The sequence below is a fragment of the Collinsella sp. AF37-9 genome, assembly GCF_003475115.1.
Taxonomy (GTDB): Bacteria; Actinomycetota; Coriobacteriia; order Coriobacteriales; family Coriobacteriaceae; genus Collinsella.
The window spans coordinates 113,413-171,083 of sequence record NZ_QROQ01000001.1 but is presented as its reverse complement, the minus strand read 5'-3'; the positions used below and the strand labels follow the sequence as shown (position 1 = coordinate 171,083).

Annotated in this window: 48 protein-coding genes, 3 tRNA genes and 1 pseudogene (1 of these 52 running past the window's edge); 48 read left to right on the top strand and 4 right to left on the bottom strand. The window is 61.1% G+C overall.

Translation table 11 applies throughout. The annotated features are described in order from the left end of the window. The 8 genes from DW024_RS00775 to DW024_RS00740 form a co-directional block, all read left to right on the top strand. A protein-coding gene (locus DW024_RS00775; RefSeq protein WP_118376715.1) for a DUF2194 domain-containing protein crosses the window boundary here: on the top strand, positions 1 to 1,535 show its 3' portion. The gene continues 346 nt to the left of window position 1, outside the view; only the last 1,535 of its 1,881 coding nucleotides appear in the window; the start codon falls outside the window, past its left edge; it ends in the stop codon at positions 1,533 to 1,535. Then, a complete protein-coding gene (pelF, locus tag DW024_RS00770) occupies positions 1,532 to 2,959 on the top strand; it encodes a GT4 family glycosyltransferase PelF (protein ID WP_118376714.1) in 1,428 nt (475 codons plus the stop codon). The genes DW024_RS00775 and pelF overlap by 4 nt, the downstream gene beginning before the upstream one ends. A gap of 3 nt (positions 2,960 to 2,962) precedes the next feature. Beyond that, positions 2,963 to 4,507, top strand: coding sequence for an exopolysaccharide Pel transporter PelG (gene pelG / locus DW024_RS00765; RefSeq protein ID WP_118376713.1), 1,545 nt, complete (start codon positions 2,963 to 2,965; stop codon positions 4,505 to 4,507). After that, positions 4,497 to 6,266: a CotH kinase family protein gene (locus DW024_RS00760; RefSeq protein WP_118376712.1), complete on the top strand. Its 1,770-nt coding sequence runs from the start codon at positions 4,497 to 4,499 to the stop codon at positions 6,264 to 6,266. Before pelG ends, DW024_RS00760 begins: the two co-directional genes overlap by 11 nt. After that, positions 6,253 to 7,044 (top strand): polyphosphate polymerase domain-containing protein, encoded by a 792-nt coding sequence (locus DW024_RS00755; protein WP_118376711.1) that lies wholly within the window; start codon positions 6,253 to 6,255, stop codon positions 7,042 to 7,044. Before DW024_RS00760 ends, DW024_RS00755 begins: the two co-directional genes overlap by 14 nt. Positions 7,045 to 7,047: 3 nt before the next feature. Next, positions 7,048 to 7,713, top strand: coding sequence for a DUF4956 domain-containing protein (locus tag DW024_RS00750; protein ID WP_118376710.1), 666 nt, complete (start codon positions 7,048 to 7,050; stop codon positions 7,711 to 7,713). Between the two features lie 116 nt (positions 7,714 to 7,829). Beyond that, positions 7,830 to 8,801 (top strand): LacI family DNA-binding transcriptional regulator, encoded by a 972-nt coding sequence (locus DW024_RS00745; protein ID WP_233539171.1) that lies wholly within the window; start codon positions 7,830 to 7,832, stop codon positions 8,799 to 8,801. Between the two features lie 212 nt (positions 8,802 to 9,013). After that, the gene (locus DW024_RS00740; protein WP_118376709.1) at positions 9,014 to 10,006 is read left to right on the top strand and encodes a PLP-dependent transferase; all 993 of its coding nucleotides are present in this window, start codon (positions 9,014 to 9,016) and stop codon (positions 10,004 to 10,006) included. A gap of 579 nt (positions 10,007 to 10,585) precedes the next feature. On the opposite strand, the gene DW024_RS00730 is transcribed toward DW024_RS00740, so the two are convergent. After that, a complete protein-coding gene (locus DW024_RS00730; protein WP_158572101.1) occupies positions 10,586 to 11,569 on the bottom strand; it encodes a LacI family DNA-binding transcriptional regulator in 984 nt (327 codons plus the stop codon). A gap of 258 nt (positions 11,570 to 11,827) precedes the next feature. Between DW024_RS00730 and DW024_RS00725 the strand changes: the two genes are divergently transcribed. From DW024_RS00725 to DW024_RS00690, 8 genes and pseudogenes are all read left to right on the top strand, one after another. After that, the gene (locus DW024_RS00725) at positions 11,828 to 12,748 is read left to right on the top strand and encodes an alpha/beta hydrolase (protein WP_158572100.1); all 921 of its coding nucleotides are present in this window, start codon (positions 11,828 to 11,830) and stop codon (positions 12,746 to 12,748) included. Beyond that, positions 12,748 to 13,674, top strand: a complete 927-nt coding sequence (locus tag DW024_RS00720; protein ID WP_117816802.1) for an alpha/beta hydrolase — start codon at positions 12,748 to 12,750, stop codon at positions 13,672 to 13,674. The genes DW024_RS00725 and DW024_RS00720 overlap by 1 nt, the downstream gene beginning before the upstream one ends. Next, positions 13,629 to 13,856, top strand: a pseudogene (locus DW024_RS10430) (PTS transporter subunit EIIB); the annotation flags it as partial. The gene DW024_RS00720 and the pseudogene DW024_RS10430, both read left to right, overlap by 46 nt. 101 nt (positions 13,857 to 13,957) lie before the next feature. Continuing rightward, a complete protein-coding gene (locus DW024_RS00710; RefSeq protein ID WP_147352034.1) occupies positions 13,958 to 15,157 on the top strand; it encodes a PTS transporter subunit EIIC in 1,200 nt (399 codons plus the stop codon). A 104-nt stretch (positions 15,158 to 15,261) separates the two neighbouring features. Beyond that, the gene (locus DW024_RS00705; protein ID WP_118376704.1) at positions 15,262 to 16,113 is read left to right on the top strand and encodes an MBL fold metallo-hydrolase; all 852 of its coding nucleotides are present in this window, start codon (positions 15,262 to 15,264) and stop codon (positions 16,111 to 16,113) included. A 4-nt stretch (positions 16,114 to 16,117) separates the two neighbouring features. Beyond that, positions 16,118 to 16,876: a ChbG/HpnK family deacetylase gene (locus tag DW024_RS00700; protein WP_118376703.1), complete on the top strand. Its 759-nt coding sequence runs from the start codon at positions 16,118 to 16,120 to the stop codon at positions 16,874 to 16,876. Between the two features lie 187 nt (positions 16,877 to 17,063). Then, entirely contained in the window at positions 17,064 to 18,641 is a 1,578-nt protein-coding gene (locus DW024_RS00695) for a glycoside hydrolase family 32 protein (RefSeq protein ID WP_118376702.1), read from the top strand. Beyond that, complete coding sequence (locus DW024_RS00690; protein WP_118376701.1) at positions 18,638 to 19,531, top strand: ROK family protein; 894 nt, start codon at positions 18,638 to 18,640, stop codon at positions 19,529 to 19,531. The genes DW024_RS00695 and DW024_RS00690 overlap by 4 nt, the downstream gene beginning before the upstream one ends. Before the next feature lie 261 nt (positions 19,532 to 19,792). Here the strand turns inward: DW024_RS00690 and DW024_RS00685 are convergent, their stop codons facing one another. After that, on the bottom strand, positions 19,793 to 20,140 hold the full coding sequence (locus tag DW024_RS00685; protein WP_118376700.1) for a winged helix-turn-helix domain-containing protein: 348 nt from the start codon (positions 20,138 to 20,140) through the stop codon (positions 19,793 to 19,795). Between the two features lie 193 nt (positions 20,141 to 20,333). Between DW024_RS00685 and DW024_RS00680 the strand changes: the two genes are divergently transcribed. Next, positions 20,334 to 21,845: an IMP dehydrogenase gene (locus DW024_RS00680; RefSeq protein ID WP_118376699.1), complete on the top strand. Its 1,512-nt coding sequence runs from the start codon at positions 20,334 to 20,336 to the stop codon at positions 21,843 to 21,845. Positions 21,846 to 22,104: 259 nt separating this feature from the next. After that, positions 22,105 to 24,681, top strand: coding sequence for a leucine--tRNA ligase (gene leuS, locus DW024_RS00675; protein ID WP_118376698.1), 2,577 nt, complete (start codon positions 22,105 to 22,107; stop codon positions 24,679 to 24,681). A gap of 104 nt (positions 24,682 to 24,785) precedes the next feature. Here leuS and DW024_RS00670 read toward each other — a convergent pair whose 3' ends face one another. Continuing rightward, positions 24,786 to 25,358, bottom strand: a complete 573-nt coding sequence (locus DW024_RS00670) for a hypothetical protein (protein WP_118376697.1) — start codon at positions 25,356 to 25,358, stop codon at positions 24,786 to 24,788. A gap of 369 nt (positions 25,359 to 25,727) precedes the next feature. Between DW024_RS00670 and rimP the strand changes: the two genes are divergently transcribed. The 26 genes from rimP (at position 25,728) to ffh (ending at position 52,771) form a co-directional block, all read left to right on the top strand. Next, positions 25,728 to 26,222, top strand: coding sequence for a ribosome maturation factor RimP (gene rimP / locus DW024_RS00665; protein WP_118376696.1), 495 nt, complete (start codon positions 25,728 to 25,730; stop codon positions 26,220 to 26,222). Position 26,223: 1 nt separating this feature from the next. Further along, positions 26,224 to 27,471: a transcription termination factor NusA gene (gene nusA / locus DW024_RS00660; RefSeq protein ID WP_117629484.1), complete on the top strand. Its 1,248-nt coding sequence runs from the start codon at positions 26,224 to 26,226 to the stop codon at positions 27,469 to 27,471. 91 nt (positions 27,472 to 27,562) lie between these two features. Beyond that, the gene (infB, locus tag DW024_RS00655; RefSeq protein WP_118376695.1) at positions 27,563 to 30,277 is read left to right on the top strand and encodes a translation initiation factor IF-2; all 2,715 of its coding nucleotides are present in this window, start codon (positions 27,563 to 27,565) and stop codon (positions 30,275 to 30,277) included. Between the two features lie 11 nt (positions 30,278 to 30,288). Then, positions 30,289 to 30,699, top strand: a complete 411-nt coding sequence (rbfA, locus tag DW024_RS00650) for a 30S ribosome-binding factor RbfA (protein WP_006234038.1) — start codon at positions 30,289 to 30,291, stop codon at positions 30,697 to 30,699. Further along, positions 30,692 to 31,735 (top strand): bifunctional oligoribonuclease/PAP phosphatase NrnA, encoded by a 1,044-nt coding sequence (locus DW024_RS00645; RefSeq protein WP_118376694.1) that lies wholly within the window; start codon positions 30,692 to 30,694, stop codon positions 31,733 to 31,735. Before rbfA ends, DW024_RS00645 begins: the two co-directional genes overlap by 8 nt. 15 nt (positions 31,736 to 31,750) lie before the next feature. Continuing rightward, a complete protein-coding gene (gene truB / locus DW024_RS00640; RefSeq protein ID WP_118376693.1) occupies positions 31,751 to 32,683 on the top strand; it encodes a tRNA pseudouridine(55) synthase TruB in 933 nt (310 codons plus the stop codon). Continuing rightward, positions 32,680 to 33,687, top strand: coding sequence for a riboflavin biosynthesis protein RibF (ribF, locus tag DW024_RS00635; RefSeq protein ID WP_233541290.1), 1,008 nt, complete (start codon positions 32,680 to 32,682; stop codon positions 33,685 to 33,687). Before truB ends, ribF begins: the two co-directional genes overlap by 4 nt. Continuing rightward, entirely contained in the window at positions 33,680 to 35,794 is a 2,115-nt protein-coding gene (gene dnaG / locus DW024_RS00630; protein WP_118376692.1) for a DNA primase, read from the top strand. Before ribF ends, dnaG begins: the two co-directional genes overlap by 8 nt. Before the next feature lie 110 nt (positions 35,795 to 35,904). Next, a complete protein-coding gene (rpoD, locus tag DW024_RS00625; protein ID WP_118080532.1) occupies positions 35,905 to 37,251 on the top strand; it encodes an RNA polymerase sigma factor RpoD in 1,347 nt (448 codons plus the stop codon). A gap of 160 nt (positions 37,252 to 37,411) precedes the next feature. Further along, positions 37,412 to 37,486 (top strand) — tRNA-Asn (locus tag DW024_RS00620). Positions 37,487 to 37,520: 34 nt separating this feature from the next. Next, positions 37,521 to 37,595, top strand: a tRNA-Asn gene (locus DW024_RS00615). 34 nt (positions 37,596 to 37,629) lie between these two features. Continuing rightward, positions 37,630 to 37,704: transfer RNA gene (locus DW024_RS00610), tRNA-Asn, on the top strand. 194 nt (positions 37,705 to 37,898) lie between these two features. After that, positions 37,899 to 38,255, top strand: coding sequence for an Asp23/Gls24 family envelope stress response protein (locus tag DW024_RS00605; protein ID WP_022093773.1), 357 nt, complete (start codon positions 37,899 to 37,901; stop codon positions 38,253 to 38,255). 27 nt (positions 38,256 to 38,282) lie between these two features. Then, positions 38,283 to 39,944: a DAK2 domain-containing protein gene (locus tag DW024_RS00600; protein WP_006234030.1), complete on the top strand. Its 1,662-nt coding sequence runs from the start codon at positions 38,283 to 38,285 to the stop codon at positions 39,942 to 39,944. 10 nt (positions 39,945 to 39,954) lie between these two features. Beyond that, on the top strand, positions 39,955 to 42,132 hold the full coding sequence (recG, locus tag DW024_RS00595) for an ATP-dependent DNA helicase RecG (RefSeq protein ID WP_118376691.1): 2,178 nt from the start codon (positions 39,955 to 39,957) through the stop codon (positions 42,130 to 42,132). Then, positions 42,129 to 42,773, top strand: a complete 645-nt coding sequence (gene rsmD, locus DW024_RS00590) for a 16S rRNA (guanine(966)-N(2))-methyltransferase RsmD (RefSeq protein WP_233541289.1) — start codon at positions 42,129 to 42,131, stop codon at positions 42,771 to 42,773. Before recG ends, rsmD begins: the two co-directional genes overlap by 4 nt. After that, positions 42,766 to 43,263 carry a pantetheine-phosphate adenylyltransferase gene (gene coaD / locus DW024_RS00585; RefSeq protein ID WP_118376690.1) on the top strand — a complete coding sequence of 166 codons (498 nt, stop codon included), beginning with the start codon at positions 42,766 to 42,768 and terminating at the stop codon, positions 43,261 to 43,263. Before rsmD ends, coaD begins: the two co-directional genes overlap by 8 nt. A gap of 68 nt (positions 43,264 to 43,331) precedes the next feature. After that, positions 43,332 to 43,829, top strand: a complete 498-nt coding sequence (locus tag DW024_RS00580; protein WP_022094019.1) for a hypothetical protein — start codon at positions 43,332 to 43,334, stop codon at positions 43,827 to 43,829. Continuing rightward, entirely contained in the window at positions 43,829 to 44,383 is a 555-nt protein-coding gene (locus tag DW024_RS00575) for a DUF177 domain-containing protein (RefSeq protein ID WP_118376689.1), read from the top strand. Before DW024_RS00580 ends, DW024_RS00575 begins: the two co-directional genes overlap by 1 nt. A gap of 64 nt (positions 44,384 to 44,447) precedes the next feature. Further along, positions 44,448 to 44,627: a 50S ribosomal protein L32 gene (rpmF, locus tag DW024_RS00570; protein ID WP_022094017.1), complete on the top strand. Its 180-nt coding sequence runs from the start codon at positions 44,448 to 44,450 to the stop codon at positions 44,625 to 44,627. Positions 44,628 to 44,715: 88 nt separating this feature from the next. Continuing rightward, entirely contained in the window at positions 44,716 to 45,735 is a 1,020-nt protein-coding gene (gene plsX, locus DW024_RS00565; protein WP_118376688.1) for a phosphate acyltransferase PlsX, read from the top strand. A gap of 114 nt (positions 45,736 to 45,849) precedes the next feature. After that, on the top strand, positions 45,850 to 46,092 hold the full coding sequence (locus DW024_RS00560; protein WP_022094015.1) for an acyl carrier protein: 243 nt from the start codon (positions 45,850 to 45,852) through the stop codon (positions 46,090 to 46,092). 3 nt (positions 46,093 to 46,095) lie between these two features. Next, positions 46,096 to 46,821, top strand: coding sequence for a ribonuclease III (rnc, locus tag DW024_RS00555; RefSeq protein WP_022094014.1), 726 nt, complete (start codon positions 46,096 to 46,098; stop codon positions 46,819 to 46,821). 10 nt (positions 46,822 to 46,831) lie between these two features. Beyond that, on the top strand, positions 46,832 to 50,368 hold the full coding sequence (gene smc, locus DW024_RS00550; RefSeq protein WP_118376687.1) for a chromosome segregation protein SMC: 3,537 nt from the start codon (positions 46,832 to 46,834) through the stop codon (positions 50,366 to 50,368). Further along, complete coding sequence (gene ftsY / locus DW024_RS00545; RefSeq protein WP_117629291.1) at positions 50,368 to 51,285, top strand: signal recognition particle-docking protein FtsY; 918 nt, start codon at positions 50,368 to 50,370, stop codon at positions 51,283 to 51,285. The genes smc and ftsY overlap by 1 nt, the downstream gene beginning before the upstream one ends. A gap of 10 nt (positions 51,286 to 51,295) precedes the next feature. Next, a complete protein-coding gene (ffh, locus tag DW024_RS00540) occupies positions 51,296 to 52,771 on the top strand; it encodes a signal recognition particle protein (RefSeq protein ID WP_117629292.1) in 1,476 nt (491 codons plus the stop codon). Between the two features lie 120 nt (positions 52,772 to 52,891). Here the strand turns inward: ffh and DW024_RS00535 are convergent, their stop codons facing one another. Next, positions 52,892 to 53,656, bottom strand: coding sequence for a NifB/NifX family molybdenum-iron cluster-binding protein (locus tag DW024_RS00535; protein ID WP_118376686.1), 765 nt, complete (start codon positions 53,654 to 53,656; stop codon positions 52,892 to 52,894). Between the two features lie 166 nt (positions 53,657 to 53,822). Between DW024_RS00535 and thyA the strand changes: the two genes are divergently transcribed. The 4 genes from thyA to DW024_RS00515 form a co-directional block, all read left to right on the top strand. After that, positions 53,823 to 54,671 carry a thymidylate synthase gene (gene thyA / locus DW024_RS00530; protein ID WP_117629294.1) on the top strand — a complete coding sequence of 283 codons (849 nt, stop codon included), beginning with the start codon at positions 53,823 to 53,825 and terminating at the stop codon, positions 54,669 to 54,671. Positions 54,672 to 54,680: 9 nt separating this feature from the next. Then, the gene (locus DW024_RS00525; RefSeq protein WP_118376685.1) at positions 54,681 to 55,199 is read left to right on the top strand and encodes a dihydrofolate reductase; all 519 of its coding nucleotides are present in this window, start codon (positions 54,681 to 54,683) and stop codon (positions 55,197 to 55,199) included. Positions 55,200 to 55,308: 109 nt separating this feature from the next. Next, the gene (locus DW024_RS00520; RefSeq protein WP_117798127.1) at positions 55,309 to 56,223 is read left to right on the top strand and encodes an RNA methyltransferase; all 915 of its coding nucleotides are present in this window, start codon (positions 55,309 to 55,311) and stop codon (positions 56,221 to 56,223) included. A 125-nt stretch (positions 56,224 to 56,348) separates the two neighbouring features. Continuing rightward, positions 56,349 to 57,671, top strand: a 1,323-nt coding sequence (locus DW024_RS00515) for an MATE family efflux transporter (protein ID WP_233541288.1), incomplete at its 3' end; no start/stop codon positions are given.

Sequence of the window (57,671 nt, the reverse complement as noted above, 5' to 3'; positions counted from 1 at the left end):
TGACCTCCTACGATCGCGTGATTGTGCTTATGCCCTCGCTTGACGGACTGGGTACGCATCTGACCGACATTATGAGTTGGGTGAGTGCCGGCGGTTCGCTTATGCTGGGCATGACTCCAGATAACTCGAACTACCTGCAGGCTATTGCTTCCAAGCTTGGTATCGAATCGGCCGGATATGACTATGCGACAGCCGAAAGTATCGTTCCGAGCGATGACTTTATGTTGGGCGGAGGAGAGCGCTACGAGTTCTCGGATCCCTTCGATTCTTCGCTTTCGGTTTCATTGCGCGAAACGGCGCACGTGTGGGCAAAGACCGGTGACGCGGGCACGCCGCTCATTTGGTCTAACGATTGCGGCAGTGGTCACACCGTGGTGTGCAACATTGGCATCTACGACAAGGTCATGCGTGGGTTCTATGCTTCGGCCATAAGCTTGCTGGGTGATGCCACGGCCTATCCGGTCATCAACAGCGCCGTGTTCTATTTGGACGACTTTCCTAGCCCCGTTCCCTCGGGCGATGGTACTTATATTAAGCGTGACTACGGCCTTTCCATTGCGGATTTTTACACCAAGGTCTGGTGGCCCGATCTGCAAAAGCTCGCGCAAAAATACGGCATTCGCTATACCGGCGTGATGATCGAAAACTACGAGGACGCGGTCAACCAGACCGAGCCTGCGCGCCAGGCCGATACCACGCAGTTCCGCTACTTTGGCGGCATGCTGTTGCAGATGGGCGGAGAGCTGGGCTTTCACGGCTACAACCATCAGCCTCTGGCACTCTGGGACACCGATTACGGCACGTTGTACGACTACAAGACGTGGAAGAACAAGGAAACGCTTGTCGCATCGCTCAACGAGCTTATCGCTTTCCAGGACGAGGTGCTGCCTAACGCGCACGGCTCGGTCTACGTGCCGCCGTCAAATATCCTTTCGGCCCGCGTGCGCAAGCTTATCGGCACCGACGTTCCGCGCATTAAGACCATCGCCAGTACGTATTTTGAGGATGGCACCGACCTGCCGTACGTGCAGGAGTTTGGCGTGGCGAGCGATGGCATTGTGGAGCAGCCGCGTATTGTCTCGGGCGGCATGGTCGACGATTCCTACATGCGCCTGGCTGCCGTGTCCGAACTCAACATGCACTACGTGAGCACGCACTTTATGCATCCGGACGACCTGCTTGATCCCGATCGCGGCGCCAAGGAGGGCTGGGAGGTTTACAAGGGCGGCCTGATTGACTACCTGGACTGGCTTACCAAGTCTGCTCCCGACCTGCGTCGCCAGACCGGCTCGGAATGCTCGGGCGCTATCCAGCGTTTTTCGTCCGTGACGGTGAGCGTGGATACAAGTGCGGATGCCTGGACGCTCAACTTGGGCAATTTCCACGACGAGGCGTGGCTTATGTTCCGCGCCAACAACGGCGAGCCGGGTGCAGTCACGGGTGGCGAGATTACGCATTTGACGGGCGATCTGTACCTGGTTAAAGCCACGGATAAGACGGTGACCATTGCGCGCAAGGAGGGTGGCGACAAATGAGAATCTGCTTGGTACTCGAGGGTTGCTACCCCTATGTGCACGGCGGCGTGTCCACTTGGATGCACGGCTACATCCAGGCCATGCCCGAGCACGAGTTTGTGCTGTGGGTGATCGGCGCGCATGCTGCCGACCGCGGCAAGTTTGTCTACGAGCTGCCCGGCAACGTGGTCGAGGTGCACGAGGTGTTCCTGGACGATGCTCTGCGGCTTTCGGGCGAGCAACATGAAGCCAGTTTTAACGACCGCGAGCGCGAGGCGCTACGCCGCCTGGTGTCGCTCTCCAATCCGGACTGGGACGTGCTGTTCGATATCTTTCAGCGCCGTCGCGTGCATCCGCTCTCGTTTTTGCAGAGCCGAACGTTTATGGACATCTTCCGCGACGTGTGCCTGGCCGAGTACCCCTACACGCCCTTTGCCGATGCATTCCACACCATGCGCTCCATGTTGCTTCCCGTGCTCTACCTGTTGGGCAGCGAGGTGCCGGTGGCCGATGTGTACCATGCCATCTCGACCGGCTACGGTGGCCTGCTCGCCTGCCTGGGCTCAAGCGTTCACCATGCGCCGGTGCTGCTGACCGAGCATGGCATCTATACCCGCGAGCGCGAGGAAGAGATCATTCGCGCTGACTGGGTGGTGCCGTCGTTTAAGGATCGCTGGATTCGCTTTTTCTACCTGCTTTCGGAGGAGATCTACCGCCGCGCCTTTCGCGTGACGAGTTTGTTCCATAACGCCCGCAAGACGCAGGTCGATATGGGCTGCGATGCGGACAAATGCCTGGTCATCCCCAACGGCATCCAGTTCGACCGCTTTAAGGACATTCCCTTAAAGCCCGATGACGGCTGGGTGGACATTGGCGCGGTGGTGCGCCTGGCGCCCATCAAGGACGTCAAGACCATGATCTATGCGTTCTTTGAGCTGCACGAGCGCCTGCCCAAGGTGCGCCTGCACATTATGGGCGGCGTGGACGACGAGGAGTACGGCGCTGAGTGCCACGCGCTGGTCGATACCCTGGGCGTGCGCGACCTGATCTTTACCGGCCGCGTCAACGTGGTCGAGTACATGGAAAAGCTCGACTTTACCATTTTGACGAGCATCTCCGAGGGCCAGCTGCTCAGCGTGCTGGAGTCGCTTGCAGCGCGCCGTCCCTGCGTGACGACCGAGGTGGGCTGCTGTCGCGAGCTGCTCGAAGGCGCCCCGGGCGACGACTTTGGCGTGGCGGGTTTTGTGACGCCGCCCATGTATCGCAAGGGCTTGGCCGATGCCATGGAGCGCATGTGCGTGAGCCGCGCCCGTCGCATTGAGATGGGGGAGCGCGGGCAGCGTCGCGTTGCCACGTACTTTTTGCACGAGCAGATGCTCGCCAACTATCGCGCGCTGTACGACGAGACGGCGTGTGCGTTTAACCTGCCCAGAGAGGGGGAGTAGCCGGTGGCCGGAATTGGTTTTGAGCTCAAGCGCCTGTTTAGGCGCAAGGGCCTGTTTGCCACGATGCGCGCTTACGGCTACGCCGGCATCGTATGCACGGGCCCCATGCTGCTGGGTGTGCTGCTGCAGGTGGGTATTTTGGTGCTGTGCGGTCTGTGGGGTGTGGGCCGTGCCAACCAGGATCTGCTGGTGTGCATGGTGACCTACACACTGCTGGCCTCGCTTACGCTCACGAGCTTTTTCTCCATGCCGGTCACGCGCTTTTTGGCTGATATGTTGTTTGCCGAGCGCGAGGATGAGATACTGCCTTCGTTTTGGGGCTCCAATGCTGTCATGCTCGTTGCGGGCACGGTGCTCTACGGCGTTTTTTTGCTGTTCTCGGGCGCCACGCTGCTGCAGGGGCTGCTATGCCTGTGGCTGTTCAACATTATGATCGTCAACTGGAACGGCATGAGCTATCTCACGGCCATCAAAGACTACCGCGGCATCCTGTGCAGCTTTGCGGCCGCCATTGGCGTGGCGTGCCTGTGCGCCCTAGCCGCGCTGGCACTGGGGCTGCCGCCGGTCGAGGGCCTGTTGGCATCAGTTGCTCTGGGCTACGGCGTCATGCTCGTCTGGGACGTGGTGCTGCTTTACCGGTATTTTCCGCAGAGTGACCGGAGTCCCTGGCGTTTTTTGCGCTGGCTCGACCAATTTATGCCGCTTGCGCTTACGGGGCTGTTTACCAACTTGGGGCTTTTCGCACACCTGGTTATTATCTGGGCGGGTCCTATTGGCGTGCAGATCAAAGGCCTGTTTTACGGGGCTCCTTACCATGACGTGCCGGCACTCATTGCGTTTTTGACCACACTCGTCACGACCGTCAACTTTGTGGTCTCGGTCGAGGTCAACTTTTATCCGCGCTACCGCGACTACTACAGCCTGTTCAATGACGGTGGCGTGGTGGGCGACATTGTGGTGGCCGAGGAGGAAATGCTTGCCACGCTCAACCGAGAACTGCGGTTTTGTGCGCTCAAGCAGCTGTTTGTGACCGCAGCGGTCATTTCGCTCGAGACCACAGTGCTCTCGGCCCTGCCGCTGGGCTTTAACAACCTTATGCATGGGTATTTCCGTACATTGTGCGTGGGCTACGGCCTGTATGCCGTGGGCAACACGATCCTGCTGATCTTGCTGTACTTTACCGACTACAAGGGGGCCGTGCTGGCCTCGGGCCTGTTTGCTGGTGTGGCTGGGCTGGCGACCGCCGTGTCGTTGCTTTTGCCGCAGCAGTTTTACGGCTTTGGCTTTTTGTTGGGCGCGGCGGTGTTTTTTATCGTGGCGCTGCGGCGGCTCGATACCTATACCGCCAACTTGCCGTATCGTATCCTGAGCCAGCAGCCCATTGTGGCGACCGACAAAATGGGTCGCTTTACACAGCTGGGCCGCATGCTCGACCGTGCCGAGCAACGCTACGAGGAAGATTGTCAAAACGGCGAGCCGCATGGCGCGTTTGAGCGCATGGTGGTCCGCGTGTATCGCAACCATTGGGGAGGTTCTGATGACCGATAGGATGATATCGCGTCGCCGTTTGATTGAGGCGGCTGCCGGCGCATTGCTGCTTTCGGGCTGCTCTTCGCAGGACGAAACCTCGACCAAAAAGGTCAAAAAACAGGACAAGATTAACAAGGCCGATGCGTCTAGCAAGACCAAGCATCTTCGCGACAAGGATGAGCTGTATGAGGTCTACGACGACTCGGGCATTGTGACCATGTACCTGACGGTCTCTCGCGGCAACAGCTCCGAGAATACCGACCATAGCTGGGCCGAGATCAATACGTACTCGGTCTACGACTATGCCGACATGGGCGTGACGCGCTATCAGGTTATGGGCCTGCTGCAGGCGGGTGACGAAGACGGCCCGGTGGCCGGCGAGGTCGGCTATGGCGAGGAAGCGCCCAATGCTACCGTGCAGGTGCGCGGCCAGACGTCGAGCATGAACTCGCAAAAGAATTACAAGGTAGAGCTCAAAAAGGGCAAGGGTACCTGGCGCCATCAGCGCGCGATTGCGCTTAACAAGCACATGGGCGAGGGTATGCGTTTTCGCAACAAGATGGCCTATGACCTCATCCGTGGGATTCCCCAGATGATGGGCTTGCGCACGCAGTTTGTGCACTTATGGGTGTGCGACCAGACCGAAAAGTCCAACGATACCTTTGAGGACTACGGTCTGTTTACGCAGGTGGAGCAGCTCAACAAGACGGCGCTCAAGGCCCACGGTCTGGATAAGAGCGGGGACCTGTATAAGGTGAACAGCTTCGATTTCCATCGCTTCGAAGACACCATCAAACTGGCGGATGACCCTGACTATAACCAGACGGCGTTTGAGGGCATGCTCGAGATTAAGGGCGATTCGGACCATACCAAGTTAATCGAGATGCTCGATGCACTCAACGACGATGCGCAAAAGATCGACGATGTGCTCGACACCTACTTTGATACCGAGAATCTGGTCTATTGGATGGCGTTTCAAATCTTGACGGGCAATTGCGATACGCAGAACCGTAACTGCTATCTGTACAGCCCGCTTAACTCCAAGGTCTGGTACATCCTGGATTGGGATAACGACGGCATGCTGCGCAAGCTGGAGCTGAGCCTGAAGGGGTTCTCGGATTATGCGAGCTGGGAGCGCGGCGTGAGCAACTACTGGGGCAACGTGCTGTTTAACCGCGCGTTGCGCAGCAAGTCATTCCGCAGCGAACTCGATAGCGCCGTGAAGGATCTGCGCTCGTATATGACCGAGGCGCGCCTGAGCAAGATGATCGAGCATTATCGCGAGGTGACGGAGTCGCTCGTCTTTGCTGCGCCCGACCTAGAGAATCTGCCCGTGACCAAGGACGAATACGAGCAGATTGCCGCGGCGATTCCCTCTGAGATCGAGGAGAACTACAAGAGCTTTCGCGAGAGCTATAAGAAGCCAATGCCGTTCTACATTGGCGTGCCGCAGATCGATAACGGTAAGTTGCGCATTGGCTGGGATGCCTCCTACGACTTTAAAGCGCGTGACATTCGCTACACCGTGGAGCTGGCGCGCGACTACGCCATCAAGGACGTGATCTTTAAGGCCGAGGACGTGCTGCTGCCCGAGGCGACCTGCGATGCGCCCGATGCCGGCCAGTATTTTGTGCGCGTGCGTGCTACCAACTCCGACGACTATACGCAAGATGCGTTTGACTACTATGTGACTGACGACGGCAAACAGTACGGCATGAAGTGTTTTTACGTGCAGGACGGCGGTAAGGTCGTGGAGGACACGTATGAGGAGGGCTAGCGCGCTGCTTGAGCGCTTGGCGGCCCCGCCTGCGCGTACCACGCAAGAGCGTTACCGCCACGAGCTCAAATATCTCATTAACGAGGGCGAGCACGCCGCGCTTGCCTGTCGCATGGCGCCGGCGTTTAAGCTGGACAAGCATGCGCAGGCGGGCGGTTACACCATTCGCAGCCTGTACTTTGACGACTACTGTAACTCGGCCTACGAGGAAAAAGACGCCGGTATTCTCATGCGCAAAAAGTACCGCGTGCGCATCTATAACGGTGGCGACAAGGTGATTAAGCTCGAGCGCAAAAAGAAGTACGGTAGCTGGATCTATAAGGAGGACGCGCCGCTCACGCGTGGCGAGTTTGAGCAGATTCTGGCCGGAGACTACGATTTTTTGCTGACGAGCCCCTATCCGCTCTGCCGCGAGTTCTACGTCGAGTGCATCTGCAACGTGATGCGCCCGCGGACCATCGTGGACTACGAGCGCGAGCCGTGGGTGATGGATGAGGGCACCGTGCGCATCACGTTTGACATGAACGTGCGTGCCGCGGTGGGAAGCTTCGATATCTTTGACGCGACGCTGCCCACGCTGCCGGTCCTGGAGCCCGGCAAGCTGGTGATGGAGGTCAAGTTTACGGAGTTTTGCCCGCAGCTGGTGCGCGATATGGTGCCGCCGGGCGCGGCCGAGCTTACGGCGGTCTCCAAGTACTGCCTGTGTTACGAAAAGACCGCCTACCTGCGCGGTTTTAACTACTGGGCATCGGATTTTGAGAACCGAGGGGATATTTAGACCATGAGCACCAGGGATTTTTTTAAGAACTCCGTCTTGGAAGCGTTTGGCCAGGTCGACCCTGCCAAGATCGGTCTGTCGCTGCTCGTGGCGCTCGCCATGGGCATCCTGATCTATTGCGTGTACAAGCGCTTTTTTACCGGCGTGGTGTATTCGCGCAGTTTTGCCGTGACGCTCGTGGGCATGTGCGTGCTTACCTGCATGGTCACGCTCGCGATCTCGACGAACGTGGTCATCTCGCTCGGTATGGTCGGTGCTTTGTCCATCGTCCGCTATCGTACGGCGGTTAAGGACCCGCTCGACCTGCTGTATCTGTTTTGGGCCATTACCACGGGCATTACGGCGGGTGCCGGCATGTACGCGCTCGTGGGGCTCACGGCAGTGGTGATCGTGGTGATGATTGCCGGCTTCGCGAGCCACCAAGACAAGGCGCGCGTGTACATGATGGTCATCCACTACACGGGCCAGACTACCGGCGATGATATCGTGCGCGCGTTTGGGCGCACCAAGTTTTCCGTCAAGTCCAAGACCATGCGCGGCGACAAGGTCGAGATGGCCGTGGAGGTGTTCTCGGACGGCGTTGACATGCCCTATGCGGACGCGATCCGTGCGCTCGACGGCGTAGAGGACCTCACGCTCATCCAATACAACGGTGAGTATCACGGTTAGTTGGGTTTCGGCGCTCGCTGACGTTTTTTCGACCTGGGTGAAATCAATTCATCTGGAGTGCCTTTATGGCTATCATGGTGAAAGCGATTTCAATGACAGGGGTACCATTGGTAAAGATGAAAGATGTCGCCGAGCTGGCGGGCGTTTCGAGCGCCGCGGTCTCGCGCTATCTTAACGGTGGCTATATTTCGGCAGATAAGGCCGAGCGCATTAAGCAGGCGATCGAGCAGACCGGCTACGTGCGCTCCAACCAGGCCCGCGCGCTGCGCACGGGGTCTACCAAGCTCATCGGCGTCATCGTGCCTAAGATCAACTCCGAATCGGTGAGCCGTATTACCGCCGGTATTGGCCAGGTACTCGGCCGCCGCGGCTACCAGATGTTGCTGGCAAATACCGACAATTTGGCGGAGCGCGAGCTCGAGTACCTGGACCTGTTTCAGAACCACCCGGTTGACGGCATCGTGCTCGTGGCAACCATGATTACCGATGAGCATCGCCACGCCATCGCATCCTGCCGCGTGCCGATGGTGCTGATTGGCCAAAACGTCGAGGGCGCGGCCTGCGTGTACCACGACGACTATGAGGCTGCTTTTGAGCTGGGCCGGGCGTTGGCTGGGCGTGTGACGGGCAAGATCGGCTACGTCGGCGTTACCGAGGACGACCAAGCCGCCGGCTACGATCGCCGTCACGGTCTGCAAGCCGGTCTGGCTGCTGCGGGCGTTGAGCTCGACCCCGCGATGATCCGCTATGGCTCGTTTACGTTGGATTCCGGCTATCGTGCCGCGCGTGAGTTGCTGCAGGCCGATTCGCATCTTGACTTTATTGCCTGTGCGACCGATACCATGGCCGCCGGTGCCCTGCGCGCGATCGATGAGGTGCGTGGCGCGGGAGAGGGCGCCCATCGCGTGAGCGGTTTTGGCGACAACGCCTTTTTGCGTGCGCTGACGGGCGGTATCCCTACCGTGCATTACGGCTATCTGACCAGTGGCGTTGAGGCCACGAGTATGTTGCTCGACGTGGTTGACGGCGTGGAGGGGGAGCGCGGCATGCGCGCGCTCAAACTGGATCATCAGCTCATGTGCGTGTAGCCGGCGGGCATTATTGCCCGTTCTTTCCGAGCCCTCAGCAAGGCCTTTAGTTTCCTCCAGATTCTGATCGGCTATCACAAGCTTGGCTTCTAGGCGTTTGGTCGTGGGCTGTCGGAGCGCTTGGCGGCGCTCTGGCGCTATACTGCAGCCGTTACCCATGATGCGGGGAACGCCCGTGTCATGGGTTTTTGCTTTTGAAGGGACGGTGCCGTATGGACGTGCGGGGATTCGAAGAGGCATGGAGTGCGCGTGCCCGTGCGCGCGAGGCTCGGTTGCTGGCGGCACCGCATGTGCCGGCGGCATTGTCGTTGCTGGGTATCGTGCGTCCCGGTGACCGTCTGGTGGCTTTCGCGGATGACTTCGCCGCTGCGTTTTCGCGCGGTTTTGAGGTCCACGATGTAGTGCTGGTGGGGGAGCTGTCCGTTGCGGCGTTTGAGGCTGCGTCCGAGGGTTTTGCCGATTCGTTTGACGCTGAGGCCCCGCATCTGTGGTGGTTCGTGAACTCCATTGGCGGCTTTGGCCTGCGCGTGCCCGACCTTCGCGCGTTGGGGCGGGCGGCGCGTGCGTGTGGTGCGTTGCTGGTGGTTGATAACACCGTTTCGTCGGTCTTTGGGTGCGATCCGCTGCGTTTGGGTGCCGTGCTGTCGCTCGAGGCACTCGACCGTGTGTGCGCTGGTGAGGGGCCGCGAAACCTGGTGGCCGTTTCGGTTGCGCGCTCGCAGCTCAAGCGCCATCGTATGGATGCTGCGGGTGAATGTGCGCATGCGGTGCTTGCTAGCTGCGGTTTGTCCACGCTCGATTTGGGCAACGATGAGGCCGGCGTGCTGGAGCGAGGCCTCGTTTCGCTCGAAGCCCGCATGCAGGCCCACTTCGACCGTGCCCGCGCTCTTGCGGAGTACCTGGCTGCGAATGAAATGGTGCGCAACGTGCGCTATCCCGGTCTGGCGTCGCATCCCGATCACGCGGTGGCGACGGGTGTCCTGGAACACGGCTTTGGCCCTGCAGTGGAGTTCGACCTGATACATCGCACGGCAGCCGATCTATTCGAAACCCTGCCCGACGAGTTCCGCGCATCACCCGCCGGCGGCGCAGCGACACGCCTCTCAGCTCCATGCGGCAAGCGGGCAGCCACCATCCGTCTCTTCGCCGGCACCGACAACCCCCTGCAAGTAGCCGCCACCCTAGACAACGCCTTCAAAAAGTAGCTAAAAAGCCCGCCCCAAAAAGCTACCCTGGTGCCGTGTCACGAAAACGGCCTATCTACCACGTTTAACCTCTAGGGGTCGACCATAGCCACATTTTTTGAAAATCGTCAAGCCTTCTACCAGTGGTTTTGTTTTCTTAATATCCGGTATGGTCGAGGGTATTCGGCTAAACGTAGTAGATGGGCCCATTTTGTGGCACGCAACTCAATTCGTAAGCGCGGCGGACTATTAAACAGCCCTAAACAGACTACTCTGCGTTGATGGTGGCGATGAGGCCGTCTTCTGGTGGTGCGACATGCTCTTGGTGGACTCCAGGACGGCCGCGGAGAAGCTCGCGACGATGCCCGCCGACGCCGACATGGGCCTGCTCTATAGGACCTACTCGGCCTCCTCGAAGCGTGAGGACGGCAGCTCGGAGTGGGACGACAGGCCCGTGTGGGGGCTCCACCACGGGGATCCGTACCCGTTCTGGCTTGATTGGCATCCGGGGGCAGGCGTTCCCTCGTGACACGCTTTTTGTCCTATAGCCCGTTTTCACGCTGTCGCCCTGCGGCGTTCGGTGAAAATAAGGTCGTTCGCCTACCGGTTCGTTGTTGGCCGAACGCTGCTTTTTCGTATGATGAGCTCTATCGGATAATCGCAACACTCCGGTTCGATCGAGTTTCCGCTTGCGAGCTCGATTGCCTTAAGCGCCACATCTCGTCCCAATGCCTCGTAATCGTATGCAATGCTGGTGAGAGATATTGATGGGAGGCTGCTGAAGGCGTGGTTTCCAAAGCTTGCGACTCGTATATCCCTTGGAACGGAAAGTCCTTTGGCATCGAGTGCGGAGAAGATTCCCAGGCAGAACCCATCTGATGCGGAAACAATGTAGTCGGGCTTCCATTCAAGCGCCTTAGCGGCACATGCATAGCCATGGTTGTCGACATGATCGACCTCGATAACGCGGACTTGGGTATCAGAGGATAGCGTGCTCAAGACGCCCCTACAGCGCTCTTCTCCTGCCGACGGGTCATCGGAACCCATGGATAGGTAGACAAGGCGCTCTGGGTGTTGCCGTGCGACGTGCTCGCCCAGGAGGCGACCTCCCGAGTAGTCGTCAATTTTGCACCAGGGGAGGGCGTCGTAAGTCCGCCCGAGGATGATGGTGGGCACTTTGATGCGCGATAGAAAGTCACGGTGCCCCTCGGTGATGAGCGCCGTGCCCAGTATGAGGGCATCGACTCCCTGCTGAATGAGCGCGCGCATATTCGCGATTTTGTTATCCTCGCCGGTTTCGTCGATCATGATGAATGGCTGATATCCGGCATCGTGGCACGCTGAGCTTATGGTCGAGAGCACGCGGTTTACACTTGGAGAGTCGAATCCGTCAATGAGAACACCAATCAAGTAGCTTCGATTTGTTTTAAGACGGCTGGCAAATATATTGCTTTGAAAGCCGGTCTGCTGGATGACGGCGGCGATTTTGTCTGCGGACTGTTGGGATATGCTCCCGCCGTTTAAATAGCGAGATACCGTGCTTTTTGATAAGCCGCTCAGGGCGGCCACATCTTTGATGTTCATTCCGAATAGTCCAATCGCCGATAACGACATGAGGTGCCTTTACTCGCGAGCGGATGCGCGTGGCGGGCAAAAAGTGTTCGGTTACATATTACGTTGCCGCACGCATTTTGAACGTGAGCGGTTGATATATGGCGGCGAACGGTAGCATCACAAGGTTCCGCGAAGTTTATCTTGACTGAATATGAAATCGAATACAGAATAAGAATCGTCAGTGGGAACGTTCCCACGTTGAGCCGGATGGTCGAGGGGGTGCCACTCATGTTTGATTCTTCCAATGACGCAATAACGTATCGCGTCAATAAGGACAAGCAGTTGGGAGCCATAAAACGCAGATTGGCCGAAGGGAATGAGGCGCGGCGCTTCGTAATCCAAACTTCTGCCGGCGAAATAGCCGTGTATCGGTATGGCGCAGTTGAGGGGAGGTCGTGCGATCAGGCGCTGCCACTCGTTTTTAATTTTCATGGAGGCGGGTATGTTCTACAAGACTGGGAGCTCGATATCCCGTTTTGCCGGGACCTCTCACGTTCAACTGGGTCAACGGTTCTCAATGTCGATTATCTCGTGGGGCCGGAGCACAAGTTTCCCGTCCCGCAGCACTCGGCTTTGGAGGTCATCAAGTATTGTGACGCCCATCGATCCGAAATGGGCCTTACAGGCGGCCCCATAATTGTTTGCGGTCACAGCGCGGGAGGCAATCTTGCTGCAGCCCTTTGCGTCTTGGCCTCTCGATCCGATGAGGTATCGATAGGTGGCCTCATCATGAACTATCCGCCGCTTGCGCCCCTGAGCGTTCAACGGCCAAGCGTGAATACCGGCTCGGCGCTATCACAAACGAGGATGCAACAGTACGCATCGTGGGCATATGCGACGGAGGCCGACATGCTGGACCCTGTTGCGTCTCCGCTTCTTGCCACGGATGTTGTGTGGCCGCCGGCTCTCGTGCACGCCGCCAGCTTGGACACGCTTTGCGAAGACTCGCGGCGCTTTGCCGCGATGCTGGACGAGGCCGGAGTGGCCGTAGATTACAAATGCTATGAGGGCTGCCACCACGGCTTTACTCATGAGGCTTTTGCGCGTGAATACGACCCGTGCGCTTCAAAGGACGTATTGATGCGAACGGCTGCGTTCGTGCGCCGTGTGGCAACTGCCGCGGTCGTTGATGAGGGGGGCGTGGCGTAATGTATACGACCGACATCAAGCTCGATGCTCAAGGTAGATCGACCCTGCGCACCTTTTTTCTTGAACCTAATATCTCTTATCAGGTTAAGAAGCTCCGACCGCTTGTGATCGTGTGCCCTGGTGGAGGCTATGTATTGCATGCGACAAAGGAGCAAGAGCCTGTTGCCATGCGCTTTGCTGGCGCAGGATATCATACCGCGGTATTGAGATATCCGGTTTTGTTTCGATCGCGCCCAAAGAAGCCAGGCGAAGAGCTTGTAATAGATCGTACAGCAACGTTTCCCGCCCCTTTGATTGCGCTTATGCAAGCGATGGCCTGGGTCCGGGCTCATGCTCAAGAGTATGCCATCGATGCATCTCGCATATACGTGGTTGGCTTCTCAGCTGGCGCCCATCTCGCCGCGTGTCTTGCCGAGCATTGGGATGATCCGGACTTGCTGAGCCAGGTGCCTGGGGTTGATCCGCGTGACTGCGCGCCCACGGGTGTGGTGCTTGGCTATCCGCTCGTGAACCCTTTGGATATGGCAACTCGCGCTGTTGACAGCTGTCCAAAAGAGATGCGTTGGCAAATTCCATATATCCAGCGCGCCCTGTTTGGGCGAAACGACGGTGCGGCCGAATGCGATGAGCGTTTCGACCTGATTTCCGGAGTGAGGCCTGATATGCCCAGGGTATTCATGTGGCAAACCGCGGAGGACCAAGTGGTTAATCCCGCTCGTGCGTGCCAGTTTGCCGCGGCCCTGATAGATGCTGGCGTTCCCTGCGAGTTTCATCTATTCCCAACGGGGCCACATGGAATGGCTCTCTGCGAGCCGACCTCTGCTGCAAAGGCTGAGGATGAAGATGCGTATGCCGCGGCGTGGGTGCCGCTTGCCCTCGCATGGTTGCGGCGCGACGAGCCGCATCGGGATCAGGCATCTCTTTAATAGTGTTTTGTTGCCGTAGTGGTCGAGCCTGGAGAATGGGCTTAGTCCACACGATGAAAGGAGACGGTATGGCAGACTACAAAAAGACAGCGGAAGGAGTACTCGCGGCAATTGGCGGGGCGGCCAACGTGGCGTTTGCCACGCACTGTGTGACGCGCCTTAGGTTCAACCTTGCCGATCAGGCGCTCGTTGACCGTGATGCGGTCCGCGCGGTACCTGGTGTTTTGGGGAGCAATACTCTGGAGAGCAGTATCAGGTCATCATTGGCCCCACGGTCACCCATGTGTACAACGAAGTTTGCGAGGTCGGTGGCATCGAGCATCAGGCTGCTGTCGACGAGAACCTCGATTCGCAGTCGACGGAAGCTGAAAAGCAGCCTCTTACGCCGGCGCGCGTCGGTAACGCCATCCTTGACGCGCTGACTGGCTGCCTCACGCCGGTCATCCCCATGCTTGTTGCGGGCGGCTTGGTCAAGTTGATCCTCATGATCCTGGGCCCGTCCGCATTGGGCCTGGTCCAGGAGGGAAGCGATCTATTCAAGCTGCTCACCTTTGTTGGTGACGCAGGGTTCTACTTCTTGCCCATGGCGGTTGCATATACGGGATCGAAGAAGTTCGGTTCCAACACCGTGATCTCTGTGTTCATTGCCGGCATCATGCTGCACCCGACGATGGCGGAAATCGTGGCAGCCGGTAAGCCCTTCACCGTTTACGGGATACCCATGTGGCTTACCACGTATGGATCCACCGTATTCCCGATGATTCTCATCACCGCCGTGCAGGCACAGGTGGAAAAGCTGCTCAATCGCATCATCCCCGATCAAGTTCACCTCTTGTTCGTTCCCGTGCTCACCGTTCTTGCCATGACTCCGGTTGCCCTCTGCGTCCTTGGTCCTTGCGGCGCCATTATGGGTGTTGCGATTGAGTCCGCCCTCATGTGGGTTCACGATGTCCTCGGTCCGGTTGGAATCGCCCTTATCGGCGCGCTGTTCATGCCGCTTGTTGCCACGGGTATGCATCTTCCCATCATCGTGTTGGGCATGAGCACCCTTGCGACCCAAGGATATGAAAATGTCATTTTTGTCATGGGTGCTGCTTCCACGTTTGCTTCGATCGCTTGCGGCCTTGGCTTTCTCATTAAGGCCAAGACTGCCGAGGACCGCGAGCTCGGACTTAGCTGCTTCATTACCCAGGCACTCGTGGGAGTTGGTGAGCCGACCATCTTTGGCATCCTGCTTCGCTATCCGCGTGTACTGGCGTATCAGGCAATCGGCACGTTTGTGGGCACGCTGTACGCGGCGATCATGGGTGTCACCTGCTACGCTCCGCTCTATACGAATTTCACCGTGGTTCTCGAGTTTATCGGGGGAGATAGCATGGCAAACTTCGTGCATGCCTGCATCTCCGGTGGCATCGGCTTTGTTGTAACGCTTGCGCTTATTATGATTCTCGGTGTTGAGGGCAACAAGAGTCGCCAGTCTTAGAGGTGTGTTGTGGCGCCCGATTTGCGAATGCGCATTTCGGGCGCTTTATGTTCGTTGCGTCGCGGCACATGATGAGCTTGGTTTCCGTGGGAGGGTGATTTCCCGTGAGTTATACGGTGATTCGTATTGGTGTCAGGATGTATCGCATCGTCGATCCTCTTGGCGTAGCCATGTATCTTGTTTGCGGCTCGCGCCGTGCCGCTCTTTTGGACACGGGGTGTGGCGTGCCCGGGCTCGCTGCCGTTGTTCGGCAGATTACCAACCTGCCGGTCACAGTGCTTCTTTCTCACGGGCATGTCGACCATGCGATGGGGGCGGGAGAGTTTGGCTCGGCGCATATGAACCTGATGGATCTTCCGGTGTATCGCGCCCACGCCGCTATTTCTTATCGCCAGCGATTTGTCGCTGGATGCGGATTTTCGAACATTGAGCTCGAGCCCCATCTTGAGGAGCGGGCATTGAAGCCCCTGCGCGGAGGCGATGTGTTCGACCTTGGCGGGGTTACCGTTGAGGCGTACGCCGTTCCAGGGCACACTCACGGATCCATGATTTTTTTGGTGCCGGAGGAACGCGCTGCCATGTTCGGCGACGCATGTGGGCCGGGGACGATTTTGCTTGAGGATTGGTCCACCGATGTGAAGACCTATCGGAGGGCCCTCGAGAGCGTGCGCGTGCTGGATGGTCGCTATGATCGCATCGTGCGAAATCGCGGTACCTACGAATCGCCGGTCTTCTTGCTGGAGACGGTGATTGAGGTATGTGACGCAATTTTATCGGGTCATGACGATCGCGTGCCGCTTCCGCCGTCGTGCATGGATCTGTTGCCTCGTCCGGCCGCCCTGCCTGCGTATCGCGCCATACGAACAATGGTGACTCGTCAAGGTGAAGTCCGCGTGGATGGGCGCGAAGGTAACGTGAGCTATCGTGCCGACAAGGCTCCGCAGGGAAGGGGATAGGAACATGTCAAAAAGATTGCTGGTCAGAGCTGATGATCTGGGATTTAGCGAAGCGGTCAATTATGGGATTGAGCGCACCTTGCATACGGGAATCGTGCGCAGCGTCGGCGTTATGGCAAACATGCCCGCAGCGGAGCATGGTGTAAGGTTGCTGTCCGGTCATGATGTCGCAGTCGGTCTACATGCGTGCATTAGCGCCGGCGAGCCACTATCTGATTCGAGCCTTGTGCCGTCACTTGTGGAGTCAACTGGGCAGTTCCACGGAAGCGCCGCGTATAGAGCGGTCGAGGAAGATTTCGTTTCATTTGAAGAGGCATACCGGGAGATCCGTTTGCAGGTCGATCAACTTAAGTCTTTACTTGGACGACTCCCGGATTATATTGACATTCATGCCGTGCTTTCACCGTCATTTATGAGGGCGGCGGCAGCCGTTGCCGAGAAGCTCGGACTGCCTGTAAGCTTGTTGCCCGATCGCGGTTGTGACTCAATGAGGGTCGGCGGTTCGATTGTTCGTGTTTTGCCGATGCGCCCTGCCGCCTCTGTTCAAGATGCGCGCAAGCATTTTCTCGATGGCGCGGCGTCCATCAGTTTAGGGGAGACTGCAATGGCGATTTGCCATCCAGGGTGCCTCGATGCTTACATCATGGAGCACTCTTCGCTTACGGAAAGCCGAACTTACGAAGCTGAGGCACTGAGTAGCGCCGGCATGATCGATCAACTTGCGCGGCTTGGAATCGAATTGATTGATTATCGAGTTTTATAGCTTCAATTCGGTATGTCACGGATGATGACGCTGCACTGTGCTCGGTTCGGTGGGGCATCATGGTTGAGTCTTTGCGTTTGAGGGAGCGGCGATGAGTGCCTCGAAAATAGTCCAAGGCGCTGCCCCGCATCCGCACCGCGCCACGTCCTCACGCACCTGAAGACGAATCACACGAGAAAGGACCTTCATGGCCAACGCACTTCAACGCGACTTGATGCAGCTGGTGAAGGCTGCCGAGGACGCCGCGTCGCGCAGGCCGCGCACCTGGGCCCAGACGTATCACTTGATGCCACCCGTGGGATGGCTCAACGATCCCAACGGTCTGTACCAGAAGGACGGCGTCTTTCACGCGTACTTCCAATATGCCCCCTTTGACGTCGAGGGCGGCGTCAAGATGTGGGGTCATAGCACGAGCTCCGACTTGGTGAGTTGGACGTACGAGGGCTGCGCGCTGTACCCCGACGAGCCGTTCGATTGCCATGGCGTGTACTCGGGCTCCGCACTTGTGCTCGACGACCACGTGAGCGTGTTTTACACCGGCAATGTCAAGCTTCCCGATGGGAATGGCGCCTACGACTACATCAACGCGGGGCGTGAGGGAAATACTGTTATGGTGGATACCGCCGACGGCGAGACGTTCGGCGAGAAGCGCCTTCTGCTCGGCAATGCGGACTATCCAGCTGACCTCTCCTGCCACGTGCGCGATCCCAAAGTATGGCGCGCGGACGCCCCGTGCGGTAGGTACCTCATGGTGCTGGGGGCGCGCCGCCGTGGGGCTGCGGAGGAGGCCGGACCCGCAAAGGACTCCGTCCCGGCCTCGCCATCGCCCCGGCGCGAGCTCTTCGTGCGCTGCCATGGCGCCAGCTGCGAGCGCGATGCCGGAGAGGTGCTCGTGTACGCCTCGGACGAACTTCAGACATGGAGGCTGCAGAACAGGATCCAGTCCTCGGAGCGCTTCGGTTTCATGTGGGAGTGCCCCGATTATTTTGAGCTCGATGCTCTTCAGGTGCTCTCGTTCTCACCGCAGGGCCTTTTTGGCGGCGACTGGGAGCACCGCAACGTGTACCAGTCGGGCTACGTGCCCTTTGCGGGCGACATCTGCGGGCGTTATGAGCTGGGGACGTTCCGCTTGTGGGACGCCGGATTCGACTTTTACGCTCCCCAGACTTTCGTGGCCGAGGATGGCCGCCGCATCCTCATGGGCTGGATGGGCATGCCCGAAGACGCCACCTACGGTAACGACCCGACGATCGTCGAGGGCTGGCAGCACTGTTTCACGGTGCCTCGTGAGCTCACGGCAGGGAATGGGGGCGTTGTGCTCCAGCGGCCCGTGCGCGAGCTCGCGTCCCTGCGCGGGCAGGCGCATCGAGCTGTGGATGAGCTGCACCTCGACGTGATACCGACGGCATGCGATATTGCGCTCGAGGACGTGGGCGATGAGATGCATGTGGTCCTGGGAGAGGAGCTCGAACTATTCGTGACTTGCGATCCGGACGAGAGGCTCATGCGGTTCGTGATGCGTTTCCGTGATGCCGGTCGCAATGCTGCCAGTTGCGGGCGCACGGAGCGCTGGGAGCGCGTCAATGCCGTGCGGTCGGTGCGCATTTTGGTCGATACGTCTTCGGTTGAGGTCTTTGTGAATGAAGGTGAGCTCGTCATGAGCACGCGCTGGTACCCGAGGAGCCGCTCGTGTGCCATCAGGGTGCCAGGCGCGCGCATCACGTGCTGGAAATTGAGCGCCAACGGGGAAAAGGGGGAGCTATGAGTCGTTTGCTGGGTGCCCTTGAGATGGGCGGGACGAAGATGGTGTGCGCGACTGGTCGCGCAGACGGGGAGATCGTGGAGCGCGTCCGAATCGACACCGCGGATCCTACCTCGACGCTGGAGGCGTGCGGGGCTTGGTTCGCTGAGCGCGGCGTGGAGGCCCTGGGTGTGGGTGCCTTTGGGCCCACCGATGTCGACCCGGCGTTGCCTCATTTTGGATGCATGCTCACGACTCCCAAGCCCGGCTGGTCGAACGTCGATGTCCTCGGCGCCCTGCGCTCCGTCATCGATGTCCCGGTTGGCTACGACACCGACGTCAACGCGGCATGCTTGGGCGAGGCCGTGTATGGGTGCGCCCGTGGCCTGCGCGACGTTCTTTACCTCACGATTGGCACGGGTGTGGGGGCCGGCGTGCTGGTGGAGGGCAATCTGCTTCATGGCGCGATGCATCCCGAGGCGGGCCACATCCCGCTTACGCGCGACCCAGCCGACCCGATGCCCTCCGGCGTGTCCGCCTGCCCGTTCCACACGAACTGCCTTGAGGGCCTCGCGTGCGGCCCGTCCCTGTGGAAGCGCTGGGGCGATCCCGTCGCGGCTGGCATGGCGGACGACCCGGGCAAGGTCGCGCTCATCGGCGGGTATCTCGGTCAGGCGCTCGCGACGTTCGTGTTGTGCTACATGCCCCGCAAGATCGTCATCGGCGGGGGCGTGGGCGATCACCTGCCGTTGCTGCCGCCAGCCCGCATCAAGCTTGCGGAGCTGCTCAACGGCTATCTCGCCATTCCCGAGATGGATGATCTCGATGCCTACGTCGTCGGTAATTCGCTCGATGGCGACCAGGGGATCTTGGGCTGTCTGGAGCTCGCGCGGCGCGCGCTTGGGGAGAACTAGGCTCGCGCGGGCGCGCAGGAGGCGGCGGGTTCGTCGCCGCTGCGCTGGCCTGAGATATGTGGTGACCCTCAGGATTATCTCGACGATGAAAGGGCAGTCGCAACGATGCTGTCCCAGCTTGAGCTTGAGGCTCGCTACGCGGGGGGGGCTCGGCTGCGACCGCCCATTTTGTGTACGCTGATCATGCCAATGAAGTCATCGAACGCCGTGGCCTGGCACAAGAAGGGGACATCGTTGCTAAAAAGCCCCGTCCCAAATGAGCTACTTTTCGGTGATGGTGGCAATGAGGGTGTCGGCCCGGGTTGCTATGACGTTGTTGATCTCCGTCTGCAGCGTTTCATAGGCCTCGATGGCGCGCTCGCCGGCCGGCGTGAGCGTGGATCCGCGGGCGCCGTCGCGCTCGATGAGTTTGCATCCCAGCTGCCCTTCGGCCTCGTTCACGATGCGCCAGGCCTTAGAATACGCCATGCCCATGCTCTTGGCGGCGCGGTTGAGCGAGTGCTCGCGGGCGATGCCCTGCAGCAGCAAGACACAACCGTGGCCGAACACGCCCGGCAGATCTTTGTCGCACGCTTGAATGACCAGCTTTGCCGTCGTCTTGTACTCCATGTGCTTCACGTCTTCCCGCTAAAGTGTTTGCTGGGCAAACGCAAAGCCTGCGTCAAACCCTCGTGTGCTCTTTCTAAACCATGCATTGTAGCAGTCAAAGTGCGTTAAGATACTTCCCCAGTATTGGGCGCCCAAGGTTGGGCTGGGTCCTACGAGGCCTGCAGCCGACCGGTCGCATGGAAAAAGGAGAAACATGGCTACGTTCTTTCCCGGTGAGTCCCACACGTTTTCGGAGTATCTGCTGGTCCCTGGTTACTCGTCTTCGCAGTGCATCCCCAACAACGTCTCTCTTAAGACGCCGCTAACCCGCTTCAAGCGCGGTGAGAAGCCGGCAATCACCCTGAACATCCCCATGGTTTCCGCCATCATGCAGTCCGTCTCGGGCGTCGACATGGGTGTCGCGCTCGCTACCGAGGGTGGCCTGTCCTTCATTTACGGTTCCCAGACCCCCGAGTCCGAGGCTGCTATGGTCAAGGCCGTTAAGGATCACAAGGCTGGTTTCGTTCAGTCCGATTCCACGCTGACACCCGACATGACCATGGAGCAGGTCATCGAGCTCAAGGAGAAGACCGGCCACTCCACCATGCCGGTCACCGACGACGGCACTCCCAAGGGCAAGCTCCTGGGCATCGTCACCAGCCGTGACTATCGTCCCAGCCGCGATGACCACCAGAAGAAGGTCTCCGAGTTCATGACCCCGCGCGAGCAGCTCATCGTGGGCGACAAGAACATCAGCCTCAAGGTTGCCAACGACGTCATCTGGGACAACAAGCTCAACGCCCTACCTATCGTCGACGACAACGATCACCTTATGGGCATCGTCTTCCGCAAGGACTACGACTGCCACAAGACCAACCCCAACGAGCTGCTCGATAACGACAAGCGCTATATGGTCGGCGCCGGTATCAATACCCGCGACTATGCCGAGCGCGTGCCGCTGCTCATCGAGGCCGGTGCCGATGTCCTGTGCATCGATTCTTCCGAGGGCTTCAGCGAGTGGCAGAAGCGCACCATCGAGTGGATCCGCGCCAACTACGGCGAGGACGTCAAGGTCGGTGCTGGTAACGTCGTCGACGCCGAGGGCTTCCGCTTCTTGGCCGACTGCGGGGCCGACTTCATCAAGGTCGGTATCGGCGGCGGTTCCATTTGCATCACCCGCGAGACCAAGGGCATCGGCCGTGGCCAGGCCACCGCGCTGATCGACGTCTGCCGCGCCCGTGACGAGTACTACGAGGAGACCGGTGTCTACGTGCCCGTGTGCTCCGACGGCGGCATCGTCTACGACTACCACATGACGCTCGCCCTTGCCATGGGCGCCGACTTTATGATGCTGGGCCGCTACTTCGCCCGCTTTGACGAGAGCCCGACTGAGCGCGTCAACGTCAACGGTCAGTACATGAAGGAGTACTGGGGCGAGGGTTCTGCGCGTGCCCGCAACTGGCAGCGCTACGACCTGGGCGGCGCCGCGAAGCTCAGCTTCGTCGAGGGCGTCGACTCCTACGTTCCCTACGCCGGCTCCCTCAAGGACGGCGTGGGCGGTACGCTCTACAAGGTCAAGTCCACGATGTGTAACTGCGGCGCCCTCTCGATCCCTGAGCTTCAGCAAAAGGCACGCTTGACCTTGGTCTCCTCGACCTCGATCGTCGAAGGCGGAGCCCACGACGTCGTAGTCAAGGACTCCCAACAGAGCGTAACGTATCGATAAGATAAGACCTGCACATAAAGGTTGAGCCTCAACCACGTTATTTAGATAAAGCGAGATGCCTGCAAGTCGCAGGCATCTCGCTTGTTGTATTTGCTATCATCATGCGAGTTAACCTTAGGGTCGGGCGGCTTAGCTTTGTTCGCTACAAGTTCCGCACGCAAAGAAGAGCACTTAATGTGCTCTTCGTCTTGCGCAGGACTGTCCGCAGTAGCGAACAAAGCCAAGCCGACCGACCCCAGCTAAGATTAAAGGAGCTGATATGTGCGATTGCACAGATCATAAGGACGAGATCCCTGCCTACGACGCGCAGGCCATTGAGTCCAAGTGGATGAAGGCCTGGGAGGACTCCAACCTTTTTGCCGTCGACACCGACGACAGCAAGCCCAAAAAGTATGTGCTCGAGATGTTCCCGTATCCGTCGGGCGACCTGCACATGGGCCACGCGCGCAACTATACCATCGGCGATGCCATGGCCCGTCAGGCCCGCATGCGCGGCTTTGACGTGCTGCATCCCATCGGCTTTGACGCCTTTGGCCTGCCCGCCGAGAACGCCGCCATCAAGCACAACACGCAGGCTGCCGCCTGGACATATAAGAATATGGACCAGGCGCTCGCCACAATGAAGCGCATGGGCTTCTCCTACGATCTGGATCGCATGGTCAAGACCTGCAGCCCTGACTACTACCGCTGGGGTCAGTGGATCTTTGAGAAGCTGTGGGAAAGGGGCCTGGTCTACCGCAAGAAGAACCCGGTCAACTGGTGCCCCACCTGCAAGACCGTTCTGGCCAACGAGCAGGTCACCGAGGGCAAGTGCTGGCGCTGTGGCACCGAGCCCGAGAAGCGCGACCTTGAGCAGTGGTACTTCAAGATCACCGAGTACTCTCAGGAGCTGCTCGACGACCTGGAGAAGCTCCCCGGCTGGCCGGAGCGCGTCAAGCAGATGCAGGCCAACTGGATCGGTCGCTCTGAGGGCGCCGAGGTCGACTTTACCCTGTGCGACCAGGATGGCGAGCCCATCGAGGGCGACGAGGGCAAGATCACCGTCTTCACCACGCGTGCCGATACCCTCTTTGGCGTTTCCTTCTTTGTCCTGGCTCCCGAGTACGCTCGTCTGCACGAGCTCGTCGAGGGCACGGAGTACGAGGAGGCCGTCACCAAGATCGTCGAGGACTCCAAGCATATCTCTGCCGTCGAGCGTGCCCAGGGTACCCTCGAGAAGCACGGTGCCTTTACCGGTCGCTACGTGGTGAACCCCGTCAACGGCGAGAAAGTTCCCGTGTGGGTTGCCGATTATGTCGTTGCCGACTACGGCACCGGCGCTGTCATGGCCGTTCCCTGCGGCGACCAGCGCGACTTTGAGTTTGCCCGCAAGTACGACCTGCCGATCGTGCCGATCATCCTGGACGATGACGATCGCGCTGCCGTCGAGGCCAGCGGCGAGACCATCGATACCTTCCATGCCGAGACCGTCGACTGGGACTGCGCCCACGCCGCCGAGGGCACGCTCGTCCAGTCCGGCAAGTACACCGGCATGCGCGGCGGTAAGCACTCCGAGGGCGAGGCTGCCATCGTGGCCGACCTCGAGGCTATGGGCTGCGGCCGTCGCAAGGTCGAGTTCCGCCTGCGCGACTGGCTCATCAGCCGTCAGCGCTATTGGGGCAACCCCATCCCGGCCATCCACTGCGAGCACTGCGGCATTGTGCCCGTGCCCGAGGATCAGCTGCCGGTGACGCTGCCCGAGAACCTTGACCTGGGCGCCGGCGAGACCCTCGCCGAGTGCAAGGACTTTTACGAGACCACCTGCCCGGTCTGCGGCCGCCCGGCCAAGCGCGAGACCGATACCATGGACACCTTCACCTGCTCCAGCTGGTATTACCTGCGCTACACCGATCCGCACAACACCGAGCTGCCCTTCTCCCGCGAGGCGGCCGACCGTTGGATGCCCGTCGATAACTACATCGGTGGCATCGAGCACGCCATTCTGCACCTGCTCTACAGCCGCTTCTTTACCAAGGCGCTGCGCGACCTGGGCCTGCTGAGCGTGGACGAGCCCTTCACCAACCTGCTGTGCCAGGGCATGGTCAAGGACGAGAACGGCGACACCATGTCCAAGTCCAAGGGCAATGTGGTGCCCCCGAGCTCGGTTATCGAGCCCTACGGCGCCGACACCATGCGTCTGGCGATCCTGTTTATCGCCCCGCCCGAGAAGGACTTCGACTGGGATCCCAAGGCCGTCGAGGGCGCCAACCGCTTTATCAAGCGCGCCTGGCGTATCGTGTGGCAGCTCGTCCAGTCGGGTGACGCCAGCGTGGCCTTCGACAAGTCCGTGCTCGACGAGACCGCGATGAAGCTCTACCGCGAGCGTCACCGCACCATCGCCAAGTGCACCGAGGACTTCGATCGCGGCCAGTTCAACACCGCGATCTCGGCCGTCATGGAGCTCGTCAACGCGGCGAGCGCCTACCTCAACGCCACCGAGGGTGCTGACCGCGACAAGGCTCTGTGCTACGGCGTGGCCAAGGACATTGTGAGCGTCCTGGCGCCCATCTGCCCGTTCTGGGCCGACGAGCTGTGGCACGAGGCACTCGGCTGCGAGGGCAACGCCTACACCGCCGCCTGGCCCGAGTTTGACCTGGCCGAGTCCATCGAGGACACGGTGCAGATCGTCGTCCAGGTGCTCGGCAAGGTCCGTGGCCGCATTGACGTGGCCCGCGATGCCTCCAACGAGGAAATGCAGGCTGCCGCCGAGGCTGCCGTCGCCAAGTGGACCGAGGGCAAGACGGTCGTCAAGGCCATCTGCGTGCCCGGCAAGCTGGTCAACCTGGTGGTTAAGTAAACGCCACGCGCATAGTTGACGCACAAAAGACGAGGGGCGACCCGATTGGGTCGTCCCTCGTTTTGTGTTATATGCCCTGCTTGGCTTGTGCCGAGCGTCACCCTCTACGGAATGTGTACCAAGTCCCTAAAGTAGACGTTGCCGCTTTGCTCCTCAAACATCCAGATGTTGAGGTAGATGTCGTTGAGGTCGTTGTTCACGTCAAAGTCTGGATCGTCGAAGGTGCCTACAAAGGTGAGCATCGCGGTCGCTTCTTCGCCTGCGGCGACGGGCTGGCGCATGCGCACGTCGCGGACGACACCGTTGACGTAGGCATAAGCATCGACATCGCCAAACATCATGTCGACATCGGTGTTGTTTGTCACCGAAAAGACCAACACGGCGTCACCGTAGCCATCCGTGTCCTTGCCCACGCAGGCAACATGGACGTTCTCGTCTGACTCAAGGTCGATGGGGAACTGTTCTTGAGGGTCGGGACCTAAGCCCTGGGGGTCGACTATATCTTCGTCTATTTTGTCGAAACGCTCCGAAGGCGTCGTTTTCTCGATGGCCTTGGTGCTGCCGAGATCTGGCTCGCATGGTCCGGTTTTACCATCGACGTTGCTGCAGCCCGCCAAAGCGAACGAGCAGGCAGCGACGACGAGCGCGGTCACGCAGAGGGTGCCTAGGCGTTCCATTGATCCTCCTTGTCGTAGAGATTCTGGAAGGTTGTGCGGACAATGCGTGCGGCAGGCTTTCTCGCTACAGAATGCCTCTTAGCGCTAGTCTGGCCGATGTGCGCCCAGGGATGGAATGCCCATTGGGCCCGATTCGGTCCGTGCGCTGGGACGCATGGCCCGTTTTGGGGCTTTTGGGGAGCACCGCACAGGAGTCCTCGCCTAATTGTCCTATTCTTGTGGAGAAGCTGTGCGCACGCTGACCTGCAGATTCGTACTGTGCTTGCGCGTTTCCGCAGCTATTGGTATAGTTTGCTTGCAAATGAAGTTGTAATTGAAAGAAGTGGGGTTTCGGCCCCGCTTCTTTTTTGTATGGATGGAGGTGCCGCAATGGTCAAGACCAAGACCGAGCAGGCGATCATCGACGCGCTCGAGGCCGTCGCTCCCCAGCTCGATGTCGACATCGTCGACGTCGAGCTCGTGGGCGCCACCAAGGCCCCCTGCGTGCGCGTGCGTATCGAGGGTGCCGAGGGTCAGAGCCTGTCTCTCAACGACGTCACGGCCAACACCAAGTGGGTCGGCGACGTGATCGAGGAGCTCGACCCTATCTCTTCGAGCTATACGCTTGAGGTGTCGAGCCCGGGCATGGCGCGCCCGCTGCGCCGCCCGTGCGACTTTGCCCGCTTTGTGGGCGAGAACTGTGAGCTCACCTCCACCGCCACTGAGGGCCGTCGCAAGTACGCCGGCAAGATTGCCGCTGCGACCGAGACCGACGTGACCCTCGAGCTCGAGGACGGCGAGTCCGTCACCCTCGATTTCTCTGATGTTAAAAAGTGCAAGTTGAAGCCCACCTACGACTTCAAGCCCGCGAAGGAAGGAAAGTAAGATGGCAGCATCCGACATGATGTCCGCCCTGATGGAGCTTTGCCAGGAGAAGCACATCGACCAGCTCTACCTGATCGACCGCCTGGAGCAGTCGCTCGCCAAGAGCTATGCCGAGATCCTGCATCTTGAGTGGGGCGCCAAGGTGACCATCGACCGCACCACCGGCAAGATCTACGTCTACCGCCTGGAGCCGATCGACGATTCCATGGACGAGGAGGGCAACTTCACCGAGTTCGAGGAGATCGACGTCACCCCCAAGAACACGAGCCGCATCGCCGCCCAGCACGCCAAGGCCGAGATCAACGCCATCGTGCGCAACTCCGCCCGCGAGCAGATCTACGAGGAGTTCTCCGGCCGCATCGGTGACCTCATCAGCGGCACCGTGCTGCAGTCCACGCCCGACTTCACGATCGTCAAGATCCGCGAGGGCGTCGAGGCCGAGCTGCCGCACTTCGACCAGCGCCGTTACGAGAACGAGCGCAACGAGCGCCCGATGGGCGAGCGCTACCTGCACAACCAGCACATCAAGGCCGTGATCATCGACGTACGCGACCCCAACTCCAACCTGCAACCGGTTCGCGGCGAGCACAGCCGTCCGCCGATTGTCATCTCCCGCACCCACCCCGAGCTCATGCGTCGTCTGTTTGAGCAGGAGGTGCCCGAGATCTATGAGGGCACCGTCCAGATCAAGTCGATCGCCCGCGAGCCCGGCCAGCGTTCCAAGGTAGCCGTCCACTCGCTCGACGACCGTCTGGATCCCGTGGGCGCCTGCGTCGGCCCCAAGGGCAGCCGTGTTCGCGCTGTCGTGGGCGAGCTCCGTGGCGAGCGCGTCGACGTCATCCTGTGGGATGCCGATCCTGCCGTCTACGTCGCCAACGCCCTGTCGCCTGCCAAGGTCACCCGCGTCCTCATCGACGAGGAGAAGGCCTACGCCGGCGTCATCGTGCCCGACGACCAGCTGTCCCTCGCCATCGGCAAGGAGGGCCAGAACGCCCGCCTCGCCGCGCGCCTGACCGGCTGGCACATCGACATCAAGTCCGAGACGCTTGCCGCCGACATCCTCAAGAACGTTCCCGTTCACGAGGAGCCCGCCGCCGACCTGATCGGTGACGAGGAGGACGAGGACGTCCGCCGCTGCGAGTACGTGTCCGAGGACGGCGTCCAGTGCCGCAACCAGGCTCGTCCCGGCTCCCGTTTCTGCGGTGTCCACGACACCGACGCCTTCGATGATGCGGAGGACCTGATCTAGCGCGCGGTCGCGCCGGGCGGGTCCCGGCGCGTCTCCCACGCTCGTTCAGTCTCTAGGCACCCAAGGTGCCAGAAAGGGTAGGTGAAGTCATATGGCAAAAGTCCGTGTGTCCACCCTGGCCAAAGAGTTCGGCATGACCTCCAAGGAACTGATGGGTCATCTCGCCGAAATGAAGATTCCCGCTAAGTCCGCGTCCTCCACTTTGGAGGACGCCTATGTCGCCATGGTCCGCAAGCAGCTTGCCTCGGTGATCGAGGCCCGCGCTCAGGAAGTCGAGGCCGCCAAGCAGGCCGAGGAGCAGGCAGCTGCCGCCGAGGAGGCCGCCCGCGCCGCCGAGGCCGAGCGCGAGCGCATCGCCGCCGAGAAGGCACGCGAGGAGGAGCGCCGCCAGTTTGCCGCAGCCCAGGCTGCCGAGGAGGCCGCCCGCGCCGAGGCCGAGGCCAAGAAGAAGGCCGAGCAGGAGCGCCTTGCTCGCGAGAAGGAGGAGGCTGCCCGCGAGGCCCAGCGCCGCGCCGTTCCCGCTTCCGACTCCGGTTCGCGCTTCCGTTCGCTGCTCGACCAGATCGCCGCACAGGAGACCGTGCTCAAGGAGAAGAAGGACGCCGAGGCGAAGGCCAAGGCCGAGCGCGCCTCCGAGCGCGGTAACCGTCGTGGCGGCAACAACGACCGCCGCGGTGGCCGTCGCAACGATCGTAACGCCTCCGACAGCAACTCCGATCGCAACGCCTCCGAGAGCCGTCCGCACAGCCATCGCACTAACGCCAGCAACAACGTCGCTGCCGGCATGGACTTCCCCAACCCCGACAAGCAGGGCAAGGGCAAGAAGCGTAAGGGCGGTCACGGCAACGAAGAGGATCACTACAGCCGCATGGCTCGTGAGGCCGAGGAGTACAGCCGCGAGAAGGTGCTCGAGGAGGCCCGCGCCGCCGTCGAGGAGGCCTCTCGCGAGTCCACCGGTCGCCGCAAGAAACGCAAGGAGAAGCGCGAGCGCGAGGCTGCTAAGGCTCAGGAGGAGCGCAAGATTGAGGAGGCGCTGGCCCAGGGCGTGAACCCCGAGGAGCTCGACGCCATCAAGGTCTCCCAGGGCGTTACCGTCCAGGAGCTCGCCGAGGCGCTCGACGTTCCGGCCAACGACATCATCAAGCGCCTGTTCCTGCTGGGCACGCCGCTCACCATGACGCAGTCCATGTCCGACGACCTCGTCGAGCTCGTTGCCGACGACCTTGGTCGTCAGATCAAGATCATCACCCCCGAGGAGGAGAACACCTTCTCGTTCTACGACGATCCCGCCGACCTTAAGCCGCGCGCCCCGGTCGTCACCGTCATGGGTCACGTCGACCACGGCAAGACGAGCCTGCTCGACGCCATCCGTCACACCGGCGTCGCTGCCGGCGAGGCGGGCGGCATTACCCAGGCCATCGGCGCTTCGCAGGTCATGATCAACGACCGCAAGATCACCTTCATCGATACCCCGGGCCACGCCACCTTTACGGCCATGCGTGCCCGTGGCGCCAAGGTGACCGACATCGTCATTTTGATCGTGGCTGCCGATGACGGCGTCATGCCTCAGACCATCGAGTCGATCAACCACGCCAAGGCCGCCGGCGTACCCATCGTCGTCGCCGTCAACAAGATCGATAAGCCGGGCGCCAACCCCGACCGCGTGCGCCAGGAGCTCACCGAGTACGGCATCATCCCCGAGGAGTGGGGCGGACAGAACATGTTCGTCAACATCTCGGCCAAGCAGAAGATCGGTATCGACGACCTGCTCGAGACCGTGCTGCTCCAGGCCGACGTGCTCGAGCTCAAGGCTAACCCCGACACCTTTGCCTCCGGTAACGTCCTCGAGGCCAAGCTCGACAAGGGACGCGGTTCGGTTGCCACGGTTCTCGTGACCCGCGGTACCCTGCACGTGGGCGATACGCTGGTCGCCGGCCTTACCTACGGCCGCGTCCGCGCCATGCTCGATCCCAAGGGCAACGCCGTCACCGAGGCCGGCCCCTCCGACGCCGTCGAGATCCTGGGCCTGCAGTCCGTGCCCAACGCCGGTGACGAGTTCCGCGTGTTCGAGGACGAGCGCGAGGCTCGCGCCCTGGCCGATGAGCGCTCGCTCAAGGCTCGTATCGAGGAGCAGAGCCGCGTGAAGCACGTCACGCTCGAGAACCTCTTCGAGACCATCGCCGACGCCGAGGTCAAGGAGCTCAACCTGATCATCAAGGCCGACGTCCAGGGTTCCATCGAGGCCCTTCAGGACTCGCTCGACAAGATGGATCAGTCCGAGGTCCGCATCAACACGATCCACTCCGCCGTCGGTGCCATCAACGAGACTGACGTCGTCCTGGCCGACGCCTCCAACGCCATCATCATCGGCTTTGGCGTGCGTCCCGACGGCAAGGCCCGCTCCGCCGCCGAGCGCGAGGGCGTCGAGATCCGTTGCTACGACGTTATCTACAAGTGCCTCGAGGAGCTCGACGCTGCCCGTATCGGCATGCTCAAGCCCACCGAGGTCGAGGTCTCCACGGGTACCGCGACCGTCCTGGACACCTTCAAGGTGCCCAAAGTCGGTATCGCCGCCGGTGTCCGCGTCGAGGAGGGCGAGATCGCCGCGACCGATTCCGTGCGTCTGGTGCGCGACGGCATCGTGGTCTTCAACGGCAAGATCGCCTCGATGCGCCACTACAAGGACGAGGCCAAGAGCCTCAAGAGCGGTTCCGAGGGCGGCATTGGCCTGGAGAACTTCCAGGACATCAAGCCCGGCGACCAGATCGAGGGTTACCGTATCGACCAGGTTGCCCGTACCGAGTAGGGGGTAGCGCTATGAAGCAAACGCAGGCAACCCGCCGACTGGGCGAGCAGCTTCGCGAGAAGCTCGGTTATATCCTGCTCTTTGAGGTTTCCGATCCGCGCCTCGACCTGGTCACCCTGACTGCGGTCGAGGTCGCGGTGGACCGTTCGTTCGCGCGTGTGTACGTGTCGTGCGATGCGAGCCGCTACGACGAGGTCATGGAGGCGCTCGCTAGCGCTAAGGGCCGTATCCGCAGCCTGTTGGCTCGCTCGCTCGATTGGCGTGTTACGCCCGAGCTCGATTTTCGCATCGATCGCTCGACCGATGAGGCCGAGCGCATCACGCGTGCGCTGGAAAACGTTCCCGCCACGCTTGCGATCGAAAAGGACGAGGACGGCTATCCGATAGCGGATGCCGCCCAGGAGGCAGCTTTAGATGACTAATTCCGCCGACCTCGCCTCGTGCGAGTCTGCAGATATTCAGCGACGCATCCTCGAGCTCATCGAGGGTGCGTCCTCCATTGCGATTTCGGGACATACTTCTCCCGATGGTGATGCCTTGGGCTCCGTGTTGGGTCTGGGCCTTTCGCTCATGAAGTTTTTCCCCAACAAGGACATTGCGCTGCTGCTGGCAGACGATGACCCGGTTCCGCGCATCTACCGCTTTATGGAAGGCTCCGATCGCCTGGTGCCGGCATCTGCGTACACCGGCAATCCGGACCTGTTCATTTCGGTGGACGTACCGGTCGTCGAGCGTCTCAATAATTCCGCCGAGGTGCTTCGTCGCTCCAAGCATGTGGTGTGCTTCGATCACCATCCGGCGCGCGAGGAGTTTGCCGAGGTCAGCCTCAGGTGTGTCAATGCCGCTGCATGCGCCATGATCATCGAACGCTTTTTGGCCGATTGCGGTATTACCGCAAACGACAGCATCGCCACCTGCCTGCTGTGCGGCCTGGTTACCGACACCGGTCGTTTTCAGTATCAGAACGCCGACGCCGCAGCATTTCATGCTGCTTCGCGTCTGGTGGCGCACGGTGCCGATCCGGCGCGCGTCGCGCTCGAGGTCTATCAGAGCATGCGTGTCGAGTTCTTGCACCTCAAGTCCATCGTCATGGGTCGCATCAAGACGGTCGCGCACGGGCGCGTGGCGTATAGCTACGCCTACGAGAGCGACCTTAAGGACTGCGGCGTCACCTCGGACGAGTGCGACGGCCTGGTCGATGTGGTGCGCGCGGTGATGGGCGTCGAGGTCTGCCTGTTCCTTAAGGGCATCGAGGGCGATACCAAGGTGCGCGGCAACCTGCGCTCCAAGGGCGAACTTGATGTTTCCGAGATTGCGGCCAACTTTGGCGGAGGTGGGCACCACGCTGCCGCCGGCTTTACCAACGCCGGAACGATTTCCGAGACGCTCACCGCGGCACTTCCCATGCTGGCCGAGCTGGTAGGGGAGGATCCCGCTTCGGTGACCGTCGAGCTCTAACTTTTTGGATGGTACATGGCTCGTCGTACACCTTCTCAACTTAATCTGCTGCTCGCCGTCGATAAGCCGGTGGGCTGCACGTCCCACGACGTGGTTTCGCAATGCCGACGCGCCCTCCATGAGCGGCGCGTCGGTCATGCCGGAACGCTCGACCCCATGGCATCGGGTGTCATGGTGGTGGGCGTGGGCCAGGCAACGCGTCTGCTGGGCATGCTCACGCTCGATACCAAAAGCTACGTCGCCGACATTTCGTTTGGCGTCGAGACCAATACCGATGATGCGGAAGGCGAGGCCGTCCGCACAGTGCCTGTTGCCGCCGACTTGCGCGATCCGGCCTATGCCCGCGAATGCCTGTCCTCCATGCTGGGCCCGCAGATGCAGGTTCCGCCGGCGTTTTCGGCCATTTCGGTCAACGGCGTGCGCGCCTATAAGGCTGCACGCGAAGGCAATGCCGTTGAGTTGCCCCCGCGTCCGGTCGAGGTGTATTCCGCCGATCTGATTGCCGTGAGTGGCGAGGGCGATGCGTGCGTATGGACCGTGGCGTTTTCGGTGAGCAAGGGCACCTATATCCGTGCGCTCGCCCGCGATCTGGGCCGTGCCTGCGATAACGCGGCACATATTTCCGCGCTGCGCCGTACGGCTTCCGGTGTTGTTTCCATCGGTGCCTGCCATGCGGTCGAGGAGCTTTCTGCCGAGTCCGCTACCGGTTTTGCCCTGGACCCCATTGCGGCGCTTGGCGCCACGCGCGTCGACTTACCGGGTGATCTTGCCGACGATCTACTGTGCGGACGTCGTATTCCTATTGAGCGCGCGCTTGCGGGCTTCGATGCGTCGAAGGCGCCGTTTGCGCTGGTGCTCGATGGCGGGCTCAAGGCGCTTGCCCGTGTCGAGGGCGGTCGCTTTGTTATGGAGCATGTCTTTCCGCAGGCGATCGGCGGTGTTCGATGATGCTGGCCTCCCACGAGCTCGCGCGTATCTTTTTCGCGGGCGAGTCGGAAGAGGCCCGCATCGTCGCCGCCGATGCATTTGATGATTGCGCTTGCCTGGGCGCCGCGTCGATCGCCATCGGCGTGTTCGATGGCGTGCATCGGGGGCATCGCGAACTGATCGACGCGGTCGTTCGCGATGCGCATAACCACGGCTGCAAGGCGGTTGTTGTCACTTTCGATCCCGACCCGGACGTGGTGGTGAGCCCCTCGCCCGCTCAAAAACTGATGACGACGGCTGACCGTCTGCATGCTCTGGCTCTTACCGGGGTCGATGCGGTCGTGGCCGTTCCCTTTACGCCTGCGGTGGCGGCATTCGACCATGTGGGCTTTCTTAAGCTGCTGTCGCGCGTCGTCGATATCCGCTCAATTCGCGTGGGTAGCGACTTTAGGTTGGGTCGCGGCGGCGCCTCGGGCGTTGCCGAGATGCAGGCATGGGGTGCCGAGCGCGGTGTAGACGTCTTTGGTCACGAGCTGTTGTGCGTCGATGGGCAGACGGTCTGCGCCACCCGCATTCGCCAGGAGCTCCGCCAGGGTCATGTTGAGCTTGCCGCCGAGCTGCTCGGCCGCCCGTACATGCTGCGAGGTGTTGTTGCCGGCGGTCGCCACCAGGGCTCCGACATGGGTTTTCCCACGGCAAATATCCTGGTGCCCGAGGACATCCAGGTTCCTGCCGATGGCGTCTACGAGGGCCTGGTGCTGGTCGACGATACCGTGTGGCCTGCCGCCGTCAACGTGGGCCTGCCGCCGACGTATGCCGACGATGCCGCCTCGGCGCATCTCGAGGCCAACTTGATCGGGTATGCGGGCGACCTGTACGGCGCCTCGGTGTCGCTGGCGTTTACGCGCTGGCTGCGCCCGTCGCGCGTGTTCGATTCGTTGGACGAGCTTATCGCGACCGTCGAGGGTAATATTGACGATATTCGCCACAACTTGGGTGAGCAGGGGGTGAGCATCCGTGATTAGCGATGAGGAAAAAGACCAGGTACGCGCTGCGTCCGATTTGGTTGCCATCGTGCAGGAAACGGTTGAGCTCAAGCCCCGCGGCCATGAGTTTTGGGGTTGCTGCCCTTTCCATGGCGAAAAGACCCCGTCGTTCCACATTATCCCCGCCACACAGGTGTGGCACTGCTTTGGCTGTGGCGAAGGCGGCGACGTCTTCACCTATATCATGAAGCGCGAGAACCTGAGCTTCCCCGAGTCGATTCGCTACCTGGCCGATCGTGCCGGCATTGAGCTGCACGATACCGGCTCCCATCGCGAGCGCGGCACCAAGCGCGCCCGCATCTATGACCTGTGCGCCGAGACCGCCCAGTTCTACCACACCATGCTCATGCGCGGTAAGGACAGCCGTCCGCGCGAGTATTTCGCCAGCCGCGGTATGGGCGGCGACGTCTGCCGCCGCTACTGCCTGGGCTTTGCGCCGGGTCGCAACGCGCTTGTGTCGCATCTGTCGCAGGCGGGATTTACCCCGCAGGAGATGATCGACGCCAACGTGGCCGTGAGCCGTGGGCGCGGGCAGCTCGCCGATCGTTTTTACGACCGTGTGATGTTTCCCATCTTTGACGAGCAGGGTCATAACATCGCCTTTGGCGGGCGCATTATGGGCGACGGCCAGCCTAAGTACCTCAACACCGCCGAGACGAGCGTGTTCCATAAAAAGCGAAACCTCTACGGCTTTAACTGGGCCAAGGAGTTTATCGTCGCGCAGGACACCGCCATCGTGGTGGAGGGATATACCGACTGCATCGCCTGCTGGGAGGCGGGGATTAAAAACGTCGTCGCCACGCTGGGTACGGCGCTGACGGAACATCATGTAAAGACACTCACCCGTTTTGCCAAGCGCATCGTGTATATGTTCGACGGCGACGCCGCCGGTCAAAAGGCCGCTAGCCGCGCGATTCAGTTTATCGAGCAGGATTCGATGGACCTGCGCTGCGTAGTGCTTCCCGACGGCAACGACCCCATGGAGTTCATCACCGCGCATGGGGGCGAGGCACTGCAGGCACGCATCGACGCCGCCGAGCCCCTCATGGACTTTGTGTACCGCTCACTGCAGGAGTCGAGCGACATCACCACGCCGGGCGGTCGTGCCAAGGCGCTCGAGGATACGCTGACGCTCATCTATCCGCTGCGCGATAGCTACATGATCGATACGTACTTTATCCAGATTGCCGACCTGCTGGGGTTGGATCTGGAGACGGTGCGCTCAAGCTCGGGACGCGTGTTTCGCGATGTTGCCAAGCGCGAGGACGCCGAGCGTCGTCGCGAGCAGAACTACGAGCGCCAGCGGGCGCAGGCCGAGCGTGCGGGCAGCGCGGGAGGTCGGACGTCTGGTTCGCAGGGGGCGTCTCGCGGTGCCTGGGCGTCGGGTGCGACGCCGTCGGTGTCCACACCGGTCGAGGAAGAGCCGTACGACTATGTGCCGCTCGAGGCCTACGGGGCCGCGCCGGTCGAGGTTGTCGACGATATGCCGCCGATCGATGTGCCGGTTGGCATGGATGGCGCGGCGCCGGTTGCCGGCACAGCGGGCGCGTCTGCGGCACCGACGATGCCGATCGTGCTGACCGACCTGGAACGAAAGTCTTTGGCGGGGGAGCGCGAGCTGCTGACGATGCTCACGAGCTACCCCGACCTGTTCCGCACGTATGCCGACCGCATCTGCTCGATCGAGTGGGTGGATCCGCGCCACGAGTCCATCGCGTGGGCCGTGCTCGCGACGCCGCCGGGCACCGACCCCACGGCGTGCATGGATGCGGCGCGCGCGGTGTGTCCCGAGGCAGCGTCGCTTGTCAGCGCCGGACGCATTTCGTCGACGAGTAAGCATCCCACCGAGACGAACATCGTGTTTATGCTTGATACCCTTGAGCTCTACACCATCAAGCGCCGCATGCGCGCCGCACAGGCCAAGCTTCGTCAGGACCGGTCGCTCGACGATGAGGCGCGCCGTGTGCTGACGATGCAGGCGATGCAAGATTCTCAGCGCCAGCGCGAGCTCCAAAAGTCGATCGGCGGCGTGGCGGATCCGTTCCGTTTGATCGGTTTGGAGACAGCGGGCGCCGATCAGGCCTAGATGTTGTGGTCAACCAGCGTATTTGCGCCTATATCCAGTCTGAATTTTGGGTATAGACGTCAATGTGTGTGCTAAAGTAATGAGTCCTGTGGACTATGAAGGGAGAATCTGTGCCAAAAAAGAGTGAGAGCACGGGTACTGGGCTGGAATCCTACGTTGCAAAGCTCATGGGCAACGGCTCAAACAGGACTTCGGTAACCGAGGACGAGATTCAGGTCGCCCTGAAGGATATCGATGTGTCTGACGAGCAGCTCAACGCGGTGTATTCCGCGCTGCGCAACAGCGGCATCCAGATTATCTCCGCGAGCGGAAACGACGACGCCCCCATGGACGTCGACGATGACGATAACGATAGCGATACCGACGATTTCGATGACGACGAGCACGATTCCGGCTCGCTCGACGATCACGAGCTTAAGATGGCCCGTCAGGCCGACGCCGAGATGGGTTCTTCCAAGAGCAAGAAGAAGCGCACCGTGCGAACGTCCCGTTCGCGTTCGCGCGTGCGTGGCATCGATGCCTCCACGGTGATGCTGACCGGCGACCCGGTTCGTATGTACCTTAAGGAGATCGGTAAGGTCGACCTGCTGACCGCTTCCGAAGAGGTCGATCTGGCCATGAAGATCGAGGCCGGTCTCGATGCCACCGAGAAGCTCGAGGCTGCCGAGGCGGGCGAGATCGAGCTCACCCGCGCCGAGATGCGTCGCCTGACCCGTATTGAGAACGTGGGTCTCGAGGCCAAGCAGGCGCTCATCAGCGCCAACCTGCGCCTGGTCGTCTCCATCGCCAAGCGCTATGTCGGTCGCGGCATGCTGTTCCTGGACCTGATCCAGGAGGGCAACCTCGGTCTGATCCGCGCCGTCGAGAAGTTCGACTACCAGAAGGGCTTTAAGTTCTCCACGTACGCCACGTGGTGGATCCGTCAGGCCATCACGCGTGCGATTGCCGACCAGGCCCGTACCATCCGTATTCCCGTGCACATGGTCGAGACCATCAACAAGCTCGTCCGCGTGCAGCGCCAGCTTCTCCAGGACCTGGGTCGCGACCCGACCCCCGAGGAGATCGGTGCCGAGATGGACATGAGTGCCGACCGCGTCCGCGAGATCCAGAAGATTTCGCAGGAGCCCGTGTCGCTCGAGACCCCTATCGGCGAGGAAGAGGATTCCCAGCTGGGCGACTTCATCGAGGACTCCCAGGCTATCGTCCCGCCCGATGCCGCCAGCTTCTCCATGCTGCAGGAGCAGCTCACCCAGGTGCTCGACTCGCTTGCCGATCGTGAGCGCAAGGTTATCGAGCTGCGCTTTGGCCTTGTCGACGGACATCCCCGTACGCTCGAGGAAGTCGGCCGTGAGTTTGGCGTCACGCGCGAGCGCATCCGCCAGATCGAGTCCAAGACCCTGGCCAAGCTCCGCCACCCCAGCCGCTCCAGCAAGCTTAAAGACTATATCGAAAGCTAGTCAAGCAAGAAGCGCCTTCAAGCACATCCGCTTGAGGGCGCTTTCATGTAGTCATCGGGGACGTCTCCAATGACTAGGTCGGAAAAATTCTCAAAAAAGTTCTTGCCCTGAGCTGATTCGTCCGTATAATTAACTTCGTTGCTTGAGAGCACGTACCTATTCCTCGGTAGCTCAATGGTAGAGCACGCGGCTGTTAACCGCGCTGTTGTAGGTTCGAGTCCTACCCGGGGAGCCAGAATTTCTCAGCCCATTCTGCTGGGCTTTTAAATTCCTCGGTAGCTCAATGGTAGAGCACGCGGCTGTTAACCGCGCTGTTGTAGGTTCGAGTCCTACCCGGGGAGCCAGAATTTCTCAGCCCATTCTGCTGGGCTTTTAAATTCCTCGGTAGCTCAATGGTAGAGCACGCGGCTGTTAACCGCGCTGTTGTAGGTTCGAGTCCTACCCGGGGAGCCAGGTTGTAAAACCCGTCGCTTATGCGGCGGGTTTTTTCATGCCGCGATCGCCTGGCGCGAACGTTACCGTATCAACATTTCGTGTCGAGGATGTATTCCCGCGACCCACCACCTCAACATGGCGCGCTCGTTGTAGAATAATGCAATGATTGCTCCCACGAGATGGTGCCGTGAGCACCAGATAAGGAGATTCTTGTGTCTGAGACCATTAACGGCAGCCTGAGCGTCTCGAACGACGTTATTGCCGATATTGCCGGTTATGCCGCGATGACGTGCTATGGCGTCGTCGGTATGGCCGAACAGCTCCAGGGCGCCGAGAGCGTGCGCCTGCTTGCCGGTCAGCGCCTCCGCAAGGGCGTGCTTGTCTCCGCCGACGAGAACGGCCTTACGGTCGATCTTCACGTCGTGCTCGAGAATGGCGTCAACATGAAGTCCGTCTGCCACAATCTTTCGAGCTCCGTTGCCTTTACCCTGCAGGAGATCGCCCAGATCGATCCCGCCAGCCTTAAGATCGGCATTCACATCGACGCGCTCAAGAGCCGTCTGAACTAGCATCCGAAAACGGAGATTCAAATACCCATGATTGCAAAGACCATTCGCACCTGTTTTCCGATCGCTGCGGCTGCCGTTTCCGACAAGGCCGAGGAGATCAACAAGCTCAACGTCTTCCCCGTACCCGACGGCGACACCGGCACCAACATGTCGCTCACGCTCGCCTCGGTGACCAAGGAGCTTTCCGCCCTTCCCGCCGATGCCGATATGGAGGCCATCGCCGGCGCCATCACCCACGGCTCCCTGATGGGCGCCCGCGGCAACTCCGGCGTCATCACCTCGCAGATTCTGCGCGGCGTGGCCGAGGGTCTCGTCTCCGCCGATGAGCCCATTACGTCCGCCAACATCGCCTTCGCCTTCCGTCGCGCCGTCAAGGTCGCCTTCCAGGCCGTCCGCAAGCCCATCGAGGGCACAATCCTCACGGTGCTTCGCGATGTCTCGACTAAGGCCGACGAGTGCGAAAAGAAGAAGTTCTCGGCCGAGGACGCGCTCGATGCCATCGTCGTCGAGGCCTACCAGTCCGTCGCCCGCACGCCCGACCTGCTGCCCGTTCTGAAGGAGAACGGTGTGGTCGACTCCGGCGCCTTTGGCTTTGCCATCTTCCTGGAGAACTTTGTTGCCGCCGCGCTTGGCCGCAGCACCGTTGTCGAGGATTTCTCCGCCACGTTTGATTCCGCTGGCTCTGCCCGCGACGCGGCCCTCGGTCGCGTTGAGATCGAGGCCAACGACGACTGGGAGGGCTCGGAGTTCCGCTACTGCAACGAGTTCCTCTTTAAGGCCGACGCCCCGTTTGACGAGGACGAGTGCCTTAAGTTCCTGGGCTCCATGGGCGACTGCGAGCTGCTCGTGGGTGCCTACCCCGACTACAAGATTCACGTGCACTCCAACACCCCCAACCTGGTGCTCGAGCACATGCTGCAGCTCGGTCAGATCTACGAGGTCTTTATCCATAACATGGAGATGGAGGCCCACGACCGTACCGCTAAGATTCACGAGGACCAGGAAAAGGCCGCCGAGCCCGCCAAGGCGTTGGGTTTTGTCGCCGTTGCCGCCGGTTCGGGCGAGGCCGACATCCTCAAGTCTCTTGGCGTTGACGTGATCGTTTCGGGTGGCCAGACCATGAACCCCTCGACCGCCGACCTGCTGGGCGCGGTGGACCAGGTCAACGCGACCTCGGTCATCATCCTGCCCAATAACGGCAACATCCGTATGGCTGCCGAGGCTGCCGCTTCTGCCTGCACCGACAAGAAGGTCGCCGTCGTTCCCACCAAGACCGTCCCGCAGGCGTTCTCCGCGCTGTTCGCAGTCCTGCCCGATTCCGAGCTCGAGGACGCCGTTGCCGCCATGGTCGACGCCATCAGCGAGGTTCGCGATGGCGAAGTCACCCGTGCCGTGCGCGATTCCAGCGCCTCTGACGGCTCTCCGATTCACTCCGGTGACGTCATGGGTATCATTGCCGGCTCCATCGACGTGGTCGGCTCCGATGTGAAGCAGGTCACGCTCGACTGCATCAACCGCATGCAGGAGGAAGAGGAGGGCGACGCGCTGACGATTCTGGCCGGCGAGGAGCTGTCCGATGAGGCCTTCCAGGAGATCGTCGACGCCATCGAGGAGGCTCAGCCCGACCTGGAGATCGACGCCCATCGTGGCGAGCAGCCGCTCTATCCCGTGATCTTCTCGATCGAGTAGGCATCTGCCCATGTCCGAGCTGTGCTCCGTGCCGCGCGTCTCGGAGCGCTTTGCCCAGAGCAATGCGCTCGACGAGGATATCGCGCGACTCAAATATGTTTCGGGTAAACGTGAGGAGGCCCTTCGCCGTCTGGGAATTCGGACGGTGGGGGACCTCCTTCTCCATATCCCTCATCGATATCTCGACTTTACGCGCTCCTGGTCCATCGAGATGGCGCCCATCGGTACCGTTTGCACGATTGTCGCCACGGTCGATCGTATCGTTCAAAAGCAGCCTCGCCCGCGTATGCAGGTGACCGAGGTCTCGCTGGTGGACGAGACGGGCGTGCTGCAAGTCGCCTTTTTCCGTCAGCCCTGGATTGCCCAGCAATTTAAGCAGGGCGACCGCCTGGCCGTGATGGGTAAGGTCGAGTTTGCCTACGGCTTTAAGCAGATGGCCTCTCCGCATTTCGAAAAGCTCGAGGAAGGACGTGCCGCGGGTACTATCCTGCCGGTCCATTACGTGAGCGATGGCGTGAGCCAGGCATGGATGCGCCGCATCGTAAGCGGCGCGCTCGAGGTTGTCGGCAATCCCTTCGACCCGATTCCCGCCCGCTTACGCGCCAAGCGCCGCCTGATGAGCAATGCCCGCGCGCTGCGCTCAATTCACTTTCCCTCGAGCATGGCCGAGCGCGATATCGCGCGTGAACGGCTTGCCTATGAGGAGTGCCTCTACCTGCAGCTGGCGCTGCGCCTGCGCAACGACGGCGGCTTGGTCGAAGTCGCTCCCTACGCCCATACCGCGGGCGAGCACCTGGCGGCGCTCAGGGAAGCCCTGCCGTTTTCGCTGAGCGACGAGCAGGAGGGCGCGTTCCAAGACATCCTGCACGATATGTGTGATGGCGGGCGCGTGATGAACCGCCTGCTTCTGGGCGACGTCGGTACCGGCAAGACGGCCGTCGCCGCCTGCGCGCTGGCTGTCGCGGCCGATTCGGCCACCCAGTCCTGCGTTATGGCGCCAACGGGCGTGCTGGCGCGCCAATATGCCGATAAGACCGGCCCCTTGCTCTCGCAGGCTGGTATGTCCTGGGCGCTCCTGACGGGTGCCACGCCGGCGGCCGAGCGCGAGCGGATCCATGCGCAGTTGGAATCGGGCGAGCTCGACGTGCTCTTTGGAACCCACGCAGTCCTTTCGGATGACGTGGCGTTTAAGCACCTGTCGCTTGTCGTCATCGACGAGCAGCACCGCTTCGGTGTGGGCCAGCGCAATGCCCTGCGTGCCAAGGGGCCGGGTGCCGACCTGCTCGTTATGACGGCCACGCCGATCCCACGCACGTTGGCGCTCTCGGTCTACGGCGACCTGGACACGAGCATCATCCGCCATCGGCCTGTTCCGGGGGCGGGCGTTACGACGCGCGTGCTTACCGAGTCGAGCCGCGACCTTGCCTACGGCGCAATTCGCGAGGCTCACGAAAAGGGCCAGCAGGCTTACGTGATCTGCCCGCTTGTGGAGCCGAGTGACTCGACCGATGAGCTGGAAGACGTACCCGGTATCGCCCGCGACGACGAGGGCCGCGTGACCGTGCCTGTACCGCTGCACGATACGGCAACCGAGCTCGAACGACTGCGTCTGGCCCTGCCGGGACTTACCATTGAGCGCCTTCACGGCCGCATGCCGGCGGGGGAGAAGGACCGCGTGATCGATGCCTTCAAGCACGGCGAGATCGATGTGCTCGTCTCGACCACGGTGGTCGAGGTAGGCGTCGACGTGCCCAACGCCACCGTCATGGTCATCGAGAACGGTGAGCGCTTTGGCTTGGCGGCCCTGCACCAACTGCGCGGTCGCGTGGGCCGCGGCAGCGTGTCGGGCACTTGCCTGGTCATGACGCACTCCAAGGGCAACGGTGGCGCGTCGGCGGCACAAGACCGTCTCCAGTCGCTCGAAAAGACCTCTGACGGCTTTGCGCTCGCCCAGATGGACCTGCGCCTGCGCCACGAGGGCGAGATCCTGGGCTATCGCCAGCACGGCGGCGTGACCCTGCGCTTTGTGGACCTGGACGCCGACGAGGATCTTATCGAATGGGCCCATTTGGACGCGGTCGAGCTCTTGCGGTATGCTTGCAACCTTGACTCCGTGGCGACGCGCCCCTTGCGCGACGCGGTCGCCATGCGTTATCGACATATCTTTAAGGAGGTCAGCGGAGGATGAGAATCATCGGCGGTGAATGGCGCGGCCGCAAGATCGAAGAGCCGCGTGGGCGCGATGTCACCCGTCCCACGACCGATCGCGTGCGCGAGGCATGCGCGTCCATGGTCATGTCGGCGTTCGACTTCGATCTGGACGAGGTCCGCGTGCTGGACGCCTTTGGCGGCTCCGGCGCCCTGGGAATCGAGATGCTCTCGCGTGGCGCCCGCTCGCTCACCACGTTCGAGATCGATCGCAATGCCGCCCGTCTGATCACCAAGAATATCGAGTCGCTGTGCCGCGACCGCTCGCGTTGGCGTGTCGTTACCGGCGATGTGCTGGCGAGCGCCTCGCGCGGCCGTGTGCCGGGTGGTCCCTTTGACCTGATCTTGCTCGACCCGCCCTATGCCTTTGGCGCCGAGCCGGTCGAGGAGCTGCTGCAAAATCTTTCCCAGCAGGGACTGCTGGCGCCCGGGGCCTTTGCCCTTTTTGAGCATGCCGCAGCCGATGCAGGTGCTCATCCGGCTTGTTTTAAGACCGTGCGAGAGAAGCGCTACGGCATTACCTCGGTTGACTTGCTGCACTGGGTGGTCGAGGACGAGAACGACCATGCTGACGAGAACGAAAATGACGAGGATGTGCCTTCGGAGGACACCCATGAATGACACCATCAACCGCGTAATCGTCCCGGGCACCTTCGATCCCATCACTTTTGGCCACATTGACGTGATTCGCCGAGCCCGCCGCATCTTTCCCAGCGTGATTGTCGCCGTGGCCGAATCACAGGGTAAAAACGGCGTGGGCACCACCTTTATGCTCGACGAGCGCGTGGCGCTGGCCCGCGAGGCCCTCGGCGATTTGGACGGCATCGAGGTACTGCCTTTCACCGGCCTGCTGGTCGACTTTGCACGTGAGCAGGGGGCGGGTGCCGTCGTTAAGGGTCTGCGCGCCATGACCGACTTTGAGTACGAACTGCAGCAGGCCGACCTTAACTACCGCCTGGATAACGAGCTGGAGTCTATCTTTGTCATGAGTGCTCCGCAGTACGGCTACATCTCGAGTTCGGTGGTGCGCCAGATCGCGTCGCTTGGCAGCGACGTGTCGACGTTTGTGCCGCCCAACGTGGTCGAAGCGCTCAAACATCGCTTTTCGTGACGTTTTTTATTGCCTGGTGGCATGTGGTAAACTAACACGATGATATGTTACCTATGAAAGGAGACCGGATGCCGGGCGAGAATTTTCCTGGCGACAGGATTGTGAGTCTTGTCGACGAGCTCGAGGGGCTCATCGAAGAGGCTAAGACGCCGTTCGGCAAGAACGCCCAGATGAAGGTTATCGACGCCGACGTCTTCTTTAACATCCTCGATGAGATCCGCATGAGCTATCCCGAGGAGTGGCAGAAGTCCCGCCGTATCCTCAAAGAGCGCGAGGAGCTTATGGCTTCTGCCGCCGCTCAGGCCGATTCCATCATTGCCGATGCTCAGCAGCAGGCGCTCACCATTGCCGGTGAGCAGGAGATCGTTCGCCTAGCCCAGCAGCAGGCCGACGACATCCGCGACCGTGCCCAGCAGTACGAGCGCGAGACGCGCTATGCCGCCGAGGATTACGCCGAGCAGGTCTTTACGCACCTCGAGGAGAACCTTAAGAGCCTGACCGGCACCGTCACCCGTTGCCGTCAGCAGCTCAATGAGGGTGCCGCCCAGCAGAACGGTCAGTGGTAATGGCTGAGTTCCCGAGCGTTACCGTCGATCTTTCCGAGCAGCTCGAGTTTCCTGGAGACTCATATCCGCTGACCGGCAAGGTCGATGTCGCCGCCTACACGGTGGGCGAAAAGGAGTACCAGCTGCAGGACGGCATTTCCTACGACGTGGTCTTTACCAACGCCGGTACCGGTGTTCTGCTTTCGGGCATGGTCCGCGCTCACGCCACCGGCGAGTGCGATCGCTGCCTGGAGCCCGCATCGTTTGATATTGCAGGCGAGATCGAGGAGTTCTACCTCTTTAACGAGCCCGAGGACCCCGAGGCCTACGAAGACGGCTACGAGTTGCTGGGCGAGGATCGCATTGTCGATCTGGGCGAGCCCATCAACGACGCGGTCGTCATGGACACGCCGTTCGTTGTCCTGTGCAAGCCCGATTGCCGCGGCCTTTGCCCCACCTGCGGCATCAATCTCAACGTCGAGCAATGCGATTGCGCCGCCCAGGCAGAGGCCGAATGGGCCGCTGCCACGGAAAATCCATTTGCAGCATTGAAGAATCTCAAGCTTGACGAGTAAAACTGTGGTAGTATCGCTACTTGCGCGTAATCGCCACACTGGATAGTTCATAAGGAAGGTCACTATGCCCGTACCTAAACAAAAGCAGGGTCGTATCCGCACCCATACCCGTCGTTCCGCCAACATGAAGATCTCGGCTGCGGCTCAGTCCACGTGCCCCCGTTGCGGCGCTGTTAAGCTCCCGCACCACGTGTGCCCCAGCTGCGGTTTCTACAAGGACCGCGAGGTTATCGTTACCGAGTAACTGTATACTCTGGATGCGATGCCGTTCCAACTGGAACCACAATGGCCGGCTCAATGAGTCGGCCATTTTTGTATAAGGAGCATATGAAATGAGTAACGTTCGCGTTTGTGTAGACGTTGTGGGCGGAGACGAGAAGCCCCAGGTCGTTCTCGATGGTATCGAGGCTGCGCTTGCGGCAGATCCCGAGATCGAGGTCCTGGCCGTCGGTCCCGCCGAAATCGTCAATCCCTTTGCCGCAGCGCATGCCCGCGTGGAGGCTCTGGAGGCCCCCGATGTCATCAGCATGGAGGACGATCCCATCCGCGCCGTGATGACTAAGCGCAAGTCCTCGATCGTGCTTGCATGCCGTGCCATTAAGAAGGGCAATGCGGACGCGTTTTTCTCGGCCGGCTCGACCGGTGCTATGACCGCTGCCGCCACGGCCTACGTCACGCCGTTTAGGTATTTGGCAGAGGGCAAGAAGCAGCCGGTCCGTCCGTGCTTGACCAACGCACTGCCCAATCGTGCCGGTGGCCTGACGGTGCTGTGCGATATGGGCGCCAATCCCGATGTCACGGTGGACGATATGGTGCGCTTCGCCCAGATGGGTGCTGCCTATGCCCGCGTGGTTTTGGGTATCGAGCATCCTCGCGTGGGCCTGCTTGCCAACGGCACCGAGGACGAGAAGGGCTCCAACTTCACCAAGTCGTGCTTCCCGGCCATGAAGGCCGCTGTTCCCGGCTTTGTGGGCAACTGCGAGGGCACCGATCTTACGTCGGGTAATTTTGACGTCGTGGTCGCCGACGGCATGTCGGGCAACATCGCGCTCAAGGCCACCGAGGGCGCTGCCAAGTTTTTGCTTCAGGAGCTCAAGGGTGCCTTTATGTCCTCGCTCGGCACCAAGATCGCCGCGCTGCTCATCAAAAAGCAAATGCGCCAGATTAAGGCTAAGCTTTCGGGCGATGCCAAGGGCGGTGCGATCCTGCTGGGCCTGCGCGGCGTCGTGTTGATCGGCCACGGTGCTACGTCAGTCGAGGCCGTCAAGAACGGTACGCTTGCCGCGGCTCAGGCCGTGCGCGCCGGGCTTGTCCAGGACGTTGCCAATTCCATGGACGGTATCGTTTTGTAAGAGCCCCGTTACGTGGCTCAACCTGTACCGTGTGGGGTAGAATCGGAGCCGTATTGCAACGCGGCTTCGATTGCCGTGTTGTGTTGTGTTCCATGACATACGAGAGGAAGCGCTATGGACCGCTCCGAAATCTTCGATAAGATCGCCGAAATTGCCGCTGACGTGCTGGGCGTCGATGTCGCCGACATTAGCGACGAGACCACTTTTGACGATCTCGATGCCGATTCGCTCGAGCGTCTGCAGCTGGTGACGGCCATCGAGGACGAGTTCGACCTCGAAATCGATGACGAGACCCTGCTGTCGCTCAACTCTGTCGCCGACGCCGTCGACGCGATCGAAAACGCCAAGGAGGCCTAAGTCTTGGCTTTGTCTGAACGACTCACGCGCGCCCAGGAGATTCTGGGCCATGAGTTCAATAACAAGGTGCTGCTGCGCGCGGCGCTCACACATCCCTCGGCCGTCGAGGGCCTGCCGGTCTCTGCCAGCTATGAGCGCCTTGAATTTTTGGGCGATTCCATTTTGGGCGCCGTGGTGGCCCGTTCGCTCTTTGAGTCCTATCCCGAGTTTGACGAGGGCAAGCTCACGCGCCTGAAGGTGTCCCTTGTCTCGGGCGCCACGCTGTCCGAGGTGTCGCACGAGCTGGGTATCGACGACATCATCATCTTTGGCGCCTCCGAGACCGGTACCGGCGCGCGCGGCCTGCACTCGGCGCTTGAGAACGTTTACGAGTCGCTCGTGGGCGCGTTGTATCTGGATGCCGGTTGGGATGCGGCGGCGGAGTTCATCCACCGTACGCTTAAGCCGCACCTGGCCACCGAGCGTGCCGAGCACCCCGCGAACCCCAAGTCGTTCTTGCAGGAGTGCGTGCAGGCAGACGGCCACGAGCCTCCCGCGTATAAGCTGGTCGGCTCCGAGGGCCCCGCACATGCGCCCACCTTTACCGCTGTGGTGCTCATCGACGGTATTCGCCAGGGCCGCGGCACCGGTTCCTCCAAGAAGGAGGCCGAGGGGGCCGCTGCTCTCGAGGCGCTCGACCGCATGGGCTACACCACCAACGGCGTGATTCTCAACAAGAAGCCTGTTTAAGCGAGGAACCGTGTATCTCAAGTCCCTCACGCTCAAAGGGTTCAAGTCGTTTGCCGACCGCGCCCATATGTCATTTGAGCCGGGCCTGACCGTCATCGTCGGTCCCAACGGCTCGGGAAAATCGAACATCTCCGACTCGATTCTGTGGGTCCTGGGCGAGCAGAGCGCCAAGCAGCTGCGCGGTCAGGCCATGGAGGACGTCATCTTCTCGGGCTCGTCCGCGCGCAAGCCGGTGGGTGTCGCCGAGGTCACGCTGGTGCTCGATAACTCGGACCATATGCTGCCCGTCGACTTTGACGAGGTCGCCATCACCCGTCGCATGTACCGCTCGGGCGAAAGCGAGTACCTCATCAACTCGAGCCCGTGCCGCCTGATGGACATTCAGGACATCCTGCACGATTCGGGCCTGGGCAAGGATACGCATTCCATCATCAGCCAAGGCAAGCTCGATGCCATTTTGCAGAGCCGCCCCGAGGAGCGCCGCGCCCTGATCGAGGAGGCTGCCGGCATCTCCAAGCACAAGCGCCGCAAGGAGCGTGCACTCAAAAAGATTAAATCGATGGACGAGCACCTGACGCGTGCCCGCGACATCAATAAGGAAATTGCCCGTCAGCTGCGACCGCTGGAGCGTCAGGTCGATCGCGCGCGCAAGTATAAAGAGCTGTCCTCGCGCGCGAACGAGCTTACGCAGATGCTGGCCGTCGACGAGCTGCGTTCGCTGCAGTCGCAGTGGAACGACTTGGAGAGCCGCTCCAAGGAAGGTGCCGCCGAGCTGGAGCTTGCGCAGTACCGCTTGGGCGAAAAGGAACGCGAGCTCGAGAAGCTCCAGGTCATGCTCGAGGAAAAGGGCCTGTTTGTGGGCGATCTGGGCGAGCAGCGCCGCCATATGCAAGACGTGGTCGGCCGCATTAACTCCGATATGCGCCTGCTCGAGGAAAAGGGCCACAACATGGTGTCGCGCCTGTCCGACATGCGCGGCCAGATCTCGAGCTCCGAGCATCTGCGTCGTCGCGTGGTAGAGGAGCTCGAGGACGCGCGTGCGCAGCTTGAGGAAGTGACCGGCGCGCACATGCAGGCCCAGGAGGACGTTGACGCCGCCGGACCTGCCGCCGCCGAGCTCCACGAGCGGCGCGTGACGCTCGACAATCAGATTTCGCAGCTTACGCGTGAGCAACGCGATGTGCAGCGTGTGGCCGATAACGCGGCGCTCGAACTCGCCAAGGTGAAGGACTCGCTGAGCAACGCCGAGGTCGAGGACAACATGTATGCCTCGCGCCTGGAGCAGATCGATGACCAGCTCGAGGAAGTCACGGCCTCACTCGAGAGCCGTCGCGACCGCGCCGAGGAGCTTGAGGGTGCACTCGATCAGGCCCGTCAAGCCCAGATTGATGCGCGCGAGGCTACCGAGGTCGCCCGTGCAGCCCTTAAGGACTTGCGTGCCCGCGAGAGCGAGGCGCGCAACAAACTGTCCGAGGTGCGCTCGGAGCTTGCTAGCCAAAAGAAACTCGATGCCCGCATGGCCGACAGCTCGCCGCTCGTGAGCTGTCTGGTGGGTGTACTGGGCGACGATGTCTCGGGTCGTCTGGGCGACGTGCTCGAGGCCCCTCGTGAGCTCGAGGGCCTGGTGGAGCAGCTGCTTGCCGGCGATATCGATGCGCTGCTGTTCGACGATACGTCCGCGCTTGAGCGTGCCGGTCGTGCCGCTCTGGACCAGAAGAAGGCCTCGGGCGAGGCGCTGCTGGTGGCGCGCGGTGCGAGCGCCTCTGCTGCCGCTAAGGGCGCTGCCGGTTCCCGCCTGGTCGATCGCCTGTCCGTACGCGCCGGCTATGGCCCGGTTGTCGAGGCGCTGCTCGGCGGCTATTACGTTGTCGACGACTTGGCGGCTGCGCTGTCGGCGCCGGTCGTTGACGGCGTGACTTACGTGACCCCCGATGGCGCCCGCGTCGCCTGCGGCGGCCTGGTGCGTGTGGGGCTCGACGCCGGCGAGGCTTCGGGTGCTTTGGAGCGCAAGCGTCGCATTCGCGAGCTGGAGGGCCTGGAACCCGATCTGGCTGCTGTGTTTGATCATGTGTCGGATCAGGTCGTCGAGGCCAATGCGGCCGTCGAAGAGGCGCGTGCCGCTGAGGGCGATGCCGCCGGCGAGATCGCCCGTCTTGAGGGCGAGCGCCGCTCGCTGCTCTCCGAGATTGGCCGTCTGGAGCAAAGCGCCAACAACGCCGAGGTCGAGCGCGTGCGCATCTCCAAGCGCCGCGAGCAGGCCGCCGAGGCCGTTCGCGCTGCGCGTCCGCGCGTGGACGAGCTCACCCGCTCGCGTGACGAGGCCCGAGCGCAGGCAAGCGATCTTGGCCTTCAGATTGCCGAAGCCAACGACGAACTCGACCGCGTTCGCCGTGACGATTCCGAGGCCGCCGGCAAGCTCGCCGATGCCAAGGTCCGCCTGGCCCAGACGAGCGAGCGCCTTCGTTCTCTGAAGGGCCGAGCACCCGATCTGGAGCATCGCCTGGAGGGCATCGACCGCCGTATCCGCGGAACACGCCAGGCCTCGCGCTCACTCGAGCTGCTGCGCCTGCGCGTCGATCCCATGCACGAGCGCTATTCGGCCCTGCTGGAGCGCGCGTCGGATTGGGCAGCGCGTCTGCGTGACCAGGCCTCTCTGGAGGAGGCGGACTCCGCTTCGCTCAAGAAGACCATCGAGGATGCCAAGGCAGAGGTTGCCCGCGCTAAGGAGAAGGTCGATACCGCCACCGCCACGCAAAACGAATTTAAGGTCGCGCGTGGCAAGCTCGAGGTGCAGGTAGAGGCCGCCATTAAGGCCATTACCGCCGATGGCAACACGGTACTCGAGGAAGCGCTTATGCTTCCTGCGCCCACGGACCGCGACGCCGCCGAGCGCGAGCTCAACCAGCTTGTGCGCCAGATCAACAACCTTGGTCCCGTGAACCAAGTTGCCATGGAGGAGTACGAGCAGCTCAAGCGCCGCGCTGACTACATCGAGGAGCAGCTGGCCGATCTGGAGAGCGCGCGTAAGGCGCTCACCAAGATCACGGTGGCCATTGATCGCAAGATGCGCAAGGCGTTTCTGGTGACGTTTGAGAAGGTCGACGCGAACTTCCGCGAGATCTTCGCTATGCTGTTCCCGGGTGGCCAGGCTCATCTGGAGATGACCGATCCCGAGCATCCGGCCGAGACGGGTATCGAGGTCGTGGCGCAGCCGCGCGGCAAGCGCATCACCAAGATGATGCTCATGTCGGGTGGCGAGAAGAGCCTGACGGCGCTCGCCCTGCTCTTTGCCGTGTATCGCACGCGCACGGTGCCGTTCTATGTGCTGGACGAGGTCGAGGCCGCGCTCGACGACGCCAACCTGTCCAAGCTCATCGGCGCCCTCGATGTGCTGCGTTCCGATACGCAGCTCTTGGTAATCTCGCATCAGCGCCGTACTATGGAGGATGCTGACGTTCTCTACGGTGTCTCGATGCAAGCCGACGGCGTCAGTCGCGTCGTCTCGCAAAAACTCGATCGCGAAACCGGAAAGGTCGTGAATGCATAATGGGATTCTTTGACGCTCTCTCGCGCGGACTTGAGCGCAGCCGCGAGGCCCTCAACGAGGTCTTCTACTTTGGCGGCGAGGTCGACGAGGACTTTTGGGAGGACCTTGAGGACACCCTCGTTATGGGTGACATGGGTGCCGAGGTCGCCATTCAGGTCTCCGATGACCTGCGCGATGCCGCAGCCAAGAAGAACCTCAAGACCGCTCCGCAGCTTCGCCGCGCTCTGGCCGAGCAGCTTGAGCAGCACTTTGTGCCCATCGAGCGCGATCCGTTCTCCGATACGCCGAGCTGCGTGCTGTTTGTGGGCATCAACGGTGCCGGCAAGACCACGACGGTCGGCAAGATTGCGAGCGCCATGGCTTCCCGCGGCAAGAATGTCGTGATCGGTTCGGCCGATACCTTCCGCGCCGCCGCCATCGAGCAGCTCGATGTGTGGGGCCAGCGCGCCGGTGTTCCCGTCATCAAGCGCGACCGCGGCTCTGACCCGGCGAGCGTTTGTTACGACGTGCTCGACGAGGCCGACAGGCGCGGCAGCGACCTGGTGCTTATCGACACCGCCGGTCGTCTGCATACGAGCCCCGAGCTCATGCGCGAGCTCGCCAAGGTGGTCAACGTGACGCGTAAGCGCGCCGCCAATATGGCCGCCGGTCCCATGCCGGTCTCGGTCGTGCTTGTGATCGATGCCGCCACCGGCCAGAACGGTCTGAACCAGGCGCTCGAGTTTAACGAGGCGCTGGGCCTGGACGGTATTATCATGACTAAGCTGGACGGCACGGCTAAGGGCGGTATCGCCATGGCCGTGGCCGAGAAGCTCAAGCTCCCGATCCTGCGCATCGGCGTGGGCGAGCAGGTCGATGACCTGCAGGAGTTTAACGCCAAAGATTTCTGCCGCGCCCTGGTGGGCGAGTCCAACTAAGGAGTGACTAGTGTTTGATTCTCTGAGCGATCGCCTCAATGACACATTTGACCGCCTGCGTGGCAAGGGTAAGCTGACCGAGGCCGACATCACCTCGGCCATGCGCGACATTCGCATGGCGTTGCTCGAGGCCGACGTCAACTTTAAGGTTGTCAAGGAGTTCGTCGCCAAGACCAAGGAGCGCTGCATGACCGCCGAGGTCATGGAGTCGCTGTCGCCGGCGCAAAACGTCGTCAAGATCGTGCTCGACGAGCTTACCGAGATGCTCGGCTCCACCGAGAGTAAGCTCGTTTTTAGTAACCGCATTCCTAATGTCATCATGCTCGTGGGCCTGCAGGGCTCCGGTAAGACCACGGCGGCCGTAAAGCTGGCCTACCTGCTCAAGAAGCAGGGCCGCTCGCCGCTGCTCGCCGCGTGCGACGTCTACCGTCCCGCCGCAGCCGACCAGCTAGCCACGCTTGGCGGAGAGATCGGCGTGCCGGTCTTCCGCGGCGACGGTGCACACCCGGTCGACATCGCCAAGGGCGCTATTCAGGAGGCCGTCGACCACCTGCGTGACGTGGTCATCGTCGATACCGCCGGTCGTTTGCAGATCGACGAGCAGATGATGCAGGAAGCCGTGGACATCAAGAAGGCCGTCAAGCCCGATCAGGTGCTGATGGTCGTCGATGCCATGACCGGCCAGGATATCGTCAACGTCGTCTCGACCTTCGCCGAGCGCACCGACTTTGACGGCGTGATCATCTCCAAGCTCGACGGCGATGCCCGTGGTGGCGGCGCGCTTTCCGTGCGCCAGGTGACCGGCAAGCCCATCAAGTTCGTGAGCATGGGCGAGAAGCCCGATTCGCTGGAGCCGTTCTACCCCGACCGTATGGCCAAGCGAATCTTGGGCATGGGCGACGTCGTCGGCATCATCGAGAAGGCCCAGGAGGCCGCCGATGCCGAGCAGCTCGAGGCCGCCGAGCGCATGCTGCGCGAGGGCTTTACCATGAACGACATGCTCGACCAGATGAAAGCCGTTAAGAAGATGGGCGGCATGAAGGGCATTCTCGGCATGCTCCCCGGTGGCCAGCGCGCGCTCAACCAGATGGGCGGCAACTTGGACGAGGGCATCTTCGACAAGAACGAGGCCATCATTATGTCGATGACCAAGGAGGAACGCCTGCGCCCCTCCATCATCAACGGCCAGCGTCGCGCCCGCATTGCCAAGGGCGCCGGCGTGACCCCCACCGAGGTCAACAGCCTTATGAAGCAGTGGGGCGAGATGAACAAGATGATGGGACGCATGCGCACGATGGCCAATCAGGCGCAGGCCGGCGGCAAGAAGGGCAAAAAGGGCAAGAAGGGCAAGAAGATGCGCATGCCCAATATCCCTGGCCTGGACGCTATGGGTCTGGGCAGCATGGGCGGCCTGGGTACGGGCGGTCCCAAGTCCGATATGGAGCTGCTGCGCCAGATGGAAGCGCAGATGCGTAATAAGAAATAGAGCTGTAATTCCAGCTTGATATGGCAAAGGCCACTCGGAAGCTACCGGGTGGCCTTTGTTGTTGGCTTTGATAGTTGGGCTGCGTTCAGTATCGCGCCCCGAGCTCGCGGTGCCGTGCCGTTAGTGGCAGCCGCAGCCCTCGTGGCCCTCGTGCTCGTGATGGCCGTGGCAGCTGCAGGAATCGCCATGCTCGTGAGTGTGGTCGTGGCCGTGGCCATGGCAGTCGCAGGTGGCCTCGCCGGTCTGCGCGAGCGTGCCGGCAATGAGGGCCTCGACGCAAGCGTCGCAGCTGCCCTGGGCACCTGCGTATACTGTGATGCCGGCTTGGGCAAGCGCGTTGATAGCGCCACCGCCGATGCCGCCGCAGATGAGCGTGTCCACGCCGCCGTTGGCGAGCAGGCCCGCAAGGGCACCGTGGCCGGTGCCGCCGGTGTCCACGACCTGCTCGTTGAGTACCTTGCCATCCTGAATGTCGTAGATCTTGAACTGCTCACTGCGGCCAAAGTGCATAAAGATGTTGCCATTGTCGTACGTGGTTGCCACCCTCATGGTGCCGACCCCCTTTGCTGGCCATGCGGCCGTTGTCGTGGTGATGGGGGAGTACGCGATATTGCCGCCTTCGATGATGAGCGCCCGACCATTGACCAACGCGTTTGCCACCTTGCGATGCGCTCGGCTGCAAATAGCCGCCACCGTGGCGCGCGCGATGCCCATGTGCTTTGCGACGGCCTCCTGATTGAGGCCTTCCAGGTCGCACAGGCGCAGCACCTCGAGTTCGTCGACCGTCATGTCGATGGCGTCTCCACTGGCAAGGCCGTCGGGGGTAAAGCCGCGATATTCGGGGATGATCCCAACACGGCGCAATTTCTCGCGTCTTCCTGCCATACGTGCTCCTTATCTGACATATGTCAACAATAGAATAACGAACGTGCAGATTTACGCAAGAGATTTCTGGCATATGTCAGAAAACAAGGGCTTATGTTTGGGCTGTGGGGCCGCGTGCGCCTGGGCTACAATGAATCTCGCTTGTAGGCGACTGACAGGAGGGTCAATGAGCAAGGCTGATCAACAGTTTGTAACCATGTGCCGCGATATTCTGGACCATGGCACCACCACCGAGGGCCAAAAGGTCCGTCCGGTGTGGGAGGACGGCACCCCTGCCTATACCATTAAAAACTTTGGCGTTACGGCACGCTATGACCTGCGTGAGGAGTTTCCGGCGCTTACCCTGCGTCGTACGGCCCTCAAATCTGCCATGGATGAGATCCTATGGATCTATCAAAAGAAGTCCAATAACGTGCATGACCTCAACAGCCATATTTGGGATGAGTGGGCTGACGAGACCGGCTCCATCGGTAAGGCCTACGGGTATCAGATTGGGCAGAAGAGCCATTATGCCGAGGGCGATTTCGACCAGATGGACCGCGTTCTGTACGACCTTAAGAACACGCCGTACAGCCGCCGCATTATGACGAATACCTATGTGTTTAGCGATTTGTCCGAGATGCACCTGTATCCGTGCGCCTACAGCGTGACGTATAACGTGACGCAGCGCCCGCAGGATGACAAACCGACGCTCAACATGATTCTCAACCAGCGCAGCCAGGACATTTTGGCCGCGAACAACTGGAATGTGTGCCAGTACGCCATCTTGCTGATGATGGTCGCGCAATCGGTCGATATGATTCCCGGCGAGCTGCTACATGTGATTGCCGATGCCCACATTTACGACCGTCATGTCGATATCGTCCGCGAGCTTATCGAGCGTCCGCAGTTTGCCGCGCCCAAGGTAACGCTTAACCCCGATGTGCATGACTTCTATGCGTTTACGACCGACGACCTGATCGTCGAGGGTTATGAGCACGGCCCGCAGGTCAAGAACATCCCCATTGCGGTGTAGGTGACGCGCATGACGTGTAAGCTTTCTGCCATTGTCGCCGTGTGCGATGACTGGGGCATTGGGTGCGAGGGCGACATGGTGGTGTCCAATCGCGCCGACATGCGCCATTTTGTGGCGTGCACCAAAGGGTGCCCGGTTATTATGGGACGCAAGACCCTGCTGAGTTTTCCCGGTGGGCGTCCGCTCAAGAACCGCCGCAATATCGTGCTCACGCGTGACGAGAGCTTTGCTGCCGAGGGCGTCGACGTGGTGCATAGCGTCGACGAAGCGCTCGCCGTGGTTGCCGATGAGCCCGTTGCGTGGGTGATCGGCGGTGGCGAGGTGTATCGTCAGTTTTTGCCGTACTGCGTGGAGGCCGAGGTCACGCATAACCACTGCGTCCATCCCGTGGACACGTACTTTCCCGACTTGGACGCCGATCCCGCGTGGGAGATTGCGCGGCGTGGCGGGGTTGCCACGATTGCCTCGGGCGAGGGTGACGAGGGTGTCGATTATGAGTTCGTGACGTATCGTCGCGTTGAGGCATAAATCGCCTGGCGTGAACGGTATCATCGGGTTGATTGAGTGCATGGGGCGGCGCTTAGCGTCGCCTCGTTTGGTATAGATGTGCTGTAAAGAAGGGTGCGGGCTGGCTGCTATGACTGATGCCGTTGAGGTGCTGCGAATCGATTCGCTCGAGGACGAGCGGCTCGATGCCTACGTGCGACTGACCGAGCGTGAGCTTCGCTGCGTGCTGGAGCCGCAGAAGGGCATTTTTATCGCCGAGAGCGCCAAGGTCATCGAGCGTGCGGTTCGCGCCGGATACGAGCCGGTGAGCTTTCTTTTGGGCGAACGCTGGCTCGATCAGATGATGCCGCTGTTTGAGCGCCTGGTTGTGCGCGAGGGCGCGGGTCCGGTTCCTGTGTTCGTTGCCTCCATGGAGCTCATGGAGCAGCTGACGGGTTTTAACGTGACGCGCGGTGCGCTCGCGGCATTCCGTCGTCCACGCCAGATTCCGGTAGCCGAGTTCTTGAGTGGCGTCGTCGAGGCGGCGGGTGAGCGCCCGGTGCGCGTGTGCGTGCTCGAGGGCATTGTCGACCACACCAATGTCGGCGCGATTTTCCGCTCGGCGGCTGCGCTGAACGTCGATGGCATTTTGGTGAGCCCCACTTGCTGTGACCCGCTGTACCGTCGCTCGGCCCGCGTGAGCATGGGCACGGTGTTCCAGGTGCCCTGGACGCGCATTGGCAGCGAGGCGCGCGTATGGCCGCATGATGGGCTGGCGGCGCTGCACGATGCCGGCTTTTCGTGTGCCGCCATGGCGTTGACGGATGATTCGGTGTCGCTGGACGATCCCGTGCTGCAGGAGATTGACCGCCTAGCGATCTTTATGGGTACCGAGGGTGCCGGCTTGGGCACCAAGACCATTGCCGGCTGCGACCGAGCCGCGCGCATTCCGATGGCGCACGGGGTCGATTCACTCAACGTTGCCGCTGCGAGTGCCGTCGCCTTTTGGCAACTGTGCCCGCATGTGAGCAACGAGTACCACTACCAGCCGGGGCTGTATCACTAGGCAGATATTTCGCACCGGGCTCTGGTTCGGGACGTTTCGGCCGACGTCGGTCGGTGCTAAGCTGGTTTTGGCTTTCGTTTTAAAGTGCCGTTTTGTTGTTTGACGTACGCTGGTGGGGAGGGCGTGTGGCTAAGAAATCTACGGCTATCGATGTAACGCAGGGCGTTATTTGGCAGCAGCTGCTGTCGCTGTGCGTCCCCATCTTCTTTAGTTCGTTCTTTCAGCAGGCATACACGCTTATCGGTACCTATATCGTCGGTCAGTTTGGCGGCAAGCTCGCGCTGGGTGGCATTCAGGCCACGATGGTGCTTACGGAGCTCTGCATTGGTTTTTGCGTCGGTGTTGGTGCTGGATGTGCCGTTATTACCGGCCAGTTTTTTGGTCAGCACGATGACGAGCGCTTGAGCCGATCGGTCCATACGGCCATGACGCTCGCGCTGGTGGGCGGCATTGTCATTTCCATTCTGGGCATGGTGTTTGTCGAGCCGATGCTTGTGCTGATGAATACACCGCATGAGCTGCTGGCCGAGGGTGTGGCGTATGCCCGTTGCTACTTTGCCGCCATGTTTGCGGCGCTGCTGCTCAATATGGGCACCGCGCTGCTGCGCGCCGTGGGTGATACGCGTGGCCCTGCCGTGATCATTGCCTCCGGCTGCCTCGTGAACGTGGTACTGGATATCATTTTTGTCGCCGTGCTGCATATGGAGGCCCTGGGCTGCGGTATCGCTGTGGCGCTGACCATTTGCTCCAATGCCACGATGATTGTGATTCGCATGATGCGCGCTCCGGGCGCGTGGCGCCTGTCGCTCTCTAAGCTCGGCATCGATCGCGGCATTTGCAAGAGCATGCTTTCGTGCGGTTTGCCGCTTGGTTTTCAATCGGCGGCGTATTCGATCTCCAACGTCTTGATTCAGGTGTCGGTCAACTCGTTTGGAGCCGATGTCACGACCGCTTGGGGTCTTTCCGGTCGCCTGGACGGCATTATCTGGATGGTGACCGAGGCGCTTGGTGTGTCGATTACTACGTTCTCGGCGCAGAACTTTGGTGCGCGCAATTACGATCGCATGCGAAAGGGATACCACACGTCGCTCGTGCTTTCATTTGTGCTTATCGGTGGCCTGTCTGCCGTGCTGCTGGTATTCTCGGGCCCGCTTTCGCGTCTGTTTATCGACGATGCCGCAATTTCGGCCTACACCACGACGATTCTTCATTTCATCGCGCCGTTCTACGCGATCTTCTCGATTATCGAAAACGCGTCCGGCTCCATCCGCGGCGCTGGCGTGAGCTTCCAGCCTATGATGCTCACGATATTCGGCACGGTCGTGCTCCGCGTGGCGTGGGTGTTCGCGATTATGCCGCTCGACCCCTCGCTCGAGCATCTGCTGCTGGTCTACCCCGTAACCTGGGTAATAACCGCCACGATGTTCACCATCTACCACCACAGCGGC

Excerpts from the sequence above, each read along its gene's own strand:
- rbfA (WP_006234038.1), top strand. The coding sequence starts at position 30,289 with ATGAAGCAAACGCAGGCAACCCGCCGACTGGGCGAGCAGCTTCGCGAG.
- DW024_RS00690 (WP_118376701.1), top strand. The coding sequence starts at position 18,638 with ATGAGTCGTTTGCTGGGTGCCCTTGAGATGGGCGGGACGAAGATGGTG.
- rimP (WP_118376696.1), top strand. The coding sequence starts at position 25,728 with ATGGTCAAGACCAAGACCGAGCAGGCGATCATCGACGCGCTCGAGGCC.
- DW024_RS00670 (WP_118376697.1), bottom strand. The coding sequence starts at position 25,358 with ATGGAACGCCTAGGCACCCTCTGCGTGACCGCGCTCGTCGTCGCTGCC.
- DW024_RS00680 (WP_118376699.1), top strand. The coding sequence starts at position 20,334 with ATGGCTACGTTCTTTCCCGGTGAGTCCCACACGTTTTCGGAGTATCTG.
- rpmF (WP_022094017.1), top strand. The coding sequence starts at position 44,448 with ATGCCCGTACCTAAACAAAAGCAGGGTCGTATCCGCACCCATACCCGT.
- DW024_RS00645 (WP_118376694.1), top strand. The coding sequence starts at position 30,692 with ATGACTAATTCCGCCGACCTCGCCTCGTGCGAGTCTGCAGATATTCAG.
- DW024_RS00760 (WP_118376712.1), top strand. The coding sequence starts at position 4,497 with ATGACCGATAGGATGATATCGCGTCGCCGTTTGATTGAGGCGGCTGCC.
- DW024_RS00745 (WP_233539171.1), top strand. The coding sequence starts at position 7,830 with ATGAAAGATGTCGCCGAGCTGGCGGGCGTTTCGAGCGCCGCGGTCTCG.
- DW024_RS00755 (WP_118376711.1), top strand. The coding sequence starts at position 6,253 with ATGAGGAGGGCTAGCGCGCTGCTTGAGCGCTTGGCGGCCCCGCCTGCG.
- DW024_RS00725 (WP_158572100.1), top strand. The coding sequence starts at position 11,828 with ATGTTTGATTCTTCCAATGACGCAATAACGTATCGCGTCAATAAGGAC.
- DW024_RS00520 (WP_117798127.1), top strand. The coding sequence starts at position 55,309 with ATGACTGATGCCGTTGAGGTGCTGCGAATCGATTCGCTCGAGGACGAG.
- ftsY (WP_117629291.1), top strand. The coding sequence starts at position 50,368 with ATGGGATTCTTTGACGCTCTCTCGCGCGGACTTGAGCGCAGCCGCGAG.
- DW024_RS00730 (WP_158572101.1), bottom strand. The coding sequence starts at position 11,569 with ATGAACATCAAAGATGTGGCCGCCCTGAGCGGCTTATCAAAAAGCACG.
- DW024_RS00695 (WP_118376702.1), top strand. The coding sequence starts at position 17,064 with ATGGCCAACGCACTTCAACGCGACTTGATGCAGCTGGTGAAGGCTGCC.
- coaD (WP_118376690.1), top strand. The coding sequence starts at position 42,766 with ATGAATGACACCATCAACCGCGTAATCGTCCCGGGCACCTTCGATCCC.
- pelF (WP_118376714.1), top strand. The coding sequence starts at position 1,532 with ATGAGAATCTGCTTGGTACTCGAGGGTTGCTACCCCTATGTGCACGGC.
- infB (WP_118376695.1), top strand. The coding sequence starts at position 27,563 with ATGGCAAAAGTCCGTGTGTCCACCCTGGCCAAAGAGTTCGGCATGACC.
- DW024_RS00685 (WP_118376700.1), bottom strand. The coding sequence starts at position 20,140 with ATGGAGTACAAGACGACGGCAAAGCTGGTCATTCAAGCGTGCGACAAA.
- DW024_RS00560 (WP_022094015.1), top strand. The coding sequence starts at position 45,850 with ATGGACCGCTCCGAAATCTTCGATAAGATCGCCGAAATTGCCGCTGAC.
- ribF (WP_233541290.1), top strand. The coding sequence starts at position 32,680 with ATGATGCTGGCCTCCCACGAGCTCGCGCGTATCTTTTTCGCGGGCGAG.
- DW024_RS00580 (WP_022094019.1), top strand. The coding sequence starts at position 43,332 with ATGCCGGGCGAGAATTTTCCTGGCGACAGGATTGTGAGTCTTGTCGAC.
- nusA (WP_117629484.1), top strand. The coding sequence starts at position 26,224 with ATGGCAGCATCCGACATGATGTCCGCCCTGATGGAGCTTTGCCAGGAG.
- DW024_RS00740 (WP_118376709.1), top strand. The coding sequence starts at position 9,014 with ATGGACGTGCGGGGATTCGAAGAGGCATGGAGTGCGCGTGCCCGTGCG.
- DW024_RS00720 (WP_117816802.1), top strand. The coding sequence starts at position 12,748 with ATGTATACGACCGACATCAAGCTCGATGCTCAAGGTAGATCGACCCTG.
- leuS (WP_118376698.1), top strand. The coding sequence starts at position 22,105 with ATGTGCGATTGCACAGATCATAAGGACGAGATCCCTGCCTACGACGCG.
- DW024_RS00700 (WP_118376703.1), top strand. The coding sequence starts at position 16,118 with ATGTCAAAAAGATTGCTGGTCAGAGCTGATGATCTGGGATTTAGCGAA.
- truB (WP_118376693.1), top strand. The coding sequence starts at position 31,751 with ATGGCTCGTCGTACACCTTCTCAACTTAATCTGCTGCTCGCCGTCGAT.
- rsmD (WP_233541289.1), top strand. The coding sequence starts at position 42,129 with ATGAGAATCATCGGCGGTGAATGGCGCGGCCGCAAGATCGAAGAGCCG.
- recG (WP_118376691.1), top strand. The coding sequence starts at position 39,955 with ATGTCCGAGCTGTGCTCCGTGCCGCGCGTCTCGGAGCGCTTTGCCCAG.
- plsX (WP_118376688.1), top strand. The coding sequence starts at position 44,716 with ATGAGTAACGTTCGCGTTTGTGTAGACGTTGTGGGCGGAGACGAGAAG.
- thyA (WP_117629294.1), top strand. The coding sequence starts at position 53,823 with ATGAGCAAGGCTGATCAACAGTTTGTAACCATGTGCCGCGATATTCTG.
- DW024_RS00750 (WP_118376710.1), top strand. The coding sequence starts at position 7,048 with ATGAGCACCAGGGATTTTTTTAAGAACTCCGTCTTGGAAGCGTTTGGC.
- DW024_RS00525 (WP_118376685.1), top strand. The coding sequence starts at position 54,681 with ATGACGTGTAAGCTTTCTGCCATTGTCGCCGTGTGCGATGACTGGGGC.
- DW024_RS00535 (WP_118376686.1), bottom strand. The coding sequence starts at position 53,656 with ATGGCAGGAAGACGCGAGAAATTGCGCCGTGTTGGGATCATCCCCGAA.
- DW024_RS00575 (WP_118376689.1), top strand. The coding sequence starts at position 43,829 with ATGGCTGAGTTCCCGAGCGTTACCGTCGATCTTTCCGAGCAGCTCGAG.
- DW024_RS00600 (WP_006234030.1), top strand. The coding sequence starts at position 38,283 with ATGATTGCAAAGACCATTCGCACCTGTTTTCCGATCGCTGCGGCTGCC.